This is a genomic window from Mesorhizobium sp. (assembly GCF_004962245.1).
Classification (GTDB): Bacteria; Pseudomonadota; Alphaproteobacteria; order Rhizobiales; family Rhizobiaceae; genus Mesorhizobium.
Map to the genome: position 1 here is coordinate 1 of NZ_SUHQ01000040.1, position 47,976 is coordinate 47,976.

Here is a 47,976-nt window from a genome sequence, read left to right on the forward strand (position 1 = left end):
ACAACCTCAGCTTTCTCGGTCGGGGCCGAATGGACAACCTCCTGAAGGCTCACAGTTAGCTAAGCTCAGCAATCGAGAAATGCGGCTCACTTTTTAGGTTTTCAAACGTTACCGCTATCTTCTTCCGCTTAGTGTCGGGCAGAGCCTTATTCTGTAGAATGCTATGCAGAACGAGCCACTTTCCTAACCTGATGCCGCAGGGAAAGCTGTTATCCTGCGAGGAGAATTTGCTTAGAATTGGAGCTAAAGATTTCACTTCTGTTCGCACGCTGTAGTGAAAGTTTTGAATGGCAATGGCATCGCTGTTAAGTGAACCCCGAATTAGCTCACTGAGCTCGGTGTATCTTTTATCACGCCTTGCTATAGGAGAAAGTCCGCCAACGAGCCTGCCTAAATGACTATCATGACGCCAGACGCTTTCGTGCTTTTTTAGAAGCTGAATCGTGTCACTGGCGTCCATAAACCTGAAGCAAAGCAGCAAGGCGCTATATAGCCTGTAAAAGTCGTCGGTGCATATCGACGTAATCGTTTTCTTTACTTCTGCGAGCATTTCCGTGGTTGGCGCAACCTTCCCAACCGACAGAGACTTAGCATATCCGATGAAAAAGCTGTCGTCGCAAACGTACCCCTCTTCCACGATCTTGTTTATACTCGCAACATCCTCGACCGTATATCCATCATGAGACAGGTATCGAAATGCCGACTCGCGTATATTTGGTCTAAGTCGGATGAAATCGTAAATCAGTGTCCGTTCTAACTTTGCACCAACTTTGATGGAGTGGGTCACAATTCGCTTGAGTATTTTCTCCCCGTTCCCCTCGTCAAAAGCACGGCGACGATGCCATTTTGACATCAGTTTAGGCAGTAATTTAGCTGCTTTTGGCGGATCGGCATCTACAACTTCTTTCTTAAGCTTTTTCAAAACTCTGTTTTCGAGAACCTTGAAGTGCTTCCTAGCTTCCTTATATGTAAGTATTTTTGTCTTACCTGCATTTAGCCTAAGCTGCCGTGTTTGAAGCGTAAGGTCGATCGACTTGATAATCTTCTTCGCCTCTGCGATATCGTTCGCGCCGGCGTCAATATCGTCCATGAATCGCGCATAATTGGAAAATTTCATATCCTCAACAACCGCATCTAGCTCGAATAGAAAGCAATGAGCTAGTAACCTCGGTGCATCTATATCTATTTGAGGCATCCCTACTTCCCGAGTAGGCATGTAATCCGGTCTCCAGCACATCCCCGAAAGCATGTACATTAGAAAGTCTATTATTGGCTCTCTTATGGTAACCGTAGATACTATCACGTTTCTTAGATGCGAAAAATCAATAAAATCGTAATAATTTGCTATGTCGGCAATTATGATGTACTTATTTTCTTCTGAGAAACCAAGTATTTCCTTCTGAAATTCTAGCCATGCTTTGACGGATCCATACTCTGGCTCGTCGTCTTCGTTCTTAGCGAATGAATGATCCTTCGGTTCAAAGAAGGCATTTTTCGATGGGGCCTTCGATTTGATTTCTTCCCAAAAGGCATCGGCCAAACATTGAAGCGTCAATGCGTCCTCAACAGACGGTAGAGTCATCTGCCGGCATAGGCCCTTGGACTTTTCGACCAGATATCGCTTCGTTCCGGAAACAGAATACTCTCCAGACTTTATTTTAGTTACAATTTTATTGCATATGTCATCTATTCTTATGTTTACATCCAGGTGGTCGACAGGGTCTGTCAGGAAAAAGTTTCTAAAGTCTGTGTGGGTTTTCTTTTTCCACGTATTTTTTAGGCTCGGCAGATTCACTATTTCTGCAATTATTTTTTCTCGCAAAAAAAATTTTGGTGAACGTTGGCTCATGATCCCATCAACGGCTACGATGATTCTGGCCAGAGATTAGTACATAGGGTTCGCTACGCAAGGGCATGAAGTAAAGCTTTGCGACAGCGCTTAGGTTCAGCCTCCCGCTTTCAGGCGCAAGGCTGAGGTTGCGACTTCAAAACTGAAGCATGACTTTGGTACTGCCCCTTCCTGCCCTTCAGGAAGGGGGCGGCCGGCAGAACTATCATCGTTAGGTGGTCTGCGCCGACTCGGCTATAAATTCAGTTTCGTTTAGGAGGCTAAACATGCCCTGTAACGGGCGGAACCATCAACCTAGCTGCACGTGCGGTTTTAGCGGCGGGCGACGTTTGCGGTCTCCCACAGTCCGATGGAGTGGATGGAAGCGCGCTTCTATTCGCGGATACAGCAGCGGACCTTGGTCTAATTGTCCCGTCTGTCAAGTTGGAGTCTACTACATCCCCGGGCCGCGGGGTGGCGGTGCCTTTTTTGACTGCCTTGGCCCACCATGGACGCTGCACCCGTGCACCAACAAAAGACTCAAATATTCGCCATTCGGCCGGACTGGTAAGCCAAAACTGAGACTGCTCAAAACCGAATTTCAGGAGCAGGGCTTCCTGCCGCTGATCGTGCGGAGAATTGAGAGGCTGTCCAACGGCTCCATTTTGCATGGTGCCGTATGGGACACGCCTACCGCACTTCATCTCGGAACAACGGAGAGCATGGACGCAGATACAAATAGACCCGTTTATGTCCAGCAAGACGGCTCCGGTTGGGCAATAGTGAATTACTTTCCAACAAACAGCTTCGAGCCTATCAATATCAGGATGCGAGAGGATACCTTAGGGCCCTTGGATCTGCTCATGAACCCTTCGCGTAAAACGGGCAACGGCCCGGAGTCGGTTGCTTAGGATTGTTGCCCACACCGCTAATCTCCTGGCGGGGGGGCCCGCTGCCTCCGGCAACTCCCCCGCTTTCGAAGCCTGACATCGATCCACTGGATCGATGTCTCGGCGCCGCGCTTCGCGCGGTCGCCGACCGGCTTCTCAATCCCCCATCTTCAGCGCCTGGATAAACGCTTCCTGCGGGATATCCACCTTGCCGAACTGGCGCATGCGCTTCTTGCCCTCTTTCTGCTTGTCGAGCAGCTTGCGCTTGCGCGAGACGTCGCCGCCGTAGCATTTGGCGGTGACGTCCTTGCGCAGCGCCGAGATCGTTTCGCGGGCGATGACCTTGCCGCCGATGGCCGCCTGGATCGGGATCTTGAACAGATGGTGCGGGATCAGCTCCTTCAGCTTCTCGCACATCTGGCGGCCGCGCTTTTCCGCCGCCGTGCGATGGACCAGCATCGACAGCGCGTCGACCGGCTCCTCGTTGACCAGGATCGACATCTTGACCAGATCGCCCTCGCGGTAGTCGGTCAGGTGATAGTCGAAGGAGGCGTAGCCCTTGGAGATCGACTTCAGCCGGTCGTAGAAGTCGAAGACGACCTCGTTGAGCGGCAGGTCGTAGGTCAGCATGGCGCGCTTGCCGACATAGGACAGGTCGGCCTGAATGCCGCGCCGGTCCTGGCAGAGCTTCAGGATGCCGCCGAGATAGTCGTCCGGGGTGAGGATGGTGGCGCGGATCCACGGCTCCTCGATCGCCGCGATCTTGACCACGTCGGGCATGTCGGCCGGGTTGTGCAATTCCTTCGTCGTGCCGTCAGTCAGAGCCAGGCGGTAGACAACGCTAGGCGCGGTGGCGATGAGGTCGAGGTTGAACTCGCGCTCCAGCCGCTCCTGGATGATTTCCAGATGCAAAAGGCCAAGGAAGCCGCAGCGATAACCGAAGCCGAGCGCAGCACTTGTTTCCATTTCATAGGAGAAGCTGGCGTCGTTGAGGCGCAGCTTGCCGACCGCGGCGCGCAGATCCTCGAAATCGGCGGCGTCAACCGGAAACAGGCCGCAGAACACCACCGGCTGCGCCGGCTTGAAGCCGGGCAGGGCATGAGCGGTCGGGCGCTTGTCCTCGGTGATGGTGTCGCCGACGCGGGTGTCGGCCACCTCCTTGATCGAGCCGGTGAAGAAGCCGAACTCGCCGGGGCCGAGCTCATCGACATTGATGCGGGCCGGCGTGAAGACACCGGTGCGCTCGACCAGATATTTGGCGCCGGTGCCCATCATTCGGATGGTCTGGCCCTTCTTCAGCACGCCGTCGATGATGCGGACCAGCACGATGACGCCGAGATAGGCGTCGTACCAGCTGTCGACCAGCATGGCCTTCAGCGGGGCCGAGATGTCGCCCTCGCGCGGCGGCGGCAGGTCGTTGACGATCGCCTCCAGCACGTCAGGAATGCCAAGGCCGGTCTTGGCCGAGATCAGCACAGCGTTGGAGGCATCGATGCCGATCACCTCCTCGACCTGCTCCCGGATGCGCTCGGGCTCGGCCGCCGGCAGGTCGACCTTGTTCAGCACCACGACGATCTCGTGGTTGTTGTCGATGGCCTGGTAGACATTGGCCAGCGTCTGCGCCTCGACGCCTTGCGAAGCGTCGACGACCAGCAGCGAGCCCTCGCAGGCGGCCAGCGACCGCGACACTTCGTAGGCGAAGTCGACATGGCCGGGCGTGTCGATCAGGTTGAGGATATAGTCCTCGCCATTGTTGGCGCGGTATTTCAGCCGCACCGTCTGCGCCTTGATGGTGATGCCGCGCTCGCGCTCGATGTCCATCGAGTCCAGCACCTGCTCCTTCATGTCGCGCAGCTCCAGCCCGCCGGTGGACTGGATCAGCCGGTCGGCAAGCGTGGATTTGCCATGGTCGATATGGGCGACGATGGAGAAATTGCGGATGTGGTCTAGCGGCGTGGTCATGATGGGCGGCTTTAGCAGGGGCAGGTTGCATCGGCAAGCGGCCGGGGCGCGGGCAATCGCTTGAGGGTTTGGCGAAAGCCGAAGTGACATCCAATCTCCCCCCTTGTGGGGGAGATGGCAGCTTCACCAACGGCGCCTGCCTGCCGGGCGCGCAAAGCCGTTAAACTTTGATCTATCCGATTAGAGCATAATTCGCGCCCTGCGTGATAGGCCACGACCTGTCACGGTTTGGGGGTTCAAGAAATGTCACAGTCTGGAGGCCATTTCCTCAGTTCCGAGGGCGGCTCGCTTGCGCCGATACTCGCCATCATGCTTATCCCGATGTGTGCCGCTCTGGGCATTTCGGTCGACTACAACGCAGCTATCGAGACCAGGGCATCGATGCAGAATGCGCTCGATGCCGCGGCTCTGTCGATCACGACGCTGCCAACCAGCACGTCGTTGGCGGACCGCCAGGTGAAGCTGCAGGAGTCGTTTGAGGCCAATAGCGGGCAAGGCGTCGCCAAGCTCGACGGCTTCGTCGTCGCCGCCGACGGCACCGCCAGCATCGATGCTTCGGCCAGGTTTGCCATGCCGACGAACTTCTTGCAGATCGCCCAGGTCGACACGGTGCAGATCGCCGTCGCATCGGCGGTGCGCAAGAGGCCGGCGCTGGTGCAGACCACGTTCAAGGTCGACAAGGTGTCGGGCCATTGGGGCAAGACGATGAGGCTCTACGGCACGAAATTCACCGAAACGACGGCCAAGCCGCTGATGAAGATCACCTATGTCTACAACAATTTCGGTGATCCGAAAGGCTACGGCACGTCCACCGTGTACACGGTCAACGGAGCGACGGAAACGAAGGTCCAGCAGCAAGTGTGCACGACCAAGCAGGTGAACAACTTCAACAATCTGCCCACTGGGGCGATCACCCAGACGAGCGGCAGCAAGAAATACCTGACCACCTGCACCAACACCATGTATCCCGCGAACGGCGCCGGCGCGGTGATCGACGTCAGCCTGATGGACACGCTGTATCTGCAGATGGACGTGCCATCGGCTCGGCCAACCACGCTCAAGTCGAACGACCCGAACACATCGAACCGGTTGTACATCGACGGCGTTGAAGTCGCGAACGGCGAAAAGGTGGACATCTTCACCGTGGTGCCGTGCGGCCAGCCCAGCGAGCAGGCCTGGGAAGACGGCGGAAATGCCGTACCGGCTCCCGTGTCCAACGCCGATTTCTTCTATACCGTGACCGGCAGGTGCGATTTCAATCAGCGACCTTCGGAAACAGTGCTTACGCAGTAGGCTGCTGCGCGAGAACGACGCAACGGCCGACTTCGAAGGAACGCATGACAACGCCGCCGCAGGGCGGCGTTGCTGTTTGTACTGGTGATCCGGTAGCGGTCAGACTGGCGTCGATAAATGACCACATGGCCATGCAAAGGCTCGCATCCTTCCGAACTCACGAAAGGACAACCAAATGGCGAGCAAGCTGGTTTGGGGCATTCTCGGTGGGGTGGTGCTAGGCGCCGCGTTCGGCACTCTGGGCGGCAACACCGGGATCTGGATTGCCGTCTGCATCGCGGCCGGTGCTGTCGCGGCTGGCGTGTGGCACTACATGGAAACGCGGCGCCACGGCTGAGTGCGGCCATAGTTCACGCTGCAGCCTTGACCAACGAGGTCGCCCTTCTTCTCCTTCGTGCTGTCGAACTTGCGGTAAGACGCAGCCGTTCGCGGCATGGCGCCGGCCGCAAACGGAGGTGAACGATCACGAAGCGGTGATGGCTGTAACGAACCGCACTGCGGCGGCGAAGTGTGGGCATGACCGGCGCTTCACGCCGCACGGAGGAACCCGATGATCGGATCACAATTCAAACGCAGCAGGAGCGTGACGCGCTCAGCCGCCGCGGCGCTGTTTTCGGCGACGATCGTTTTTGTAACCGGGCTTTCGGGGGCGGCCGCCGGCCAGCCACTCACCGTGGTCGAGCTGTTCACCAGCCAGGGCTGCTCGTCCTGCCCGCCGGCCAACGCCAATCTGATCAAGGTCAAGGACCAGCCTGATGTGCTGGCGCTCTCCTTCAACGTCACCTACTGGGACTATCTCGGCTGGAAGGACACTTTCGGCAGGGAGGAATTCACCCAGCGCCAGATCCGCTACGAACCGTCGCTCGGCCGTTCGGGTCCGTTCACGCCGCAGGTGGTGGTCAATGGCAACGCCGATGCGGTCGGCGCCCGGCCCGGTGAGATCGAGCAGCTGATTTCGAGCAGCGACCAGCCGCAAGGGCCGTCGTTGTCGCTCGACGACGGCAAGATCGCCATCGGCGCCGGCACGGTGCCGGGCGGCAAGGCCGATATCTGGCTGGTGCGTTACCGGCAAGGCGTCATCGACGTGCCGGTGGCGCGCGGCGAAAACACCGGACGCACGCTGCCGCATGCCAATGTCGTGCATTCCCTCTCCAGGCTTGGCGCCTGGACCGGCGATGCCATCGCGCTGCCGCTGCCGGCCGCCGCGAGCGGGCTCAGCACCGCGGTGCTGGTCCAGGTGCCGGATGGCGGGCCGATCCTGGCCGCCGCCACCGACTAGACTCTCGAGATTTGCGCAACGCCGCATGAGCGGCGCCGCACATGCCGGCCGCATCAGCGCGCCATCACCCCAGAGGAGACCACCATGACCAACTTCGCCCGCCTGACCCTGCCGGCGCTTGCCTTCGCGCTTTGCTCGACGGCGCTCTTTGCCGGCGGCGTCGCCCGCGCCGAGGATGCGATGAAGCCTGCGGACCCGATGGCCACGGATGCCATGAAGCCCGCCGATGCGATGGCCACCGACGCGATGAAGCCGGTCGAGCCGGCGGAAGCCATGAAGCCAGCCGATGCCATGGCGACGGATGCCATGAAGCCGGCCGACGCAATGGGGGCGACCGATGCCATGGCTCCGGCCAAATAGGCCCCGGATTCGCTCCCGGCCGTCCCTGGCCATGGCCATTCCCTGTCCAGGTCAGGGACGGTCCACTATGCCGGATTTTGAGCGGCGCATGGTGTCCAGTGCGCATGCCCAATGTGCACGGCCCAACGCGCACGGCAATGTGAGACGCTGGCGGATCCATCTGTCGTATAGTCGTAAACTCATGCATGGAGATCAGAGATGACCAGCATTGAAAAACCGTCTGCAAGGCGATCGATGAACTTCGCCAAGGGCGCGCTTGCAGCGCTCGTCCTGGCGGCGGGCGTCGCCCTGTGGCAGACGCCGGCAATCTCGGCCGAGGACGCGGTGGTGATCCCGCCGCCGGCGATGGACGAGAAAGCCACCGCCGGCACCGCGAAGGCGGTCTTCGCCGGCGGCTGCTTCTGGGGCGTGCAAGGCGTGTTCCAGCACGTCAAGGGCGTGACCAGCGCCGTCTCCGGCTATGCCGGCGGCGACAAGGACACGGCTGTCTACGAGACGGTCGGCACCGGCCGGACCGGGCACGCCGAAGCCGTCGAGATCACCTATGAACCGTCAGAGGTGACCTATGGCCAGTTGCTGCAGGTGTACTTCTCGGTCGCGCATAACCCGACGCAGCTGAACTATCAGGGCCCGGACCGCGGTCCCCAGTATCGTTCGACGATCTTTGCCGAAAGCGACGCACAGAAGAAGATCGCCGAGAGCTACATCGCCCAGCTCGACAAGGCCAAGGTGTTTCCAAAGCCGATCGTGACCACGCTGGAGACCGAAAAACCCTTCTATCCGGCCGAGGACTATCATCAGGATTTCCTGACGCTGAACCCGACCTACCCCTACATCGTCTACAACGACCTGCCCAAGGTCGAGAATTTGAAGACGCTGTTTCCAGCGCTCTACAGCGACAAGCCTGTGCTGGTGCTGGCCGCCAACAAGAGCTGAAATTTGGGGATGGGTAATCTCCCCCCTCGAGGGGGGAGATCAGCTCCCGCGCTTCGTCCTACGCCGTCCCTTTTTTCCAAGGCAGGCTCCAGCCCAGCTTTTCCCGCGTTGCCATGGCCTCAGCCGATGTCGGGGCGGGCTCCATCTCGCGGTAACGCGCCGAGCCCTGCGGCGGGTAGGCGCGGGTGTTGTTGAAGGTGAGCTTGTCACGCTGGCTGAAATCGGGAAAAGGCAGGTTTTCCGCCTCGCGCCAGTCGCTGACCCGTTTTTCCGCCGCAATGCGCTTTTCCTCGTCGACCGGAAGATCGGCGACGCTGTACTCCAGCTGCGAGGGCAAGGCGAACTGCGCGCCGGCATCGTCCATGATGTTGATGATGGACAAAAGGATGTCCTCGCGTATGGCGAGGAACTCGGACCCGTCCGCAGTCATGATGTAGGTGGACACTTCGATGTCGAGCGAATAGGGGCCGAAGCCGACAAAGCGCACATGGCACGGATTGTCGATGACGCGCGGATGCGCGATCAACAGCTTGCGCAGCTCGGCCAAGGTATAGCGCAACTGGTCGGGCGTGGTCTCGTAGCGCAGCTGCAGCGTCGTCGCGAAGCGGGTGCGATCGCGATGTGCGTAATTTTCGATCTGCATGCCGGCGAAGTCTGAATTCGGCACCGAGATGACGGTGCGGTCGAGCGACCTTATGCGGGTCGAGCGCATGCCGATATGCTCGATGGTGCCCGACTGGCCGCCGAACTTGCAGAAGTCGCCGACGCTGACCGGCCGGTCAGCATAGAGCGTCAGGCCGGAGAGAAAATTCTGCAGCGTCGGTTGCGCCGCCAGCGCCACGGCGAGACCGCCGATGCCGAGGCCGGCGATGACGCCTTCGTAAGGGATCGCAAGCACTTCGGCCAACAGCAGGAAAGCGATGACCAGCACGGCAACGCGCGCGACGCCGGTGGACAACGAAATCAGCGTGTCGTGATAGCCGGGCGCCGGCCACATCCTGCGGTAATGCTCGGCGATCCTGCCGATGAGATGCCAGACCACGGGAACGGCGCCGATCACGATCAGGCTCCAGGCCGCCGCCTTCGCTGGTGCCGCGACCACCTGCGGCAAGCCGAGCGGGCGCAATGCCACCAAAAGGAAAAGGCCGAGGAAGATCGAGCGCACCGCCCATTCGACGACGCGCAAGAAGGCCGACCGCTGCGAACGGTTCTGGCTGGGCGCAAAAAAGGAAATGACCGCATTGGCGATGAAGCCGAAGGCAATACCGGCCAGCACTGCGAGGCCGAGCATCCACCATTGCCAACGCTCCATCGGTCCGGCGCGGGTGAGCAGGCCGGGACTGATCTCGCGGGCCAGCCCACGCGTGGCGAAGAACGGGTCATTGCTGGCGAAAGCGGCGAATTCCGGCGCCACCGGTACGTCCTCCACGTCGGCATAGAGCGTGCGGATGTTGGCGAGTGTCTCGGGGGTGAATTGCCAGATCTTGCCCTTGTCCGTCTCGACCGGGCCGACGACGATGTTGCCGGACGGATGCTCGAAATAGGTATAGGGCGTGTTGCTTTTGGGATCGTCCGGAATTTCCTGCCAGTAGACATAGCCGATACGATCGATGACCTTCTTCAGATAGCGCTCGAGAAGGAACGCCTCGTCGGCGCGCACCGCCGGATTGTAGTCGCGCAGATTGAGCGCCGCCTGTGCGGTGTTGCCAGCCTCGGTGACGCCGCTGAGCAGCACCTTGAACGTATCGCGTGGCGAAGCCAGTTTGGCTGGATCGTCGACCCAGTCGACGGCTTCGCCGCGCGCCGCCTGGAATTCGGCGAGCTTGGCCCGAAGCAGGCCGAGCGGCGGACCGACGATGAACCACTCGCCTTGCCTGCGGCGGAAAGTGACTTCGAAGGAGACGTCGGTGTCATGCTGCTGAAGCTTGGCGCTCACCTCGTCGCCCGTGCTCGCGTCGCGCGGCAGGCTCCACAGGCGGATGGTCGCATTGTCGATGACGTTGAACAGAAGCTTGGTGTAGTCGGGCATGTTGAGGTCGCCGCGGTCGGCGTCGGTGACATCGATCAACCCGGCCGCCCGAGCGGCGAGGCCCATGCCGCCGCCGGTTGCCCGCGGCACATTGTCGGCGCCGCTCTCATTCATGGTCTGCAGGAAAGAGCGCATGGTCGTCATCGGGCTGGTCTGGTCGACGCCGATGTCCTCGACGGCGCTGACGCGCACGCCTGTCCACCACTCGGCGGTGGCGGATTCGAAGCGCCCCATGAAGCTCTCGCCGTCGGGCGACTGAACGAAGACGAAAGCGCCCTGCCGATCACCCTCGAACCAGCGTCCGACAAGATTTCTGCCTTCGGCCTTTGCCTCGATGCGGCCGTTATAGAGCGGGTAGACGCCTTTGACTTCGGCGCCGGTCTGCTCGAACGTGATCTCGGCGCCGGCGCCGCGCCATTTCGTATCCCAAATGCCGGCCCAGTTGGCCATCTCCTGGGCATGCGACTGTTGCGGAAACGGCAGCAGGCCGGCCAAGGCAAGCGCTGCGATCAGAGCGACGATGCGGATCAGGATCAAGGCCAGCCGATCTTGTCTCGCTGATGCGACGGGGACACCGCTCATCGCATTGTCCTTCCTCTTGCCCGCCGCAGCAGCGAGCCGGACTCTGTCGAAGAAGGGTTATTGCCCCGGAAGGTGAATATTCTGTTTCCCGCGACACCGCGGTCTCATCGGGAATCCATCGCGTTGCCGTCGGTCAGTCGTAGGTCAGATCCGTCGCCTTGCCGCCGAAGACGCGGTAGGCGTAGAACGAATAGAATATGATGATCGGCAGCACGACCACCGTGCCGGCCAGGATGATGGCAAGGCTTTCAGGCGCGGACGCCGCCTGCCAGATGGTCAGCCGGTCGGGCACGACAAAGGGATAAAACGACCAGGCGAGGCCGGCGAAGCCCAGCGTGAAAATGGCGGCCAGCGTCAGGAATGGCGTGAGCGCATGGCGGTCGTCCGCCTTAGGCAGATGGAAGGTCTGCCGCCACAGCCACAGGAACAGCACCGCCGACAGGATCGGCAGCGGCGACAGATAGAGCATGGCGGGCCAGACGAACCATTTGTCGAAGATGCGCGGACTGGCAAGCGGCGTGGCCAGCGAGACGGCGACCATGCCGAGCGCGGTCAGCACCAGCGCCCGGCGCAACCAGAGCACCGCCTTCCTCTGCAATTCGCCTTCCGTCTTGTAGATGACCCAGGCTGCGCCCATCGCCGCATAGGCGGCAGCAAGGCAGAGTGCCACCAGCGCGCCGAAGGCCATGCCAGCCAGCCCGAAATCGAGGCCGAGCACATAGACGCCGAGCATGTAGCCTTGCGCCAGCGAGGCGATGACCGAACCGAGGAAGAAGATGCGGTTCCAGCGCTGCTTCCTGCCGGCCGGCACCTTGGCGCGGAAATCGAAGGCGACGCCGCGCAAGATCAGGCCGACCAGGAGCAGAAAGACCGGAATATAGAGCGCGCTGAGGATAAGGCCGTGCGCCAGCGGGAAGGCGACCAGCAGCAGGCCGACGGCCAGCACCAGCCAGGTCTCGTTGGCGTCCCAGAACGGACCTATTGCCGCGATCATCGTGTCCTGCTCGGCATCTTCGGCGACCGCGAACAGGATGCCGATGCCAAGGTCGAAGCCGTCGAGGATAACGTAGATCAGGATGGCAAGGCCCATCAGGCCGGCGAAGATGAGGGGGAGCAATGTCGGCCAGGGAAGCGTCATCACCGTTCTCCTATTTCGCCGCCGGCTGCGACAGCGCAGCGTTCATCACGCCCGGCAGCGGCGAGGCATCGCCATCCTTCGCCGCCTTCAGCGCCAGATGCACCAGCACGCCGAGATAGGCGATCAGCAGCAGCGCGTAGAGGATGAGATAGATCGCAAGCGTCAGCGCGACATGGCTGCCGGCGACCGGGCCGACGGCGTCGGTGGTCTTGAGCACGCCGGTGACCAGCCACGGCTGGCGGCCGATCTCGGTGGTGTACCAGCCGGCCAGCGTCGCCAGCCAGCCGGACAGCGCCATCGGCACCATCACCAGCGCCAGCAGCTTCGGCAGGCTGTGGCGGCGCTTGAGGAAAAAAGCGGCCGACCAGGAGACGACGAGCATAAGAACCCCGACGCCGACCATGATGCGAAAAGCCCAGAACACCGGGAAGACCGGCGGGTGGTTGCCGGCATAGTCGTTCAGCCCCGGCACGACGCCACTGGCGCTGTGCCTGAGGATGAGGCTGGCCCCATCAGGGATGGTAACTTCGAATCTGTTCTCCCTTGCCGCTTCGTCTGGAAGCGCGAAGAGGATCAGCGGCACGTTGGGACCGGTGTTCCAGTTGGCCTCCATGGCGGCTATCTTCTGCGGCTGATGCTCTAGCGTGTTGAGGCCATGCTGGTCGCCGGCGAAGATCTGTATGGGGATCAGTATTGCCGCGGTGAAGACACCGGTGCGTAATGCCTTCCACATCGATTCCGAGCGGTCACCATAGAGATAGCGCAGCGCCGACAGGCCGCCGATCAGGAACGAAACCGTCAAGCCCGAGGCAAGCAGCATATGGACGAGCCGGTAGGGCATGGACGGGTTGAAGACGATCGCCCACCAGTCGGTGGCGTGCGCTACGCCATCGCGCATCTCGAAGCCGACCGGCGTCTGCATCCACGAGTTGAGCGCGATGATCCAGAAGGCGGACAGAGTGGTGCCGCCAGCTACCAGCACGGTTGCCAGCGTGTGGATGCGGTTGGAGACGCGGCGAAAGCCGAACAGCATGATGCCGAGGAACGCTGCCTCGAGGAAGAAGGCGGTGAGGACCTCATAGGCGAGCAGCGGGCCGGCTATGTTGCCGACAGTCTCCATGTAACCGGGCCAGTTGGTGCCGAACTGGAAGCTCATGGTAACGCCCGAAACCACGCCCATGGCGAACGACAGCGCGAACACCTTTACCCAGGTGAAATAGGCGCGCATCCAGGCGGAATCGCCGGTGGCGTTGTAGCGGAGCTTGAAGAACAGCAGCACCCAGCCAAGCGCGATGGTGATAGCCGGAAACAGGATGTGGAACGAGATATTCGCGCCGAACTGAATGCGCGACAACATGAGCGGGTCCATGGCGGGCTCCGGCTGCGGTTACATCACAGAAGATATGCCGGATACGTCAAACGTCAAAGCGGCGTGGCGTCACGCGAGGCGGAACGCCGCAGGGTCAAGGGATCTTAGGGGGCAAAGGATATGGAAATGCAAATTTACATCTTCCGACCGGTCTCTTGCGCCGCCGATGTCCAGAACTGTCAGGAGTGCCATTGACTTCCGGCTGCGCGCACCGACATTCAGCGGACCAAAATCAACAGTTCTCCTTTCAAGCAGCCGTTTTTCAGCCATGCCATCCATCATTTCCATTTCCGGGGTCACCAAGACCTACGCGACCGGTTTCAAGGCGTTGAAGGAGATCAACCTCGACATCGAGCGCGGCGAGATTTTTGCGCTGCTCGGGCCGAACGGCGCCGGCAAGACGACGCTGATCTCGATCGTCTGCGGTATCGTCAACCGTTCGTCGGGCACGGTCACCGTCGACGGCCACGACATCAGCCGGGATTATCGCACCGCGCGCAGCCTTATCGGGCTGGTGCCGCAGGAACTGACCATCGACGCGTTCGAGAGCGTATGGGCGACGGTCAACTACAGCCGCGGCCTGTTCGGCAAGCCGGCTAATCATGCCTTCGTCGAGAAAGTGCTGCGCGACCTGTCGTTGTGGGATAAGAAGGACGCCAAGGCGATCACGCTGTCCGGCGGCATGAAGCGGCGGCTGATGATCGCCAAGGCGCTGTCGCACGAACCGAGAGTTCTGTTCCTCGACGAGCCGACGGCCGGCGTCGATGTCGAGCTGCGCCAGGACATGTGGGCGATGGTGCGCCGGCTGCGCGAGGATGGCGTCACCATCATTCTGACCACGCACTATATCGAGGAGGCCGAGGCGATGGCCGACCGCGTCGGTGTCATCAATCGCGGCGAGATCGTGCTGGTCGAAGACAAGGCCGAACTGATGCGCACGCTCGGCCGCAAACGCCTATTGCTGGAACTGCGCAGTCCGCTCGCCACCATACCCGAGACGTTCTCGCGCTACGCGCTGGAGCTTTCGCCGGACGGTGATCGACTGACATACACCTATGACAACCAGAGCGAACGGCCGGGCGTCGCCTCGCTGCTCCGCGACCTCGAAGCGGCCGGCATCCAGTTCCGCGATATCGACACGCAAAACAGCTCGCTCGAGGAGATCTTCGTCAATCTGGTGAGGAAGGACGCATGAACCTGCGAGCAGTCTGGGCGATCTACAAGATGGAGATGGCGCGCGCCTTTCGGACCGTGCTGCAGAGTATCGTCTCGCCCGTCATCTCGACATCGCTCTATTTCGTCGTCTTCGGCTCGGCCATCGGCTCGCGTATCACCGAGATCGACGGCGTCAGCTACGGCGCCTTCATCGTGCCGGGGCTGATCATGCTGTCACTGCTGACGCAGTCGATCTCCAACGCGTCCTTCGCCATCTATTTTCCGAAATTTGTCGGCTCGATCTACGAGTTGCTGTCGGCGCCGGTGTCCTATCTGGAGATCATCATTGCCTATGTCGGGGGTGCGGCAACCAAGTCGATCATACTCGGCCTGATCATCCTGGCGACCGCAGGGTTGTTCGTGCCGCTGACCATCGAGCATCCGGTCTGGATGCTCGCCTTCCTGGTGCTGACGGCGGTGACCTTCAGCCTGTTCGGTTTCATTATCGGCATCTGGGCGAAGAGCTTCGAACAATTGCAGCTGGTGCCGCTGCTGATCATCACGCCGCTTACCTTTCTTGGCGGCAGCTTCTATTCGATCGACATGCTGCCCGGCATCTGGCGCACGGTGACACTGTTCAACCCCGTCCTCTATCTGGTCAGCGGCTTTCGCTGGAGTTTCTACGGCAAGTCCGACGTCTCGATCGGCATCAGCCTCGGCATGACGGTCGTCTTCCTGCTTGTCTGCATAGCGATCGTCGCGTGGATCTTCAGGACCGGCTACCGGCTGCGGAACTGACAAAACTTGGCTTCCTCGCCCACGAAGTGGGGCGAGGACATTAGATTGCCTTGATCAATCGGAGCAACCCCACCATCTCGACGAAGGTCCCCTTGCGAAAGGCGACATAGGTCGGCTCTTCCATGCCGTGGAAGCGGCGCTTGAACGCTGCCTGGCCCTGCAAGTTGAACTTGTTGCGATTGATCCATGGCGAGCCATAGGCGCGCTGAAAGGTGGTGCGCCAGAACTCGCTTTCGGTAAATCCGCTGGGTCCGATACCGACGAGCGGCGACAGGCCGAGCGTGACGACGGAGATGCCTTGCTCGCGAAAGCGGTCGACCGCGAATTTGGTCAGGCCGATCTCGGCATGCGCCGTGGCATTGACGTGCTTGCGCTTGAACGAGGTGGTGTAGCCGATCACCTTGCCGCCGCTGAACAGAGGATCGAAGTCAAGCAAGGCGACGAGCTCGCCATCCGGTCCATGCAGGACGAAGCGGCGCATGTCGACGCCAAGATGATCGTCGAAGGGGCGGTTGAGGAAGGCCATCTCCCATCGCTTGACGATGCGGTCGGCCCGCCAATTCTGCGAGAGCCGCCGGATCTCATCGAGAAAGATGGTGCGCTTGTCCTCGGCAAAGGAAAACCCTTTCTTCAAGAGCCAGCGCTCGGAATAGCGCACAGTTTCGTTTCGCTTTCCGGAAAAGTCGTGGGCGGGCAGGAGCAGCCGGGTATCCACACCGAGACGATTGACCCGGTATCCGAGTCCGGCCAGAACGCGCGCCGTCTGCTTGCCGATCTGCACGAACCAGGGATCCCCCGCACTTTCGACGAAACGCTTGATGTAGTCGGGCCTGTCCGGCGGGCGAACCACCGGATCGCCGAGCGCGAAATGCTGCTTCATCTTGGTGCCGAAGGCGATGTAGCCGTCGGCATCACCGAAATAGGATAGGTTGCGCTGGACGGCGGTCGAGTAGGCGAGCGAAAAATCGCCATGCCGACGCACCAGCGCCAGGCGCTCGATATGCGTTAGCTCCTGCCGAATGACCTTGGGCGCGGCGCCTTCGAGCAGGCGATCGAAATGGATGCGCAAGGGGGGCATGATCGAGATTCCGCGTGCCGCTTGGGTAATGGAGGCCAGCCCACGGCCTCGAATCAGTCGCCTTGGCGCGATTGACTACCGATCATATCGCGCAAGCGCCATATAGGATGCAATCAGCGCCGACTGAAGGGAAATCTCCACCAAGTGGCGGTGGCTCCATTCCGGAGTCATCCCCCGGATCGAGTGCGCCTAGGGGCCACGCTCCTTGATTTTCCATATATTGTTATATATCATGTTATGATTCAACAAGGACGCGTTGATCATGGAAGACGTCATACGGTCTCTTGGCTTCCTGTGCCTGGGCAGCAGGTTGAAGCGTATAGGCGAGCAATTGCAGGCGGATACGCAGCGAGTTCTCGATCGCCTGGATGTCCCGGTTCAGTCGAGCCAGTATCCGCTCCTGGCCGCGCTCGACAGGCTGGGAGCCCTGCCCGTTGGGGAACTGGCACAGGCTCTTGGGATTGCGCAGCCGGGCATCACGCGAAGTGTGGCGCTTCTGGCCGAACTGGGATTGGTCGAAGTCAGCCCGTCGAACAATGACCAGCGGCGCAGGATTGTCTCCCTCACCCGGAACGGTCGACGGCTCGTCGATGTTGCCAAGCGCGACGTCTGGCCACGCATCGAGACAGCCGTCGCGGATTTGTGCGCGGAGCGTTCGGGACCGCTTCTTGACCAGTTGGCCGCCATCGAGGAGGGCCTGGCCGAGGTTCCCCTCGACCGTCGCGTGGAAAGGGCGGCCGTGCCATGAATCACACCCTCGACCGCCCCATCTGGAGCGCGCTTGCGACGCGACATCAGGCATTTGCGCAAGGTGACAGCCTCGCCAGGCGATACCTGCCGTCGATCGTTCCTTTTGCCGCCACCGCAGCGGACGACGCGGAAAGCCTGCGGGCGCTGAGCGGGCTTATTCCCCCACTCGAAAGCGCCATCCTGGTCCAGGCTGACGCAATCACCTTGCCCGCGGAGCTTTCCGCCATTTCGACCGCGTCCTTAGTGCAGATGATTGCCGAGCAGCCGGTGCAGACCGTGTCCGACGAGCGTGTGCAACGACTGACGCTACATGATGCGGCCGAGATGCTCGCTTTGGCAATGGTCACCAAGCCCGGCCCATTCACGCTGGAGGCGCTGAGCCTCGGCGATTTCTGGGGCGTGAAGATCGAAGGCAGACTTGCGGCGATGGCCGGCGAACGCATGAAGCAGCCTGGCCATACCGAGCTCAGCGGCGTGTGCTCGCATCCGGATTTTCGCGGCGGCGGTTTGGGAAGGCTGCTGTCCCTGTTCGTGGCAAATCAGATCATGTCGCGCGGCGAAGTTCCTTATCTTCACGCTTACGCCACCAACGTCGTGGCCATAAGACTGTACGAGTCCATCGGCTTCCGATTGAGAAGCAGGATGAATATGGCCATCGTCCAGCATACCGACTGAATGGTCCGGCGCGTAAAGGTTGATGCATCCCGCGCGACGAGAAAAGGAAGGATTTCGTATTGCCAAAATCCTTCCTTGAGACTGCAAACCAAGCTTACCGCGTGTCAGACCGCGATCTTGCCACCGCCCTGTTTGGTGATGGCGACGACCGATGGCCGCACCGGCATATCGGGCTTGAAGTCAGGCCAGCGGGTCGACGGGTCCTCATAGTAAGAGGGACGGCCGAAAGCCTCCCAGTCTTCGCCGCCATCGGCCGGATGCTGGACCGCGACGAAAGCGGTCTGGTCGTCGGGCGTGAATAGCGGGCCACACATTTCTGCGCCGATCGGCACGCGAAAGAACAGTTTCGAGGTCGCCCGCGCCTCGCCTTCGGTGTCGACCGCCCACAGGCCGTCGGTTCGTCCGGTCGCCTTCGGACCCTGGCCGTCGGTCGAGACCCAGAGCCGGCCGGCCGCATCGATGGCGCAATTGTCCGGCATGCCGAACCAGCCATTGGCGGTCGTGGCGGTCGAGAAGGTGGCGCCGACTTCGGCCACCGAGGGATCGCCGCATTTCAAGAGCACTTCCCACTTGCCCTTGGCAGCAGTGAAATCGCCACCGTCCTCGACGATCTCGATGATGTGGCCGAAGGCGTTTTCGGCGCGCGGGTTGGCGGCGTCGACCTGGTCAGCCTTGCGTTTCGAATTGTTCGTCAGCATGACGTAGACCTTGCCGGTCGTCGGGTTGGGCTGGATATCCTCGGGGCGATCCATCTTGGTGGCGCCGAGAAGATCGGCGGCAAGCCTTGTCCCGATCAGCACGTCGGCCTGGCTGGCAAAGCCGTTTTCGGCGGTCAACGGGCCCTGACCATGAACCAGCGGCAGCCATTCAAGCGTGCCGTCCTCGGCGAATTTGGCAACGTAGAGCGTGCCGTCGTCGAGAAGATCCATGTTGGCGGCGCGGTCCTCGGGGTTGAACTTGCCGGCAGTGACGAATTTGTAGGCATAGTCGAAGCGCTCGTCGTCGCCGAGATAGAAGACAACACGGCCATCCTTGGCGACGATTGATTCAGCACCCTCATGCTTGAAGCGGCCCATGGCGGTGCGCTTCCTCGGCACCGAGGTCGGATCGTTTACGTCGACCTCGACGATCCAACCGAAGCGGTTGGGCTCGTTCGGCTCCTTGCCGAGGTCGAAACGGTCGTAATGCGCCGCCCACTCATACGAACCTTCGGGAATGCCCAGGCGCTTGTAGTTGACGGCTTCCGCGTGGCCGGCCGGCAGTTCGCCCGAGAAATAGCCGTGGATGTTTTCCTCGGCCATGACGTAGGTGCCCCAGGGCGTAACGCCGCCGGCGCAGTTGTTGACGGTGCCGATGACCTTCGTGCCGGTCGGGTCGGCACTGGTCTTGACGCGGTCGTGGCCGGCGACGGGGCCAGACAGTGCCATCTCGGTGTTGGAGGTGATACGGCGATTGAGCTTGCCATCGCGCACGACCTGCCATTTGCCTGATACCTTGCGGATTTCGACGATGGTGCCGCCATGCGCGGCCATCTCGACATCGGCCTGTTCCTTGCTCAGCGGCGCCTGCTTTGCCTCGCCATCGACGATGGTGACGAGACCCGGGAACATCAGATGCGGGTTGGTGTATTCGTGGTTGACCACCAGCAGACCGTGCTCGGCCGAGCCTTCGAGCGGGATGTAGCCGACATAGTCGTTGTTGTAGCCAAACTGTCTTTCCTGGGCCTGCGCCGACTGTTTTGTCGGATCGAATTCCGGCGAATCGGTAAACAGCGGATCTCCCCAGCGCAACAGCACGTCGGCGTCGTAACCGGTGGCGATATGGTGCTTGTCATCGACGCCTGCCTCGACCTCGTCGAAGGTGAAGGCCGAACCGCTGCCGGCACGGGCATCGTCGGCGAGGATCAGCGCAAGCGGGCTGACGGTGGCGGCGATGGCGGTCGCCGCGAGCGATCCCTGCAGGAAACCACGGCGCGAGAAACGCGCCGCGATGATCTCGCCCATCGTCTGGTTGTCGGTGGGATTGGTTCCTGGCCCATCGTTTTCCTCGAGCAGGCTGGTGCGGAAATGGGCGTCTGGGGAGCGATATTCAGTCATGGGGGCTTGCCTCTGGCTTCCTTGGGATGGCTGGAGCGTGTTGCTTGACTGACCGCGTATCGCCAGCAGATCACAATTTGATGACGTTGCCGGCCAATTTCCATCCCCCGATTTCGCGTCCTTGATCAGCCCGCTTGACCACGACCCAAGCTTCGGAAACAAGATTTGCGGCAGGCGCGACAAAGGCCGCATCAGGAGGGTGAAAAGTGAGTTTCTGGGGACTGGTACAGCTTGTCGTTTCGACTGTTATCTTCCTGCTCGCGGCGATGGCGGCGAAGCAATGGGGGCTGGCGCCCAGCCTCGGCAAGATCGTGCTAACGCTCGCGCTCTATTCGCTAGGCAATCTGGTCATGCTGAGGTTGATCCGCGAATTCGGCATGTCGGTGTCGTTCAGCCTGTCGGCGGTGATCCAGCTGGTGTCGGTGAACGTGGTGGCACTGGCTTTCTTCGGCGAACGCGTCAACGCCTTGCAGACGACCGGTATCGTGCTCGCCGTTGCGGCAGTGGCGCTGATCACGCTCGGTCCCTATCTGCAAAGACTGTAGTTGCGCATCCCAGGATCGAAATCGATTTTCTTGGGGCCATGACACAAGAATCAAAGCGCTACAGCGTCCTTTTGCACGTCCAAAAGGACGCGCGGCGCCAGGGGACGATCGGCTCGATGAAGAACCCGCTGCTCAACTGGATCGAATTCCCGGTGTTGCTGGCCGGGCTGGTCATTGCCGGCGGGCTGTGGGGGTTCGAGGAGCTGATGGAGGCGGCGCTGGCCACCACGCCGCACGCCTTCGATACCGAAATCCTGCTCGCCTTCCGCGAAGCCGGCCAGCCCGACAATCCGGTCGGCCCGGCGTGGCTGGAAGGGGCGATGCGCGACATCACCAGTCTCGGCAGCGTCAGCGTGCTCGGGCTGATCACAGTGGCAGTGACCGTCTATCTGCTCCTGATCCGCAGGCGGGGAACAGCGCTTCTCATCTTCGTGGCGGTGGCGGGTGGTCAGGCTCTGTCGAGCCTGCTGAAAGCCGGTATCGACAGGCCGCGCCCGGAACTCGTCTCGCATCTCGCCGACGTGGCGTCGCTCTCCTTCCCAAGCGGCCATGCCATGCTGTCGGCGGTGACCTATCTCACGCTGGGCAGTATGGCGGCGCGTTTCCTGCCTGGGCGGACGACGAAGATCTATGTGCTGGCACTCGCGGTGCTGACGACAGTGCTGGTCGGCATCAGCCGCATCTATCTCGGCGTCCATTGGCCGTCCGACGTACTGGCCGGGTGGTGTGCCGGCTTCGCCTGGGCGATGCTGTGCTGGCTCGCCGCGCGGTCGCTACAGCGATGGTCAGGGCGGACCGACGACGCCTGAAGCGGCGAGGGCTGTCAAATCAGCCTGTTGATCAGCCCATGCCCACATCCTGCCAGCAGGAGAACCGTCGACAGCAAGAGCGCTGATGTCGTCAGAGCCTTGAAAATCTTCAACTGCTTATCCTTCGAATTTCTGTCGACTGCTGAAAATTGGAAGCTGACGGAGTGTGATTGCTTGGTCTCCGCCTATCCAATGCTTGTTCTATCAGATACTGGATCATAGCACGCTGTGTCGGTTGCATCCGGCCTGTCACGCCGCGGTGCGACTGCGGTGCAAGACGGAACAACCTCCGACCGGCAGCGCCGGCCGGCGGTCAGGCATTCCTCAGTCGAGCGGCAGCGCCGCGACTTCGCCCTCGTTCATCAGCGGTACGAAGATCCGGCTGCCATCGGTGCCGATGTCGGCGCTGCCCGGCTTGAAACTGGCAACCGCCTGCGGGGGGCCGCCGGCTTTGTAGCGATAAAGCGTGCCGGTCATGTAGGCAGTAGCGTAGATGGTGTCGCCGACTACGATGACGCCGTCGAGATCGGCGAATTTTTGTGCGCCGGGCAACGGTATAACCGCCCTGGTGGCGAGATCGACCGAAAGCAGGCCGCCGGGCTCGGCAGTGCTGAAGTCGGACTTGATGCCCTTGCCCCAGGACGCGACGATCAACCGGCCGCCATCGGCGACGATGCCATTGGGCGAAGCGAGTGCCGCATCTTTGACGAACAGGTCCGGCCGGTCGCCGTCGATACTGTAGATCGCGTCGGCCAGCATGTCGGTAACATAGACCTTGCCGGAAGCGTCAGTGGTCATGTCATTGAGGAAGACGGCATTCGGCACATCAATGGTCGACATGAGCTTGCCGCTTTCGAGATCGACGACGCGGACTTTCGCGATGTCGGCGACATAAAGCTTGCCGCTGGCTATCGCCATGCCCTTGGGCGCGTCCATGCCGTCGGTCCAGTGCTGCGTGACCATCTTGCCGTCCAGGGACAGGACCGACAAAGAGCCGTTGCCGTCGACATCGCCGGGATTGCCGACGATGTTGGAGACGATGATGCGCTTGCCGCCAGCGTCGAACAGCGCCGATTCCGGCTGCTCGAGGCCGGTCGCGCGCCAGATTTCGCCGGCTTGGGCCACAGGCACGATAGCGATGCCCATGATGGCGAGAAGTATCGAGGTGACGAGGGTTTTCATGGCTGATCTCCTATAATGAGGCGGAGAACTAGGGTTTTCGATACTTTTCGGGAAGACCTGCTGCAGCTAGTATCAAGGATCGATACTAAATCGCGCAAAAAAGGTGCATCCCATGACCGACCTGATCTTCGAGGCGCTGAAGCGGACGCTGAAGGCGAAGGGCGTCACCTATCGCGCACTCGCCGAGCGCATGGGCGTTTCCGAGCCGACGGTGAAGCGTATTTTCCACGAGCGCAACTGCAAGCTCGACCGGCTGGTGGAGATCTGCACCGCTGCCGGCGTCGAGTTGGAAAACGTGCTCGGTTCGATGAACAGAGGACCGGGACCGGCCAACCACATCGCGCCGGAGATCGAGCGCAGACTCGCCAGCCATCCGGCGCTGCTGTTCATCTTCGTCATGCTCTCCGAAAAATTCACAGCCGAAGGCATCATGCGTTCCCAAGGGTTGAGCGAAGCCTCGATGTTCCTCTACCTGCGCGACCTCGAGGACCTGGGCCTGGTCGCGCTCGGCCGCGGCCTGTCCGCCCGGCTGCTGGTCGAGACGCCGATCCAGTGGAATTTCGAAGGGCCGCTCAGGCCATTGTTCGAGATGACCAACAAGAACTTCATCGGCTGGGCGATCACGCATCTGGAACGAGAGGCGACATTCGTCAGTTTCTCCAGGCGGATGCGGCCGGAAACGGCGGAAATGATGAGGCGCGAGGCGGAGGAACTGGCCGACCGCGTCAGATTGCTTGCCCATCACGACCAGCACACGACGCCCGAAGATGGGCTGGTCGGCTACAAATGGACGTTCGCTTTCGGCGCAACACCGTTTCCAGCGATCATGCCGGTCGGGCCGCATCCACGCGACGCCGGCGCGCGAGCGAACGCCGGTCCGTTGCCGCCGCGAAGGGTCGACGCCCGCTGCTAGCATAGACGAGCTGCTATTCGGCGGTCTTGGTCTCCGCACCAGCACCCGTGTCGCCCCAGATCATCTGCCGGTAGTCGAACCCGTATTCCAGCGTCGGCTTGACGATGCGGAAAAAGGGCGACAGGTCGAAGTCGCGCGGCGTGTAGAGCGAGTGGTGGCGGATGTGCAGGATTTCCTTGCGCGAATAGTTCGACTGGGCCGAGGCGCGGCCCGGCGCCCGGGTGATCTCGGGCAGGATCGGATAGCGGATCTGGCTATAGGCCTCGGCAATCAGTGACGAGCAGATGGCCCGTGTCGGATCGCCGGAGCCGAAAGCCAGCATGCGGCGCCGCCAGCGCACCGGGACCGGCGGCGTCGGGAAAAAATAGCGCAACATGTCGAAAATGTTCTTGAGGTCGTATTTGAGGCCAAGCTTGCCGATCATGAAGGCAACGACCTTGTCACGATCTTCCGGGGTCAGCCCGCTCGCCCGGCAGATGCGCGTATTGTAGGTGCGGTAGTGCGACAGCGGCACGGCGATGCAGCCCTCGCCAAGCCTGACCTCGATCAGGCGCCGCCGTTCCGATCCGTCCTCCGGTTCGGGCAAGGCGTCGCCGACATAGAGGGCCGCGTGCGACCAGGTCGACTGGGTCAGGTATTTGATCGCCGCCGAAATCTTCTGGTTGCCCTCGATAAGCAGGATGTCGCCGGGCTCGAGCGTTCGGCGCAGCGTTTCGGCGTCGGACGGCGTGTAAGGTTCGTAGCCGGACGATTCCTCCTGCAGCCGGCCGGCAAGCCAGCGGCCAAGTCGGTCCAGAAGCGTGTCTCCGGTCTCGATCATGCCAGACGGCGATTACCACAGGCCGGCGGCCTAGACCATGATCCCGAGCCGAAGGACCGCGTCAGCCAGCGGCGCCGGGCGCGCTGGCGTCTTCGCGCGGCGCGGCGGCCAGATCGTCGCGCGCCTTGCGCGCGAGTTTTCTTGTCGAGCGCTTGGGGCTGTCGCCGAACAGATCGGCGGCGGCGGCGAGACAGGTCTTCTTCAGGCTTTTCTCCGAGCGCTTCAACAGCTTGCCCAGGAGCCGCATTTCTTGAGGAGAGCCGAGCGGCCGATCGTCGGCATCGAGAAGTGCACGCATGACGAACACATCATGCAGTTCGCCCAGCTTTTCGCCCAGTTCGTCGACCGCCTTGCGCCGCGCCCTGATCGGCGTCGGCCATAGCCTTCCGAGCAGCGACAGGTGCATGCCGTGGGTCTTCGCCGCCTTTCGCAGATCGTGAAAATCGTCGGCTTCGCCGCGGGAGCCGGCCTTGTCCAGCGCCTTTCTGGCGCGACGCAAGGTGATGCGGGCGCCTTCGGCAAGCACATCGGCAGCCTGTTCGGGCTGGTCGGGCAAGGTCAGCATATCGATCCGGCTGATGCCCTCCTCGCAAGCGGCAATCGCGGCGTTTATCGCAGCGTTGAGGCCGACATCGCCATGCAATTTGTGCTGGCGCGCGACGAGCGTCTCGCGCACGGCATTGAGACCGCCGTCGGCGCTTTGCTCGGGAGCGCTTGCCGCCAGGCGGTCGATTGTTTCAACCAGCGCGGTCGCCTCGCGCGGACCGGCAAGCAGGGCCGCCACCTGCCGGTAACACTGGTTTTCGGTAACGCAGAATGTTTCGTCTCCGGAACGGACCAGGCGCAGCAAAGCGCGGACGTTCTTCAGCCGCTTGCGGCACTTGTGCAGCCCCTGTTCCGGCCTGTCGTGCGCCGCCTCCAGATGGACGAGCGCCTTGCCGATCTCCTCGGCGAGAATGCGCCTGACTTCCCCGGTCAACGGCAGGCGCGGATCGATGCGATAGCTCATGCGGCGATCTCCGGAATCCCCCCGAGGGCGAGCGACGCGTTGTAGAATCTCTGCTCGCCGGTGACTTCGCGGCCGAGCCAATCTGGCAGCATTTCGTCCGGCACGTCCTCGGGAGTCTCAAGCTCGGCGACCACCAGCCCCGCAAGCAGCCCGCCGAAAACATCGACTTCATAAAGATAGCCGCGATGCCTAACATGGTGGCGTGTCTTCTCGATGACACGTCCGATGGCGAAGGCCTGCATCTCTTCCGCCTCCGCCAGAGGGATCGGATATTCGAATTCGTCGCGTTCGCGGGCCTTGCTGCCGAATTTGAGCGTCAGCTTTGCCGAGGCGCCGTCGCTGATGCGCACGCGTACCGAGCGGTCGGGTGCGGCGGCGAGATAGAACTGGCGAATGCGGATATCCGCCTCGACCAGATCCCGCCACTGCGCGCCGGAGACCAGGAATTTGCGCTCGATTTCCTTGACCATGGCTTCGCACTAAAGCGCGTGAGGGCTGATATGGCAAGGTGGAGATAGGCTAGAGTTGACTTTAATCATTCGATTGATTAAATTGCTCATCATGAACAAGTCACCGAATGTCAAGATTCCGCGTCGCGAGGTATCTCCCGCTGACATGACGCGCGCGGCACTTGTCCGCGCGGCGCTGAAGCTGTTCGGACGGCAGGGTTTCGACGGCACCTCGACGCGCGAGATCGCGGCTGAGGCCAAGGCCAATATCGGCTCGATCGCCTATCACTTCGGCGGCAAGGAAGGACTTCGCGCGGCAGCGGCCGATTATATCGTCGACACCATCCAGACCATTGCCGGCCAGGCGATCGGCAATCTGCAGGCGCCGGACGATCCCGACGCGGCGCGGGCACAACTCTTCACTGCGCTGGAGCGAATGGTGGCCTTCATCGTGGCAAGGCCGGAGGCGGGCGAGATCGTACAGTTCGTCCTGCGTGAGCTGTCGCATCCGACGGCGGCACTCGACCGCATCTACGACGGCGTGTTCGAGCCGACGCATCGCCGGCTCTGCCTGATCTGGGAGCAGGCGACGGGCGAGGCGGCCGAAAGCGAGCGCACCAAGCTCACCGTGTTCACACTGATCGGTCAGGTCATCTATTTCCGCATCGGCCGCGAGGCGGTGATGCGCCGCATGGGCTGGCGCGGGATCGGCAATGACGAGGCCGCCAAGGTGGTGAGGGTGGTGACGGATAACCTTGGGGCCATATTGGCCGCCCGGAAGGATCGTAGGTCATGAGTTTTCTTTGCTCCCTGCCGCTCGCCGCCCTGCTTTTCAGCGCCTGCGCACCGGCCGCACCGCTTGCCGTCGGCTATGTCGAGGGCGACTATGTGCTGCTCGCGCCGATAGAGGTGGCGCAGGTCGAAACGGTCGCGGTCAAGCGCGGCGACCGCGTCGAACCGGGCACGCCGGTGGTGACGCTGGAAAGTGCCGATGCGAAAATCGCCGTCGCGCAGGCCGAAGCGGCTCTGGCTCAGGCCCAGGCGCAACTCGCCGATCTAAAGGTCGGCAAACGGCCGGAAGAGATCGCGGTGCTCAGGGCGCAGGTTGACATGGCCAAGGCGCAGGCCGCCGACGCCAAACGCAGATACAACCGCGCCAGCGACCTGTTCAAGCGCGGCACCGGCACGCAGGCCGATTTTGATACAGCCTCCGCGACGTTGGAGACGGCCAATGCGCAGGTCGGCCAGGCGGAGGCCAATCTCGCGGTCGGCGGCCTGCCGGCACGGCCGGAGACGATCAAGGCCGCCGAGAATCAGGTCAATCAAGCGCAATCGGCGCTGGAGCAAGCGCGATGGCGGCTGTCGAAGCGCGTACTGGCGGCGCCGTCGCCCGGCCGTGTCAACGACGTGATCCGCAATCCGGGCGACACGGCCGGCCCGACCGCGCCGGTCATTTCGATGCTGCCGGACGGTGCCATGAAGCTCAGCGTCTATGTTCCGGAAAATGCATTCTCGTCGATAAAGGTCGGAGCGCTGCTTAATGTCCGTTGCGACGGCTGCGGACCCGACGTGAAGGCACGGGTCAGCTACGTGTCGCCGGATCCGGAATTTACGCCGCCGGTGATCTACTCGCTCGAGACCCGGCAGAAGCTGGTCTATCTGGTAGAGGCACGGCCGGAAGGCGACGCTGGTCCACTGCAACCGGGGCAGATCGTGGATGTCGATCTGACGGATGCCGGCAAATGAACGCCATCGATGTCCATGGCCTGGTCAAGCGCTTCGGCGACAAGACCGTCGTCGACCATGTGACGATGACGGTGGCCGAAGGTGAGATCGTCGGCTTCCTCGGCCCGAATGGTTCAGGCAAGACGACGACCATCCGCATCATGTGCGGCCTGCTGACGCCGGACGAGGGCGAAGGCACGGTTCTGGGCTTCAACATCCGCACCGACAGTTTGAGGATCAAGCGTGAAGTCGGCTACATGACGCAGAAATTCTCGTTCTACGAGGATCTGACCATCGCCGAGAACCTGGAATTCGTGGCGCGGCTCTACCAGTTGAAGCCGCTCGACGAGCATGTTGGCAAAACGCTGGAGGACCTCGGACTCACCTCGCGCAAGGACCAGCTGGCCGGCACGCTGTCCGGTGGCTGGAAGCAACGGCTGGCGCTGGCCGCATGCATCATGCACCAGCCGAAATTGCTGCTGCTCGACGAGCCGACGGCGGGCGTAGACCCGAAGGCGCGGCGCGAATTCTGGGACGAGATCCATCGGCTCGCCAGCGGCGGACTGACTGTGCTGGTCTCCACCCACTATATGGACGAGGCCGAGCGCTGCCACCGCATCAGCTACATCTCCTACGGCAAGCTGCTGGCCACCGGCACGGTCGACGAGGTGGTGCGGAATGCCGGGCTGACAACGTTCGTCGTGCAGGGTCCGCGCCTCGATAAGGTCGCGGCGGAGCTTCATGGCCGCCCCGGAGTCGATCAGGTGGCGCCGTTCGGCGCGACGCTGCATGTCGTCGGTTCCGACAAGAAGAGGCTGGAAGCAGCACTTGCCGATGTCGAGAAAGAGCACAAGGGCGTGACGGTGACGCCGGGCGAGACCAGTCTGGAGGATGTGTTCATTCAGTTCATGTCTGGCTCGAAGGACAACATGGGATGAAAAATGGGATAAACAGCGTCTTTTCCTTTGCCAGGCTCGGCGCGCTGCTGATCAAGGAGTTCATCCAGATGCGGCGCGATCGCATCACCTTCGCCATGATGCTGGGGGTGCCGCTGATGCAACTGGTGCTGTTCGGCTTTGCCATCAACAGCGATCCCAAGAGCCTGCCGACAGCGCTCGTGGCGATGAGCAACGACCAGTATACCCGCGCCATGGTCTCCGCCCTGCAGATGACGGGCTACTACCGTTTCGACCATGTGGCCCAGAGCGCCGCCGAGGCCGAAGCCCTGATGGCCAAGGGCGCCGTCTCTTTTGTCGTCACCATCCCCGCCGACTTCGCCCGACGGGTCGAGCGCGGCGACAGCCCGCAAATCCTGATCGAGGCCGATGCAACCGATCCGTCGGCGGCAAGCGGCGCCGTTTCGACACTGAGCAAGGTGGCGAGCCAGGCACTGCTGCGCGCACAGGGTATGCAAGCGACCGCCGCTGAAAACGCCAAGACGCAGCTGCAGGTGGTGGTGCACCAGCGTTACAATCCGGAAGGCATCTCGCAATACAACATCGTGCCCGGCCTGCTCGGCGTCATCCTGCAGATGACCATGGTGATGATGACGGCAATGGCGCTTACCCGTGAAACCGAACGCGGCACGATGGAGAACCTTCTGGCGATGCCGTCCAGCCCGGCCGAAATCATGCTGGGCAAGGTGCTGCCTTTCCTTGTCGTCGGCGCGGTGCAGGTCGCGGTGGTGCTGGTGGCGGCGAAGCTGCTGTTCAGCATTCCGTTCGTCGGCTCGCTGACGCTTCTTCTGTCGACCGTGCTTGTCTTCGTGCTTTCGCTGGTGCTGCTCGGCTATACGATCTCGACCATGGCGCGTTCGCAAATGCAGGCGATGCAGCTTACGTTTTTCTTCTTCCTGCCATCACTGCTGCTGTCCGGCTTCATGTTCCCCTATCGCGGCATGCCGGGCTGGGCGCAGGTCCTGGGCGAGATTTTCCCGCTGACACATTTCCTGCGCATCACCCGGGCGGTGATGCTGAAAGGCGCCGAACTGCCGGCGATCGCAACGGAGATCGGCTGGCTCGTCGTGTTCGTGGCGCTGTTCGCCGGTGTCGCGCTGATGCGGTTCAGGCGCACGCTGGATTAGAGCGTTGCCGTGACATCAGAGCGATCCTGAGGTGCAGAAGCTTTTGCTGCCGGAGGGACAGCGCTACAGAACGGTTTCCATTCTGTGCCACCGCGCTACACCTATGCTGCGGCCATGATCTCAGCATAGGTGTTGAAATCGACATTGCCGCCGGACAGCACCACGGCAACGCATTTGCCGGCAAGGTCGATCTCGCCCGACGACAGCGCGGCCAGCCCAACACAACCGCCGGGCTCGACCACCAGTTTGAGATGGGCCATGGCGTCGCGCATTGCCTGTGCCACCGCCTCGTCGGAAACGGCAATGCCGCCGGCGAGGTTCCTGCGATTGATCTCGAAGGTGATCAAGCCCGGTTCGGCGACAAGCAGCGCATCGCAGATCGAAGCGTGGCCGGGCTCGTTTGCAACCCTGGCGCCCTTGGCCAACGAGCGGCTTGTGTCGTCGAAATGCTCGGGTTCCACCGCCCAGATCGAAGTGCCCGGCGAAGCATCCTTGACGGCGATGGAAATGCCACTGCTCAAGCCGCCGCCGCCGCAGGGAATGACGACCGCATCGAGGCTCACGCCGAGCGCCTTTGCTTGGCGCATCAGTTCGAGGCCGATCGTGCCCTGGCCGGCGATGATGGCCGGATCGTCGTAGGGCGGCACCAGAATCATGCCCCTTTCGATGTAAGGGCGAACGACCGTCATGCGGTCATCGCGGAAACGGTCGAATGGAACCACTTCCGCTCCCATTTTCCTGACATTGCCGACCTTCATCGCCGGCGCGTCAATCGGCATGGCGATGACCGCCTTGACGCCGAACATCGCCGCCGACGCGGCGACGCCTTGCGCATGGTTGCCCGACGAGAAAGCGACGACACCGCGGCTGCGCTCCTCGTCGCTGAGCGACGACAGCTTGTTGTAGGCGCCGCGGAACTTGAACGAGCCGGTGCGCTGCAGCGTCTCCGGCTTGAACAGGATCCTGGCGCCGAAGCGTTTGTTCAGCTCCGGCGATTCGATCAGCGGCGTTTCGACGGTCAGGCCGGACAATCGCGCTGCCGCGCGGCGGATGTCGGCGATGCCGGGGAGCGTGAAGGTGGTCACGGCGAGATCCTGCGGAAAGACATGTTGCCTTCATGATGCCCGCAAAGGCAGGCGGCACACCAATGAAAAAATGTGACCGTTACAATTCGGCTCCGTAGGCCTTCGCCCTTCGATCGCGCAAGCGCGATCGGCGGCGCTATCATGAACCTTGCCTCTGGTTCAGTGATCGATAGGAATTGATCGGAACGCATGCCAGTAATCCGTTGTTCTGCATGCGATTTTCAAATGCAACGATAAATACACACCGCCCTGTTGCTTGCGGTAATATTTACTGACATCATCCATCCTAAAAGAGTCTGTTGTTCTCAAAATATTCGACAGGCCGGATGCGATGAGTGACAGTTGGCAGAACGTTGTGCTGCGGAACCAGCATCCGAAATTGCGGATGTTCGCCAATTGTGACCCGGACGTCAGTTCCGCGAAATCTGAAGTGCAGCCGGCGCTACGGGTGATCACCGAGAAGCTTGCGGCCTCCACTCCGCCGCTCGCCACCGCCATCGCACCCGAGGACGCCCCGGCGAGCGGCACCGCCAAGAAGCATGGGGTCGACGTGCAGGCGCAGCGGGCGGCCGTCGAGGTCAGCGTTTTCGTCCGCTCCACCGATTCGCTGCCGCCGGTGGCTGGCCAGCAGACCTTGCGCGGCATGGCGACCCGCCGGATGACCCTCGATGAAGTGTACCTCCTTGCGCGCGACGCCGGCACCATCTTCATCGAACCGGCCGATGCGCTGAAGCTGCCGCGTCCGATCAAGGGCAGCGCCGGCGGCACTGCTCCAGCCCGCCGGGTCCCGGGCGTCACGCCGGCCCAACTCGGCGACGGCAAGGGCATGCTGATTGGCATCATCGATGTCGAAGGCTTCGACTGGGCCCATCGCGATTTCCTCGTCGGTGGCAAATCGCGCTTTGTCAGCATCTGGGATCAGGGGGCCAAGGTCGGCCGCAATCGCAAGGGCCTCAAGCGCGGCCGGGTGATCTCCGCTGCCGACATGCAAACCGCACTGACGGATGCCGCCAAGATCCACGTCTCGCCGCACGATCTTGAGCCACAGTCGCAGATGGTGGTGGGCTCGCACGGCACTCATGTCGCCTCCATCGCCGCCGGCAATAGCGGTCTCTGCAGCGCGGCCGAAATCGCCGCAGTGCTGATCGCGCTGCCCGAAGACGAGATCGACCGGCGCACCTCGTTCTACGATTCCACCTGTCTGCTCGACGCCGTCTACTACCTGCTCGATCTCGCAGGCGAGCGCCCCATCTCGATCAATGTCAGCCTCGGGACCAATGGCCACGCCCACGACGGCTCAAGCATCCTCGACCGCTGGATCGACGCGTTGCTGTCGGAGCCCGGCCGTTCGATCTGCATTGCCGCCGGCAATGCCGGCCAGGAACGACCCGAGGCTCCAGACGATCTCGGCTACATGACGGGCCGCATCCATACGAGCGGCAAAATCGACGCGCAGGGCCTCGACCACATCCTCGAATGGCAGGTCGTCGGCGACAAGATCAAGGACGCATCGGAGAACGAGCTTGAGATCTGGTACGAGCCGCAGGATCGCTTCGCCATCAGCATCCGCCCGCCCGACGGCGACTGGATCGGCCCGATCATGCCCGGTGAGTTCCTTGAGAACCACCAGTTGCTCGATCGTACGCTGATCAGCGTCTACAATGAGCTGCATCATCCGACCAACGGCGCCAACTACATTGCCACCTATCTGACGCCGTTCTTCAGCAGCAACCTGATCATCGGCGTACCCGCCGGGGTCTGGCAGGTCCGGCTGCACGGCCTCGTCATCCGCGACGGCGCCTTCCACGGCTGGATCGAGCGCGACGATCCGGCGGATCTGGGTGACGGCAGCTATTTCTGGCCCTCCTTCTTCACCGAGGCCTCGCATGTCGATACCTCATCGGTCAGCTCACTCGCCTGCGGCCAGCGCGTCGTCTCGGTCGCCAATCTCGATGAACTGAAGCGCCGCGCCCATATCACCTCGAGCCAGGGCCCAACCCGCGACGGCCGGCTGAAACCCGACATCACTGCGCCCGGCACCCGTATCGTCGCCGCCAACGGCTTCGGTGCGCCGGACAATCCGTGGATCGAAATGACCGGCACCAGCATGGCGAGCCCCTATGTTGCCGGCGTCATCGGCCTGATGCTGGCTGCCGAGCCAACGCTCACCGCCGCCCAGATCCTCGGCATCATCAAGGCCACGGCGCGGCCCTTGCCGGGCACCACCTATCAGTGGGCGAACGATTTGGGTTTTGGCGAGATTTCTCCGGCGGCCTGCGTCACTGAGGCCTCCCGCGCGCTGATGCGCACCGAGCTAAAGAAATCCGCCCCGCCAGCTGCCGCAGCCCCTGTCGTCAAGGCCACCAAAGCCCTGCCGGCCCGACGCCCTCCAAGCTGAGACCGCACCATGAAGATCACGCTTCTGCCGTCCGAGAAGGGCGATTGCCTGCTGATCGAGGCCGGTGCGGTCAGCATCCTCGCCGATGGCGGTATGCCCGGCTCCTACGCTTCCGAGGTTCGCGGCTTCCTAGGCAAATGGGCGGAAGACACTGGCAAGGATCTCGACCTCGTCTATGTCTCACATGTCGATCAGGATCACATCGCCGGGGTGCTGCAGTTGCTCGAAGACACGGTGCAGTGGCGCGTCTTCGAGCACAAGCGCGCCAACGGCCAACCGGCCACCAAGCCGCCCTTCAAGAAGCCCCCCGAAGTCAAACGGATCTGGCACAACGCCTTCAGGACGATGGTCGATGAGTCCGAGGCGATCGGCACCGTGCTCGCCGCCCGCGCCAACACGCTCTCCAGTTCGGCCAACCCGTCGCTGCTTCGGCTCGCCGACGCCTTTCGCAGCGTCGCCAACTCGATCCCCGAGGCGATCAAGGTGTCCCGCCGCATTGCCGCCGACCAGCTGAACATCCCGCTCAACGGTGAGTTCGGCAACCTGCTCGCCATGGTCCGTGGCCAGGAGGTGATCAGCCTTGCCGCTGCCAGCACCCTCGCCATCCGCGTCATCGGTCCGGCCAAGAAGGATCTCGAAATCCTGCGCAAATATTGGAAGGCCTGGCTGGCCGACAACCCCGGCAGCGTCGACAAGCTCGAGGCCTGGCTCGAAGACAATGAAGGCCCGATCCCGCCCGGCTTAGGCGTCTCCATCGACGACGAGCTGGGCAACCGCAAGAGCGTCACCGAGCCCAATCTCGCCTCCCTCATGCTGCTGCTCGAGGAGCCCAAGCCCGGCGGTGGCGTCACCCGCGTCATACTGACCGGCGACGGTCACTCCGACGATATACTTGCCGGCCTGACCCATCACGGCCGCCTCGCCGATGGCACCGGATTGCATGTCGATGCGCTGAAGCTTCAACACCACGGCTCCGAGCACAATCTCGACCGCAGCTTTGCCAAGCGCATCACCGCCGACCACTATCTGATCTGCGCCAATGGCGAGCACGAGAACCCCGACCTGCGCGTCCTCGAAGTCCTGCTCGACTCGCGCCTCGGCACCCTCGACAAGCTCTCTCCCAACCCCGAGACCAGCCGGCCCTTCACCATATGGCTCAACTGCAGCACCGATTACCTGGAGAAACAGCAGGTGGCCCATATTGCCAGGAAAGGCGCGCCCTCGGACAAGCTCGCTAAGTGCATCGCGCAGTTCACCGCGGTCGAGCAAAAGCTCGCCGACGCCAAGCAGGCGAGCAACGGCCGGCTGAAGCTGAAATACCTGAAAGCCTCGCCGCTCAAACTCGAGGTCTGACCCGCGCCACCACGCCGTCGCGACCGCATGGCTGCTTGGCAGGTTCCAAAATATGGGGCTGGGGGCCCTGCAGCTGACCGCCTCAGCTGGGGGCCCGCCGCCTGCGGCAATTCCCGGTTCGAACCCTTGAAAGGTCCACCGGACCTTTCAATTCGCCTCCGGTGAACCGACCCATCACCCCAAAAGCGTTCGTTGCCGTTTGGCGCCGCCCATCTTGCGCCAGGTGTTGAAGCGATGGGTGGCGGCGGCGAAGGAAATCTTCATCTGCTGGGCAACCGAATAGCGCGATTTGCCCTCGTCGAACATGCGGTAGCAGCATTCGACGCCCTCCTCGGTCAGCTTGCCGTCGGGAGCCTTGTTGTGCGGATTGGCCGGATCGAATTTTTCGACCTGCTGTTCGACCAGGCCTTTGAGGCGCTGCAAATCGACCTCGATGCTGGCGATGAGGTCGAGAACAGGCTTCGGATCAAATGCATGTGTGGGCTGTTTTGCCGGCATCTACGGATTCCTTTCTCTTCATTTAAGTTCAGCTATATAGGTGAACATTCACCAATAATGAAGAGGCGGAACGAAGTTTCCCGGGGCCAACAAATTTCGACGTCCGGTGGCGGGCGCGATTGACCAATGGCACACCAAACCCTAGTTTAGAACTATTCTAAACTAGGGTGAATTTCTCATGCTTTCCCGGGTATTTGGCTTCGGCTTTGGCCGCCGCCCCTTCGAATCGCTCTCGGAACAAGAAATCCTGGCGCTCGCCATCTCGTCCGAGGAGGATGACGGGCGCATCTACCGTGCCTATGCCGACGGACTGGCGGAAAGCTTTCCGCAATCGGCCAAGGTGTTCGAGGAGATGGCGGAAGAGGAGGACGGCCATCGTGACTCGCTGATCGAGCTTCACCGCAAACGTTTCGGCGAGCGCATTCCCTTGATCCGGCGCGAGCATGTGAAGGGCTACTACGAGCGCAAGCCAGACTGGCTGGTCCGGCCGCTCGGCATCGAGCATGTGCGCCAACAGGCCGAGGCGATGGAGCGACAGGCTTACCTGTTCTACGTCGAGGCCGCGAAACGCACCAGCGATGCCTCGACGCGAAAGCTGCTCGACGATCTGGCGGTGGCCGAACAGGGCCACGAGACTCTGGCCCAGCGGCTGGAGCAAAAGCATGTGCCGGGCACGGTGAAGGACGAGGAAGCCGCGGCCGAGCAGCGCCAGTTCATCCTGACCTATGTGCAGCCGGGACTGGCCGGGCTGATGGACGGATCGGTGTCGACGCTGGCGCCGATCTTTGCCGCCGCCTTTGCCACGCACGACACGTTCCAGACCTTTCTGGTCGGGCTTGCCGCTTCGATCGGCGCCGGTATTTCGATGGGCTTCACCGAGGTCGCCTCCGACGATGGCAAGCTGTCGGGCCGCGGCTCGCCGGTGAAACGTGGCATCACCACAGGCGTCATGACGGCGCTGGGCGGCCTCGGCCATGCACTGCCTTACCTCATCCCATATTTCTGGACGGCGACGATTATCGCGGCGGTGGTGGTGTTCTTCGAATTGTGGGCAATCGCCTTTGTGCAGAACCGCTACATGCAGACGCCATTCTGGCGCGCCGCCTTCCAGGTGGTGCTGGGCGGCGCGCTGGTTTTTGCGGCGGGGGTGCTGATCGGGAATGCCTAGCGACCCTCGCCTTCTCCCCTTGTTGTGGGAGAAGGCAAGGCCGCTCAGTAGCCGTCCCGCTCACCCATTCACCAGCCGGCTGTCCTGTGGCGCCTCGGCGCGTTCGGTCAGACCATAGTCGCGCACGACATGGGCGATGCGCAAACGATAGTCGGCAAAGATACCGCTACGGCCGGCCTTCTGAGCCTGCCTATGCTCCTCGGTGTTGCGCCAGGCTTTCACCGCTTCCTCGTCCCGCCAGAACGACAGCGACAGGATGCGGTTTTCGTCGACAAGGCTCTGGAAGCGTTCGATCGACAGGAAGCCGTCGATGCCGTTGAGCAGCGGGCGCAGGTCGGCTGCGATGCCGAGATAGGCATCGCGCTTACCCGCCGCCGGTTCGACTTCGAAGATGACGGCGATCATGGCAGCACCAGCGGTGCGTGAGGCCCCGAAGCCAGTTTCAGGAACATGCGATCCTCCTTCAGGATGAATTTCTCACGCCGCGCGAATTCGTAATTCGCCTTGCCGGCTGGATCGGCGGCGAGCCTGATACGGTAGGCTTCGTAGGCCGCCAGGCTGTCGATGTTGTAGGCAGCAAAGGCGGTGGTGGCCGAGCCTTCATGCGGCGCAAAATAGCCGATCAGATCGGCACCACAGCGCGGAATGGCCTGGCCCCAGTTGCGGGCATATTCCTCGAACGCCGCCTTGCCGAACGGGTCGATCTCGTAACGGATAAAGCAGGTGATGGCCATTTTCGTCTCCAATTGGATGCTTTCTTGCGGCGACAGTTCGAGCAGCATCAAAACGTTCCGAGGTCCGATGTGCTAGGCGATTTTTCCGGTGGTCATGCTTGCCAGAAGGATTTCGCGCATTCGCGGCGAACGTCTTCTGGCGTCAAGCCAAGATCGCGCAAAAGGTGCTCGTCAATATCGGCGAGGTCGAGGCGTTGCAAATGGCGGTCGTACCACCGCGCCAAGAGCCGCAGCCGCAACCGGCGTAATGTCACGAACGGGAACGGCAGGCGGCCGAACCGGCTGGCGGATACGGCGTTGGGAGCGGTTCTTGCGGTCATCGTCGTCTCCTTGATCTGAGCCGAGAATAATGGTTATCTGACAAGAATGCTTCGATGAAGGACGAACTATGCGTGAAGGACCCGACATAGCCCGCATCGCCAGCCTGGTCGGCGATCCGGCGCGGGCAAACATGCTGACCGCGCTGATGGGGGGCACGGCACTGACTGCGAGCGAACTGGCGCTCGAGGCCGGCGTGTCGCTGCCGACCGCCAGCTCGCATCTGTCGAAATTGATGGAGGGCGGGCTGCTGACGCTGGCAAGTCAGGGGCGGCATCGCTACTACGGGCTCGCCGGGCCGCAGGTGGCTGGCATGATCGAGGCCATCACCGGCGTCGCCGCTTCGGTCGGGCCGCAGCGGGTGCGGCCAGGTCCGCGCGACGCTGCGATGCGCGTGGCGCGAGTCTGCTACGACCACCTCGCCGGCGAACAGGCGGTAGCGATGCTGGATCGTCTTGTCGACAAGAAAGTCCTCATACGCGACGACAACGAGATCAGGCTTGGGCAGTCGGCCGCCTCGCATTTCGCCGCGCTCGGCATCGATGTCCAGAGCAAGGCGCGGCGACCGGTGTGCCGGGCCTGTCTCGACTGGAGCGTGCGGCGCTCGCATCTGGCCGGCACGCTGGGCGCCGCCATCCTCGACAAGATCCTTCTGGAAAAATGGGCGCGGCGCGAGAAGGACAGCCGCGCGGTGATCTTTTCGCCGCTGGGCAAGCAGGCGTTCGAGAGGACGTTTCTCGCCTGATTGTCAGCCGCGCTCGAGCGGCTTGCCCTGCTTGAAAAAATCCGCCCAGGGATCGGCTTCCGCCAACCGCTTCAGCGTCGTCTTGTCGCCGATCGGAAAGGCGTTCGGCGCCAGCCCGGCCTCGATCTCCGCCCAGGTCACCGGCATCGACACGGTGGCGCCTTTCTTGGCGCGCGACGAATAGGGCGCGACCGTGGTCGAGCCGCGGCCGTTGCGCAGATAGTCGACGAAGACCTTGCCGGTGCGCGCCTTCTTCGACAGCGTCGCCGTGTAGCGCTCGGGCGAAGCCTGTTCGAGCGCACGGGCGAAATCATGGGCGAAGCCTTTCACTTCGTCCCAATCCGCCGATGGTTTCAGCGGCACGACGACATGGTAACCCTTGCCGCCCGACGTCTTGACGAAATTCGGCAAGGACAGCTCGTCTAGCTGGCCGCGAATGTCGAGCGCCGCCGCGCGCACCGCCTTGACGTCGACGCCCTCGTCGGGATCGAGATCGAAGATGATCTGGTCCGGCTTCTCCAGCTCGTCGACAGTGCAGCCCCAGATGTGGATCTCGACCACGCCGTACTGGACCAGGGCAGCGACGCCGTCGAAATCGCGGATGAACAATATCTCCTCGCCATCCGTCGGGTCCTTCATCCTCACGATCTTCTCATGCATGCCAGGAGAGGCATGCTTCTGGAAGAAACGCTGGCCGCCGATGCCGTCGGGCGCCCGTACCAGGCTGAGCGGCCGGTTGACGATGAATTTTTCCATGCGCGGCCAGACCAGAGCGTAGTGATCGAGCAGATCCTGCTTCGATATTTTTTCCTCCGGCCACAGCAGCTTGTCCGGATGCGAGAGCTTAACGACGGTTTTCGCCGCCCCAGTGGATGTCATGGCGGTGGGCTTTGCCCTGGTCTCGGTCTTGCCGCTGGCAGGCTCGGCCTTGCCTGCGGATGCCTTCGGCTTTTCCTGCACGACTTCCTCCGCCGGCTTGTCCTCGCGCAATCCCTGGAACGAGGCGTGGCGTATTATATGGTCGGACGTCCAGCTGCGGAACTCCACTTCGCCGACAAGCTCGGGCTTCACCCAGACCAGCCCCTTGCCCTTGGGCACGGCCTTGTTAAAGGGCGAGGCCTTCGCCTTCAGCGCGTCGAGCTTTTTCTTCAGATCCGTGGCGGTCCTGGCCGAAAAGCCAGTGCCGACCCGACCGGCATAATGCAGCTTGCCGCCTTCGTTGTAGCCGACCAGAAGCGAACGCAGGCCGCGCCCGGTCTTTTCCGACGGCAGATAGCCGCCGATGACGAATTCCTGGCGCAGCGTGCACTTCGACTTCACCCAGGACAGGCCGCGGCCGCTGCGATAGGGCGCATCGGCCCGCTTGGAGACGATGCCTTCCAGCCCCATGCGGCAGGCGTGCTCCAGCATGACCTTGCCGGGTTCGGCAAAATGGTCGCTGAAGCGGACCGCCGGATTGTCCGGCTGCTTGCCAAGCAATTCCTGCAAGGCCTGCTTGCGCTCGACCAGCGGCTCTCTGCGCAGGTCTTCGCCGTCGAGACGCATCAGGTCGAAGACGTAATAGAGAAGACGGTCCGTGCGGCCCGCTGACAGGTCAGCCTGCAGCAGTGCGAAGGACGAGACGCCGCTGTCCGCCAGCACGACGATCTCGCCGTCAATGATGGCATCGGTGCATTGAAGACGCCCGAGTTCCGCGACGATCTCGCCGCCGAATTTGTCCGTCCAGTCGAGGCCGGTGCGTGTCAAAAGCCGCACCTCGGTGCCAGCAAGCTGCGCCTGCATGCGATAGCCGTCAAACTTGACCTCGTGTAGCCATTCCTTGCCGGGAGGAGCATCCCTCTGCAGGGTGGCGAGACACGGTTCGATGAATTCAAGCCGTTTTCCCGCGCTGGCCTTCTTGCCGATGGCCTGTCTGTTGGAATGCCAGACCCTTGGCTTCTTGCCGTCCGCGGTCTTGCCTTCTGCGACCTCCTCGATCGTCAGGCCTGACTTCACTGATTCCGGCGCCTCCCGCAGAATGTCCTCACCGGGGCGCGCTGCGGCGTCGTCGGATTTGATCAGCAGCCAGTTGTCGCGCTTTTCGCCGGGCCGCGGCTTCAGCCGCACCAGCTGCCAGAGACCGTTCAGCTTGTGGCCGTTGAGCTCGAAGCTGATATGGCCTTTCTTCATCGCCTGGGCCGGATCCGTCTCCGGTGTCCAGGTGCCTTCATCCCAGACAATGACGGTGCCGCCGCCATATTCGCCCTTGGGAATGATGCCTTCGAAGGGCGCATAATCGATCGGGTGGTCCTCGACGTGGACGGCAAGCCGCTTCTCGTGCGGATCGAGGCTCGGACCTCGCGTCACCGCCCAGCTCCACAGCACGCCGCCATGCTCGAGGCGAAGGTCGTAGTGCAGCCTTGTGGCGGCATGCTTGTGAATGACGAAAATGCCGCCGGCATCGCCCTTCTTGCCGCGAGAGACCTTGCCAACCGGCTCAGCGGTCTTCTTGAAATCGCGCTTGGCGTGATACTGTTCGAGACTGGCCATCGCACGCGGCCCTGTTGCCGATTTGATGTGGCGTCGGGGACTCCCGGCGCCGGCGCAGTTGAACGGATAGAAACCCGTTTCAGTTCCGGGCGCCGCGAAGCGAGGCAAAGCCGGATTTGCCCGGCGTTGCCTTGATCGAGAGTCCTATTCGGCGGCCTGAAGGTTGACCTTGGCTTCGGCGATCTCGGTAAGCTTGCGGTCGGTCGCCTGCTCTTCCTTGATGTTGTTGGCCAGGACATTGGCGCAGTCGCTGCGGCCAAGCTGCTTTGCCCAGGCGATCAACGTGCCGTAACGGGTTATCTCATAGTGCTCGACCGCTTGCGCGGACGCGATCAGGGCGGCGTCAAGAACGTCCTTGTCGTCGATGTCGCCGCTGACTTCATCGGCCTCCTCGAGAATGCCGTCGATGGCCGGACAGTTGACCGTCTTGGCCCTCACGCCATGCAGCTCGAACACCTTCTCGACCCGCTCGATATGGCCCCTAGTCTGGCCGAGGTGCTTCTCCAGGCCGGCTTTCAATTGCGGATTGGTCGCCTTGTCGATCATCCTCGGCAGCGCCTTCTCGATCTGTTTTTCGGCGTAATAGATGTCGCGCAGCGTATGGACGAAGAGGTCGTCCAGCGTCCTGATGTCTTTCGAAAAGAAACCCATGGCTTTTGCCTTTCCATTGTTCTTGCTGTGTCGGGGTTGCGGCGGCGGTTCCCACGGAAGCCGCCTGCCTGCTGGGGCCGGGGTGGTCCCGGCTCGTGCGATCAACGTGCTTGAGCTGGGAGGGGTTCCGGGCTTTTCCCCGGGCAAGGACGGAAATTTCGCGGCGCCGGCCAAGGCTGAAACAAAAGCGCGCCGCAGCGACATCCAAACGAAACATATGTGATGCAAAAGTCACATCGACCGAAATGTCGACGAACTGCATGGAAAGACCCCGAATCAGCCGCATTGCGGCCACGAACCAAGGCATTTTCGACCAGATATTAACATCGTGTTCACCGACTATTCACGCCTCGACGCTATGATCCTCGCAATTCGGAAGGGACATCCGAAATCGGGACAGGGACAGGTAAAATGCACTTCTGGAATCACATCGCCGGCTATGCTGCCGCCATCCGCGAATTCGTCGCGCCGACCTACCGGCCGGAGCGCTATTACATGCGCGGCCCCGGGCCTGCTTGCGCCCGCCGCGGCAACACGCTCGGTATCAGCGCACACTGATGACGACCATGGAAAGCCGTCACGACAGCCGGATCTGCAGGCCGGCCGCCGATCACCGTGCGACCACCTATCGTACCGAGCGTCCTGCGCTGGACGACCGGCGGCGTGCGACAACGTCAGGGCTTTGATCTAGCCGCCAACCGGCTTGGTGTCTTTTGACACCAGGCAGCCTGGACTTGCGTGACCACCCAACCGAACCATCCTCCAGAACCCTTCGATACAAGCCATCCGTTGAAGGCGCGGCTGATTGGCTAGCCGCCGAGCCCTACCTTTGTAGCCTGGTAGAATCGTCCGCTACCGCGACTGGCTGGAACCTTCCGACCCGCACGGCTCCAGCACGATCGTGTCGCCGGGTGCCTTGCCCAGTTCGCGACAACCCTGAACCGTGCATAGCGTCCAACCTTCACCCGTCGCGCCGGAGGCCGCGAGCATGAGGCGCCGCTGCAGAGCAACATTGGGCGCATAGACCCACCAACCGTTTCTCAGCACCGAGCCTTCCGGTGGCTCCATGCCGGCGCCTGAACCCTTGATCCGCGCCTCAACGATTTGCAAACCGGAAGGCGTCACCTTCCAGTCTTCCTGCCAATGCGTCTTTTCCACCGAATGTATCCAGGAAAGTGTGAAAGCGGTGACGGCAAGCGTCACCGTCTTGCCGGCGGCCAGGATACAAAGGCTCATGCTGTCCCGGTGGCGGACGCCTGCCTCGCGCGCCAGCAGTGCCAGCCGATCCAGACAAGCGAGAGCGCCCAGCCGACCTCGTCGGTGAGCGGCAGCGCGGCAACCAGCAGCGCACCGGCAGCGAAGGCGACGAGACGTTCCCACAAGGCCATGCGCCGGGCGAGGAACCCGACAGCGGCCGCGCCCCACAGGACGATGCCCATGCAAGCCTTCGCGACGATATAGGCGACCTCGACGGGATAGCCGAACTGGGCGGCGATCGGACCGGCGTCCTGCAGCATCAGCGCCGGGGTGTAGACCGCCATGAACGGCACGACGAAGCCGGCGACGGCAAGTTTGGTGGCCTGGATGCCGATCTTGAGGCCGCTTTCCTTGGCCATCGGCGCGGCGGCGAAAGCGGCCAGCGCCACCGGAGGCGTGAGGTCGGCCATGATGCCGAAATAGAAGACGAACATGTGGCTGACCACGAGCGGCACGCCGAGCGACAGCAGTGCTGGCCCGGCCAATGACGAGGTGATGATGTAATTGGGGATGGTTGGTATGCCCATGCCAAGCACCAGGCAGGTGAGCATGGTCAGCAGCAGCGACAGGAACAGATTGTCCTCGCCGATAGAAATAATCCAGCCGATGAAGGTAGAAGCGATACCGGTGAGCGTCAGCGTGCCGATGACGATGCCGACAATGGCGCAGGCGATGCCGACCGGCAGTGCGTTCTTTGCTCCCTCGGCCAGCGAATCTATGCATATCTGCAGCGTCTCGCGGCCGCCCTTGAAGGTGACACAGGCGACGATTAGCCCGGCGATCACAAGGCTGAGGATGTTGACGCCGAACTTCATGAAAGAGGCGGCGGCAAGTCCCAGCGCCAGCCAGAAGACGATGCGGAAGGCAAGCGGTCCGATCAACGCCGCAAGCGGCGTGCCGAGAATGAGCACGATGGTCAGCGCCAGGCCCATGGTGCCGGCGAAGATCGGCGTATAGCCGGCAAACAGCAGATAGATGAGCGCCGCCAGCGGGAGCACCAGCGGCCAATGTCTTCTCACCGCGTCCCACGGATTGGGCAGGTCGGCCTTGGCCATGCCCTGCAGGCCGGCCTTGCCGGCTTCCAAGTACACCTGCCAGAAGCAGGCGCCGAAATAGAGCAGTGCCGGGATGATCGCCGCCTTGACCACCTCGGCATAGGGGATGTTCAGCGTCTCGGCCATGATGAAGGCGACCGCGCCCATCACCGGCGGCATGATCTGGCCACCCATCGACGAGGTCGCCTCGACGGCGCCGGCGAAAGCCGAACGGAAGCCGAAGCGCTTCATCAGCGGGATGGTGAATTGGCCGCTGGCCACCACATTGGCGACGCCGGAGCCGGAAATGGTGCCCATCAGCGCCGAGGACAGAACGCAGACCTGGGCCGGGCCGCCGCGCCATGTACCGACCAGGCCAAGGGCGAAATCGTTGAACAGCGCGATCATGCCGGCGCGTTCGAGAAAGGCGGCGAAGACGACGAAGATGAAGATGTAGGCGGCCGAGACGTAGACCGGCGTGCCGTATATGCCTTCGGTGCCAAAGGCGAAGGTGTCGACGAGCTGGGCGAAATCATAGCCGCGATGGATAAAGGGCGGCGGCAGATGATTGCCGGCGAAAGCGTAGGCGAGAAAGATCAAGGCGATCAGGGCAAGCGGCAATCCCATCAGCCGGCGCGCAGCCTCGAAAACCAGCACGATCAGCACCGCGCCGATGATCAGGTCCGGCGTGGTGAGGAAGCCGGAGCGGCGGATGAGATCGGCATAGAACACCCAGTTGTAGAGGCCGGTGGCGAAGCCGAGCACGCCGAGCACCCAGAATGCTGCTTTTGCCGGGACGCTTGTGGCGCGCAGATTGGCGATCAGGGCAAAGCCGAGCAGCAGCAGGAACCCGACATGCATGGCGCGCACCACCTGGCTCGGCAGGCTGCCATAGGCGGCGATGTAGATCTGGAAGATGGAAAAGGCGATGGCGATGAGAAAGGCGGCCTTGCCGGCGATGCCGTCGCCGAAACCCGGCGGCAGTCCCTCGACCGGGGCTTCGGCGGCAAGGACACGGGTCGATGAGGTTTCGGAATGAGCGTCGGTCATTGGCGGGCTCCTGGCTGGGGCGGTTCCCTTCCCCTCGAGGGGGGGTGTACTGCCGCCGAAGGCGGATGGACGGGTGGGGTCGTTGCGGCAGTGCGCGGCTTCAACCGACGCCACTTGCCTCGACCGTTGATCCAGAAAGCTGGAGCGCGTCACCGAGGACTCCTCCCGGCCCTGCGGGCCACCCTCCCCTCAAGGAGGAGGGGGACGGCTTACTTGATGAGCCCCTTCTCCTTGTAGTACCGCTCCGCGCCGGGATGCAGCGGCACCGGCATGCCGTCGAGTGCCTTGGCCAGATCGATCGCCTTGGCGGCGGCGTGAGCGGCGGCGAGCTGGTCGAGATTTTCGAACAGCAGCTTGGTCATCTGATAGGCGGTCTCGTCGGAGACATCGGCGTGGGTGATGAGGAAATTGCCGACGGCGGCTGTCGCGACATCTTCGGTCTGGCCCTCATAGGTGCCCTTGGGAATGACCACCGAAAGATAGGGCGAGCCGATCTTGGCGACATCCTGCGCCGGGACGGCGACGACGTTGATCGGCACCGACGTGGCGAGGTCGCGGATCGAGGCGACGCCGAGGCCGGCCGATTGCAGCGTGGCGTCGAGCTGGCGGTTCTTGATCAACTCGACCGATTCGGCGAAGGGCAGATATTCGACCCGTCCGAGATCCTCGTATTTCAGCCCGGCGGCGGCGAAGATGGCGCGGGCGTTGAGCTCAGTGCCGGAGGCTGGCGCCCCGACCGACAGGCTCTTGCCTTTGAGGTCGGCGAGCGTCGTGATGCCGGACTCCTTGCTGGCGACGATCTGAATGTAGTTGGGATAGATGGCTGCAATGCCGCGCAGCTTGTCGAGCTTGCCTGGGTATCCGGCTTCGGTATTGCCCTCGGCGGCCAGTTTGACGGCATCGCCAAGCGCGAAGGCGATCTCGCCCTTGCCTTGCTGCAACAGGTTGAGGTTTTCGACCGAAGCCTTCGTCGCCTGCACCTGGGTGCGGGCGCCTTCGATGCCCTTGCCGTAAAGCTCCGACAGCGCAACGCCGAGCGGGTAATAGACGCCTGAGGTGCCGCCGGTCAGCACGTTGATGAATTCCTGCGCCTTGGCCGACACCGCGCCAAGGCCAAGCGACAGCGCCAGCGCGCCGGCAGCAACAGACTTCGTTCTGAAATTGAGCATGTGATTTCCTCCCTGAAATATTTGCCACCGCACGACCCGAGGCGAGTTTAGACAGCGGGCGGGAAATGCCAACCCGCTATTGCACTCCTTAGACGAACGGTTGAGTGCCGCCGCCAAACATCAACGCTTGCGCAAGATCGCTGCGCAGCCGAAAGATTTTTCCGGCGCCTGTCGAAATCGGGCGAGGCCGCGCGACATACGTCCGGCTCGCAACGATGCGGCCTTCGAAACATGGGAGAAGACCATGCGATACATGCTTTTGATCTACGGAAACGAGGCCGGGATGGCGGCAGCGCCGACGGACGCGGTGACCCAGATGTCGAGCGCCTATGTCAGCTATACGGAAGCGTTGAAGAAATCCGGCGCCTGGCTCGCCGGCGACCGGTTGAAGCCGACGCAATCCGCCACCTCGGTGCGGATGGCCGACGGCAAGACCAACGTGCTCGACGGCCCTTATGCCGACACCAAGGAACAGCTTGCCGGTTTCTACATAATCGAGGCGGAGGACGTCGACGCGGCGATTGCCTGGGCAGCGCGCTGCCCAGGCGCCAGCACCGGCACGGTCGAGGTGCGGCCGATCTGGGAATTGACCATGTGAGGGGGCAACAGCCCGACACCGTGCGGGCGGCGGCGGAGACCGCCGCCCGCCAGAGTTACGGCAAGCTGGTCGCCTATCTTGTCGCGCGCATGCGCGACGTGACCGGCGCCGAGGACGCGCTGGCCGACGCCTTTGCGGCGGCGCTGGAGCGCTGGCCGCAGACCGGCGTGCCCGGGAAGCCGGAAGCCTGGCTGCTTGCGGTGGCGCGCAGGCGCCGCGTCGACGCGGTCAGACGGCAGCTGACAAGCGAGGCGAGCCGCGACCATCTCAGGCTGATCGCCGAGGAGATGGCGGTCCGCATGGCCGATGAAGACCTGCCCGACGAGCGGCTGCGGCTGATGTTTGCCTGTGCCCATCCGGCGATCGAGGCCGGCGTGCGCGCGCCGCTGATCCTGCAGACCATTTTAGGCTTCGACGCGGCAACGATCGCCTCTGCCTTTCTTGTCTCGCCGGCCACGATGAGCCAGCGGCTGGTACGCGCCAAGACCCGCATCCGCGAGGCCGGCATTCCATTACGCGTGCCGGAACGGACCGAACTCGGCGAGCGGCTGGATGCGGTGCTGGAAGCGATCTACGCCGCGTTTGCCGAAGGCTGGTCCGATCCGGCCGGCACCGAGACCCGGCGCCGCAATCTTGCGACCGAAGGCATCTGGCTCGGCCGGCTGGTGGCCTCGCTGATGCCGGATGAGCCGGAAGCGCTTGGCCTGCTGGCCCTGATGCTGTTTGCCGAGGCGCGGCGGGCGGCACGGCGCAACGCCGCCGGAGACTATGTGCCATTGGCCGAGCAGGAGCTTGCACTGTGGGACGGCGCCTTGATCGACGAAGCGGAGACGCTGCTGAGGCGCGCCGCGGCCAAGGGTGTTGTCGGCCGCTACCAGCTCGAGGCAGCCGTGCAATCCGCCCACACGGCGCGGAGGCTGACTGGTCGGACCGACTGGGTCGCGATCAGACATCTCTACGACGCGCTGTCGGTGATTGCCGGCTCGCCGGTGGTATCGATCAACCGCGCGGTGGCCATTGCCGAGGCCGAGGGTGCCGCGGCGGGATTGAGCGCGCTTGATCAGCTTGGCGACGACAAGCGGCTTGCCGACTACCAACCCTATTGGGCGGCGCGCGCCGGCCTCTTGGGCAGGCTCGGCAAGACTCTGGAAGCGGCCGCGGCCTATGACCGCGCGATCGGCCTGGAACGCGACCCGGCCGTGCGGCGGTTCCTGCAGGAACGACGGGCGGGGCTCACAGCCGAAGGTTGAGGCTCGGCAAAGGCCGCGGTTCAGGCATGATCCTTTCCGAAGACCGGTTCCCACTTTTAGGATCATGCTCTAAGGCTGGGCGTTGGCGCCGCCCCTCATTGCCCTGCCGGGCATTTCTCCCCGTTAACGGGGAGAAAGAGGCCCACCGGGGCCATGGCGTTCTTTCTGCAACGCTGGTGATTGGCGAAATCGTCGATGAGAGCGCCCCTCGCCCCGTTTACGGGAAGAGGATGCCGGCAGGCAGGTGAGGGGCGGCGCCGACTTCGACAATTAGCGGTCGATACCGGAAGCGTAGGAACCCGCAACCGCAGGCCGGCTCATCCGATAGGACCTAGAGCGTTTCAGGTTTTGACGGAAGCATATCCTGCGTTGTTGAAATAGTTGGC

At 62.3% G+C, this 47,976-nt stretch carries 45 protein-coding genes; 23 read left to right on the top strand and 22 right to left on the bottom strand.

Translation table 11 applies throughout. The annotated features are described in order from the left end of the window. Positions 1-55: 55 nt before the first annotated feature. The gene (locus E5X88_RS30000) at positions 56-1,849 is read right to left on the bottom strand and encodes an RNA-directed DNA polymerase (RefSeq protein WP_292167632.1); all 1,794 of its coding nucleotides are present in this window, start codon (positions 1,847-1,849) and stop codon (positions 56-58) included. A 1,025-nt stretch (positions 1,850-2,874) separates the two neighbouring features. Beyond that, the gene (lepA, locus tag E5X88_RS30005; protein ID WP_292167633.1) at positions 2,875-4,680 is read right to left on the bottom strand and encodes a translation elongation factor 4; all 1,806 of its coding nucleotides are present in this window, start codon (positions 4,678-4,680) and stop codon (positions 2,875-2,877) included. Between the two features lie 243 nt (positions 4,681-4,923). Here lepA and E5X88_RS30010 point away from each other — a divergent pair, with 243 nt between their 5' ends. The 5 genes from E5X88_RS30010 to msrA all read left to right on the top strand — a co-directional run bounded on the left by E5X88_RS30010 (position 4,924) and on the right by msrA (position 8,548). Further along, the gene (locus E5X88_RS30010; RefSeq protein ID WP_292167636.1) at positions 4,924-5,973 is read left to right on the top strand and encodes a TadE/TadG family type IV pilus assembly protein; all 1,050 of its coding nucleotides are present in this window, start codon (positions 4,924-4,926) and stop codon (positions 5,971-5,973) included. 175 nt (positions 5,974-6,148) lie between these two features. Beyond that, a complete protein-coding gene (locus E5X88_RS30015) occupies positions 6,149-6,310 on the top strand; it encodes a hypothetical protein (RefSeq protein WP_292167638.1) in 162 nt (53 codons plus the stop codon). A gap of 213 nt (positions 6,311-6,523) precedes the next feature. Beyond that, positions 6,524-7,252: a DUF1223 domain-containing protein gene (locus tag E5X88_RS30020; protein WP_292167641.1), complete on the top strand. Its 729-nt coding sequence runs from the start codon at positions 6,524-6,526 to the stop codon at positions 7,250-7,252. An 84-nt stretch (positions 7,253-7,336) separates the two neighbouring features. After that, positions 7,337-7,612 (top strand): hypothetical protein, encoded by a 276-nt coding sequence (locus E5X88_RS30025; RefSeq protein WP_292167644.1) that lies wholly within the window; start codon positions 7,337-7,339, stop codon positions 7,610-7,612. A 198-nt stretch (positions 7,613-7,810) separates the two neighbouring features. Next, complete coding sequence (gene msrA, locus E5X88_RS30030; protein ID WP_292167646.1) at positions 7,811-8,548, top strand: peptide-methionine (S)-S-oxide reductase MsrA; 738 nt, start codon at positions 7,811-7,813, stop codon at positions 8,546-8,548. 58 nt (positions 8,549-8,606) lie between these two features. Here the strand turns inward: msrA and E5X88_RS30035 are convergent, their stop codons facing one another. The 4 genes from E5X88_RS30035 to E5X88_RS30050 all read right to left on the bottom strand — a co-directional run bounded on the left by E5X88_RS30035 (position 8,607) and on the right by E5X88_RS30050 (position 13,948). Then, a complete protein-coding gene (locus E5X88_RS30035) occupies positions 8,607-11,159 on the bottom strand; it encodes a mechanosensitive ion channel family protein (protein WP_292167647.1) in 2,553 nt (850 codons plus the stop codon). A gap of 133 nt (positions 11,160-11,292) precedes the next feature. Continuing rightward, a complete protein-coding gene (locus tag E5X88_RS30040; protein WP_292167650.1) occupies positions 11,293-12,297 on the bottom strand; it encodes a cytochrome d ubiquinol oxidase subunit II in 1,005 nt (334 codons plus the stop codon). Between the two features lie 10 nt (positions 12,298-12,307). Beyond that, on the bottom strand, positions 12,308-13,666 hold the full coding sequence (locus E5X88_RS30045; RefSeq protein ID WP_292167652.1) for a cytochrome ubiquinol oxidase subunit I: 1,359 nt from the start codon (positions 13,664-13,666) through the stop codon (positions 12,308-12,310). 69 nt (positions 13,667-13,735) lie between these two features. Continuing rightward, positions 13,736-13,948, bottom strand: a complete 213-nt coding sequence (locus tag E5X88_RS30050) for a hypothetical protein (protein WP_292167654.1) — start codon at positions 13,946-13,948, stop codon at positions 13,736-13,738. Between E5X88_RS30050 and E5X88_RS30055 the strand changes: the two genes are divergently transcribed. Both E5X88_RS30055 and E5X88_RS30060 read left to right on the top strand, forming a co-directional pair. Next, positions 13,935-14,861 carry an ABC transporter ATP-binding protein gene (locus tag E5X88_RS30055; RefSeq protein ID WP_292167657.1) on the top strand — a complete coding sequence of 309 codons (927 nt, stop codon included), beginning with the start codon at positions 13,935-13,937 and terminating at the stop codon, positions 14,859-14,861. The genes E5X88_RS30050 and E5X88_RS30055 overlap by 14 nt on opposite strands. After that, a complete protein-coding gene (locus tag E5X88_RS30060) occupies positions 14,858-15,619 on the top strand; it encodes an ABC transporter permease (RefSeq protein WP_292167660.1) in 762 nt (253 codons plus the stop codon). Before E5X88_RS30055 ends, E5X88_RS30060 begins: the two co-directional genes overlap by 4 nt. A 40-nt stretch (positions 15,620-15,659) precedes the next feature. Here the strand turns inward: E5X88_RS30060 and E5X88_RS30065 are convergent, their stop codons facing one another. Next, positions 15,660-16,697 (bottom strand): phosphatidylglycerol lysyltransferase domain-containing protein, encoded by a 1,038-nt coding sequence (locus tag E5X88_RS30065; RefSeq protein WP_292167663.1) that lies wholly within the window; start codon positions 16,695-16,697, stop codon positions 15,660-15,662. A gap of 262 nt (positions 16,698-16,959) precedes the next feature. On the opposite strand from E5X88_RS30065, the gene E5X88_RS30070 reads away from it, so the two are divergent. Then, positions 16,960-17,445, top strand: a complete 486-nt coding sequence (locus E5X88_RS30070) for a MarR family transcriptional regulator (protein ID WP_292167666.1) — start codon at positions 16,960-16,962, stop codon at positions 17,443-17,445. Next, positions 17,442-18,122 (top strand): GNAT family N-acetyltransferase, encoded by a 681-nt coding sequence (locus E5X88_RS30075; protein ID WP_292167669.1) that lies wholly within the window; start codon positions 17,442-17,444, stop codon positions 18,120-18,122. Before E5X88_RS30070 ends, E5X88_RS30075 begins: the two co-directional genes overlap by 4 nt. 104 nt (positions 18,123-18,226) lie before the next feature. Here E5X88_RS30075 and E5X88_RS30080 read toward each other — a convergent pair whose 3' ends face one another. Further along, the gene (locus E5X88_RS30080) at positions 18,227-20,218 is read right to left on the bottom strand and encodes a PhoX family phosphatase (RefSeq protein WP_292167672.1); all 1,992 of its coding nucleotides are present in this window, start codon (positions 20,216-20,218) and stop codon (positions 18,227-18,229) included. Between the two features lie 206 nt (positions 20,219-20,424). On the opposite strand from E5X88_RS30080, the gene E5X88_RS30085 reads away from it, so the two are divergent. Both E5X88_RS30085 and E5X88_RS30090 read left to right on the top strand, forming a co-directional pair. Beyond that, positions 20,425-20,763: a hypothetical protein gene (locus tag E5X88_RS30085; protein ID WP_292167675.1), complete on the top strand. Its 339-nt coding sequence runs from the start codon at positions 20,425-20,427 to the stop codon at positions 20,761-20,763. A 116-nt stretch (positions 20,764-20,879) separates the two neighbouring features. Further along, positions 20,880-21,572, top strand: coding sequence for a phosphatase PAP2 family protein (locus E5X88_RS30090; protein ID WP_292167715.1), 693 nt, complete (start codon positions 20,880-20,882; stop codon positions 21,570-21,572). Positions 21,573-21,896: 324 nt separating this feature from the next. Here the strand turns inward: E5X88_RS30090 and E5X88_RS30095 are convergent, their stop codons facing one another. After that, positions 21,897-22,754, bottom strand: coding sequence for an ATP/GTP-binding protein (locus E5X88_RS30095; protein WP_292167678.1), 858 nt, complete (start codon positions 22,752-22,754; stop codon positions 21,897-21,899). A 112-nt stretch (positions 22,755-22,866) separates the two neighbouring features. On the opposite strand from E5X88_RS30095, the gene E5X88_RS30100 reads away from it, so the two are divergent. Then, the gene (locus E5X88_RS30100) at positions 22,867-23,667 is read left to right on the top strand and encodes a helix-turn-helix transcriptional regulator (protein WP_292167680.1); all 801 of its coding nucleotides are present in this window, start codon (positions 22,867-22,869) and stop codon (positions 23,665-23,667) included. 13 nt (positions 23,668-23,680) lie between these two features. Here the strand turns inward: E5X88_RS30100 and E5X88_RS30105 are convergent, their stop codons facing one another. The 3 genes from E5X88_RS30105 to E5X88_RS30115 all read right to left on the bottom strand — a co-directional run bounded on the left by E5X88_RS30105 (position 23,681) and on the right by E5X88_RS30115 (position 25,966). Further along, positions 23,681-24,487: a YiiX/YebB-like N1pC/P60 family cysteine hydrolase gene (locus tag E5X88_RS30105; protein ID WP_292167681.1), complete on the bottom strand. Its 807-nt coding sequence runs from the start codon at positions 24,485-24,487 to the stop codon at positions 23,681-23,683. A gap of 61 nt (positions 24,488-24,548) precedes the next feature. Continuing rightward, positions 24,549-25,496: a CHAD domain-containing protein gene (locus tag E5X88_RS30110; protein ID WP_292167684.1), complete on the bottom strand. Its 948-nt coding sequence runs from the start codon at positions 25,494-25,496 to the stop codon at positions 24,549-24,551. Further along, complete coding sequence (locus E5X88_RS30115; protein WP_292167686.1) at positions 25,493-25,966, bottom strand: CYTH domain-containing protein; 474 nt, start codon at positions 25,964-25,966, stop codon at positions 25,493-25,495. Before E5X88_RS30115 ends, E5X88_RS30110 begins: the two co-directional genes overlap by 4 nt. Before the next feature lie 91 nt (positions 25,967-26,057). On the opposite strand from E5X88_RS30115, the gene E5X88_RS30120 reads away from it, so the two are divergent. From E5X88_RS30120 to E5X88_RS30135, 4 genes are read left to right on the top strand one after another with little or no spacing between them, the layout of a single operon-like run. After that, a complete protein-coding gene (locus E5X88_RS30120) occupies positions 26,058-26,741 on the top strand; it encodes a CerR family C-terminal domain-containing protein (protein ID WP_292167688.1) in 684 nt (227 codons plus the stop codon). Next, positions 26,738-27,691 (top strand): HlyD family efflux transporter periplasmic adaptor subunit, encoded by a 954-nt coding sequence (locus tag E5X88_RS30125; RefSeq protein ID WP_292167689.1) that lies wholly within the window; start codon positions 26,738-26,740, stop codon positions 27,689-27,691. The genes E5X88_RS30120 and E5X88_RS30125 overlap by 4 nt, the downstream gene beginning before the upstream one ends. Next, positions 27,688-28,608, top strand: a complete 921-nt coding sequence (locus E5X88_RS30130) for an ABC transporter ATP-binding protein (protein ID WP_292167691.1) — start codon at positions 27,688-27,690, stop codon at positions 28,606-28,608. Before E5X88_RS30125 ends, E5X88_RS30130 begins: the two co-directional genes overlap by 4 nt. Then, a complete protein-coding gene (locus E5X88_RS30135) occupies positions 28,605-29,753 on the top strand; it encodes an ABC transporter permease (protein ID WP_366929979.1) in 1,149 nt (382 codons plus the stop codon). The genes E5X88_RS30130 and E5X88_RS30135 overlap by 4 nt, the downstream gene beginning before the upstream one ends. A 101-nt stretch (positions 29,754-29,854) precedes the next feature. Here E5X88_RS30135 and E5X88_RS30140 read toward each other — a convergent pair whose 3' ends face one another. After that, positions 29,855-30,838 (bottom strand): threonine/serine dehydratase, encoded by a 984-nt coding sequence (locus E5X88_RS30140; protein ID WP_292167692.1) that lies wholly within the window; start codon positions 30,836-30,838, stop codon positions 29,855-29,857. A gap of 331 nt (positions 30,839-31,169) precedes the next feature. Here E5X88_RS30140 and E5X88_RS30145 point away from each other — a divergent pair, with 331 nt between their 5' ends. Together E5X88_RS30145 and E5X88_RS30150 are read left to right on the top strand one after the other, a co-directional pair. Then, entirely contained in the window at positions 31,170-33,236 is a 2,067-nt protein-coding gene (locus E5X88_RS30145) for a S8 family serine peptidase (protein WP_292167693.1), read from the top strand. A gap of 9 nt (positions 33,237-33,245) precedes the next feature. After that, positions 33,246-34,589: an MBL fold metallo-hydrolase gene (locus E5X88_RS30150; protein ID WP_292167694.1), complete on the top strand. Its 1,344-nt coding sequence runs from the start codon at positions 33,246-33,248 to the stop codon at positions 34,587-34,589. A 174-nt stretch (positions 34,590-34,763) separates the two neighbouring features. On the opposite strand, the gene E5X88_RS30155 is transcribed toward E5X88_RS30150, so the two are convergent. Beyond that, positions 34,764-35,087, bottom strand: a complete 324-nt coding sequence (locus E5X88_RS30155) for a hypothetical protein (RefSeq protein WP_292167696.1) — start codon at positions 35,085-35,087, stop codon at positions 34,764-34,766. A 178-nt stretch (positions 35,088-35,265) separates the two neighbouring features. Between E5X88_RS30155 and mbfA the strand changes: the two genes are divergently transcribed. Next, positions 35,266-36,255, top strand: coding sequence for an iron exporter MbfA (gene mbfA / locus E5X88_RS30160; RefSeq protein ID WP_292167698.1), 990 nt, complete (start codon positions 35,266-35,268; stop codon positions 36,253-36,255). A 60-nt stretch (positions 36,256-36,315) separates the two neighbouring features. On the opposite strand, the gene E5X88_RS30165 is transcribed toward mbfA, so the two are convergent. From E5X88_RS30165 to E5X88_RS30175, 3 genes are all read right to left on the bottom strand, one after another. Continuing rightward, on the bottom strand, positions 36,316-36,660 hold the full coding sequence (locus E5X88_RS30165; RefSeq protein ID WP_292167699.1) for an antibiotic biosynthesis monooxygenase: 345 nt from the start codon (positions 36,658-36,660) through the stop codon (positions 36,316-36,318). Next, positions 36,657-36,989, bottom strand: a complete 333-nt coding sequence (locus E5X88_RS30170; RefSeq protein WP_292167700.1) for an NIPSNAP family protein — start codon at positions 36,987-36,989, stop codon at positions 36,657-36,659. The genes E5X88_RS30165 and E5X88_RS30170 overlap by 4 nt, the downstream gene beginning before the upstream one ends. Positions 36,990-37,081: 92 nt before the next feature. After that, positions 37,082-37,309, bottom strand: coding sequence for a DUF1127 domain-containing protein (locus E5X88_RS30175; RefSeq protein WP_292167701.1), 228 nt, complete (start codon positions 37,307-37,309; stop codon positions 37,082-37,084). A gap of 68 nt (positions 37,310-37,377) precedes the next feature. Between E5X88_RS30175 and E5X88_RS30180 the strand changes: the two genes are divergently transcribed. Then, entirely contained in the window at positions 37,378-38,052 is a 675-nt protein-coding gene (locus tag E5X88_RS30180; RefSeq protein WP_292167703.1) for a winged helix-turn-helix domain-containing protein, read from the top strand. 3 nt (positions 38,053-38,055) lie between these two features. On the opposite strand, the gene ligD is transcribed toward E5X88_RS30180, so the two are convergent. Further along, entirely contained in the window at positions 38,056-40,581 is a 2,526-nt protein-coding gene (gene ligD, locus E5X88_RS30185) for a DNA ligase D (RefSeq protein WP_292167705.1), read from the bottom strand. Between the two features lie 144 nt (positions 40,582-40,725). Continuing rightward, positions 40,726-41,232, bottom strand: coding sequence for a ferritin-like domain-containing protein (locus E5X88_RS30190; RefSeq protein ID WP_292167706.1), 507 nt, complete (start codon positions 41,230-41,232; stop codon positions 40,726-40,728). Positions 41,233-41,643: 411 nt separating this feature from the next. Here E5X88_RS30190 and E5X88_RS30195 point away from each other — a divergent pair, with 411 nt between their 5' ends. Further along, complete coding sequence (locus E5X88_RS30195) at positions 41,644-41,790, top strand: hypothetical protein (protein ID WP_126036348.1); 147 nt, start codon at positions 41,644-41,646, stop codon at positions 41,788-41,790. A 294-nt stretch (positions 41,791-42,084) separates the two neighbouring features. Here E5X88_RS30195 and E5X88_RS30200 read toward each other — a convergent pair whose 3' ends face one another. The 3 genes from E5X88_RS30200 to E5X88_RS30210 all read right to left on the bottom strand — a co-directional run bounded on the left by E5X88_RS30200 (position 42,085) and on the right by E5X88_RS30210 (position 45,742). Continuing rightward, positions 42,085-42,468, bottom strand: a complete 384-nt coding sequence (locus E5X88_RS30200) for a DUF1850 domain-containing protein (protein WP_292167709.1) — start codon at positions 42,466-42,468, stop codon at positions 42,085-42,087. Next, positions 42,465-44,573 carry a TRAP transporter permease gene (locus tag E5X88_RS30205; protein ID WP_292167711.1) on the bottom strand — a complete coding sequence of 703 codons (2,109 nt, stop codon included), beginning with the start codon at positions 44,571-44,573 and terminating at the stop codon, positions 42,465-42,467. Before E5X88_RS30205 ends, E5X88_RS30200 begins: the two co-directional genes overlap by 4 nt. A gap of 209 nt (positions 44,574-44,782) precedes the next feature. Then, positions 44,783-45,742 (bottom strand): TAXI family TRAP transporter solute-binding subunit, encoded by a 960-nt coding sequence (locus E5X88_RS30210; protein WP_292167712.1) that lies wholly within the window; start codon positions 45,740-45,742, stop codon positions 44,783-44,785. A gap of 244 nt (positions 45,743-45,986) precedes the next feature. On the opposite strand from E5X88_RS30210, the gene E5X88_RS30215 reads away from it, so the two are divergent. After that, a complete protein-coding gene (locus E5X88_RS30215) occupies positions 45,987-46,340 on the top strand; it encodes a YciI family protein (protein WP_292167713.1) in 354 nt (117 codons plus the stop codon). After that, a complete protein-coding gene (locus E5X88_RS30220; protein WP_292167714.1) occupies positions 46,337-47,590 on the top strand; it encodes a DUF6596 domain-containing protein in 1,254 nt (417 codons plus the stop codon). Before E5X88_RS30215 ends, E5X88_RS30220 begins: the two co-directional genes overlap by 4 nt. Positions 47,591-47,976: the final 386 nt, after the last annotated feature.

Coding starts and splice junctions, on each gene's coding strand:
- E5X88_RS30000 (WP_292167632.1), bottom strand. CDS start 1,849: ATGAGCCAACGTTCACCAAAATTTTTTTTGCGAGAAAAAATAATTGCA.
- lepA (WP_292167633.1), bottom strand. CDS start 4,680: ATGACCACGCCGCTAGACCACATCCGCAATTTCTCCATCGTCGCCCAT.
- E5X88_RS30010 (WP_292167636.1), top strand. CDS start 4,924: ATGTCACAGTCTGGAGGCCATTTCCTCAGTTCCGAGGGCGGCTCGCTT.
- E5X88_RS30015 (WP_292167638.1), top strand. CDS start 6,149: ATGGCGAGCAAGCTGGTTTGGGGCATTCTCGGTGGGGTGGTGCTAGGC.
- E5X88_RS30020 (WP_292167641.1), top strand. CDS start 6,524: ATGATCGGATCACAATTCAAACGCAGCAGGAGCGTGACGCGCTCAGCC.
- E5X88_RS30025 (WP_292167644.1), top strand. CDS start 7,337: ATGACCAACTTCGCCCGCCTGACCCTGCCGGCGCTTGCCTTCGCGCTT.
- msrA (WP_292167646.1), top strand. CDS start 7,811: ATGACCAGCATTGAAAAACCGTCTGCAAGGCGATCGATGAACTTCGCC.
- E5X88_RS30035 (WP_292167647.1), bottom strand. CDS start 11,159: ATGAGCGGTGTCCCCGTCGCATCAGCGAGACAAGATCGGCTGGCCTTG.
- E5X88_RS30040 (WP_292167650.1), bottom strand. CDS start 12,297: ATGACGCTTCCCTGGCCGACATTGCTCCCCCTCATCTTCGCCGGCCTG.
- E5X88_RS30045 (WP_292167652.1), bottom strand. CDS start 13,666: ATGGACCCGCTCATGTTGTCGCGCATTCAGTTCGGCGCGAATATCTCG.
- E5X88_RS30055 (WP_292167657.1), top strand. CDS start 13,935: ATGCCATCCATCATTTCCATTTCCGGGGTCACCAAGACCTACGCGACC.
- E5X88_RS30050 (WP_292167654.1), bottom strand. CDS start 13,948: ATGATGGATGGCATGGCTGAAAAACGGCTGCTTGAAAGGAGAACTGTT.
- E5X88_RS30060 (WP_292167660.1), top strand. CDS start 14,858: ATGAACCTGCGAGCAGTCTGGGCGATCTACAAGATGGAGATGGCGCGC.
- E5X88_RS30065 (WP_292167663.1), bottom strand. CDS start 16,697: ATGCCCCCCTTGCGCATCCATTTCGATCGCCTGCTCGAAGGCGCCGCG.
- E5X88_RS30070 (WP_292167666.1), top strand. CDS start 16,960: ATGGAAGACGTCATACGGTCTCTTGGCTTCCTGTGCCTGGGCAGCAGG.
- E5X88_RS30075 (WP_292167669.1), top strand. CDS start 17,442: ATGAATCACACCCTCGACCGCCCCATCTGGAGCGCGCTTGCGACGCGA.
- E5X88_RS30080 (WP_292167672.1), bottom strand. CDS start 20,218: ATGACTGAATATCGCTCCCCAGACGCCCATTTCCGCACCAGCCTGCTC.
- E5X88_RS30090 (WP_292167715.1), top strand. CDS start 20,880: ATGAAGAACCCGCTGCTCAACTGGATCGAATTCCCGGTGTTGCTGGCC.
- E5X88_RS30095 (WP_292167678.1), bottom strand. CDS start 22,754: ATGAAAACCCTCGTCACCTCGATACTTCTCGCCATCATGGGCATCGCT.
- E5X88_RS30100 (WP_292167680.1), top strand. CDS start 22,867: ATGACCGACCTGATCTTCGAGGCGCTGAAGCGGACGCTGAAGGCGAAG.
- E5X88_RS30105 (WP_292167681.1), bottom strand. CDS start 24,487: ATGATCGAGACCGGAGACACGCTTCTGGACCGACTTGGCCGCTGGCTT.
- E5X88_RS30110 (WP_292167684.1), bottom strand. CDS start 25,496: ATGAGCTATCGCATCGATCCGCGCCTGCCGTTGACCGGGGAAGTCAGG.
- E5X88_RS30115 (WP_292167686.1), bottom strand. CDS start 25,966: ATGGTCAAGGAAATCGAGCGCAAATTCCTGGTCTCCGGCGCGCAGTGG.
- E5X88_RS30120 (WP_292167688.1), top strand. CDS start 26,058: ATGAACAAGTCACCGAATGTCAAGATTCCGCGTCGCGAGGTATCTCCC.
- E5X88_RS30125 (WP_292167689.1), top strand. CDS start 26,738: ATGAGTTTTCTTTGCTCCCTGCCGCTCGCCGCCCTGCTTTTCAGCGCC.
- E5X88_RS30130 (WP_292167691.1), top strand. CDS start 27,688: ATGAACGCCATCGATGTCCATGGCCTGGTCAAGCGCTTCGGCGACAAG.
- E5X88_RS30135 (WP_366929979.1), top strand. CDS start 28,605: ATGAAAAATGGGATAAACAGCGTCTTTTCCTTTGCCAGGCTCGGCGCG.
- E5X88_RS30145 (WP_292167693.1), top strand. CDS start 31,170: ATGAGTGACAGTTGGCAGAACGTTGTGCTGCGGAACCAGCATCCGAAA.
- E5X88_RS30150 (WP_292167694.1), top strand. CDS start 33,246: ATGAAGATCACGCTTCTGCCGTCCGAGAAGGGCGATTGCCTGCTGATC.
- E5X88_RS30155 (WP_292167696.1), bottom strand. CDS start 35,087: ATGCCGGCAAAACAGCCCACACATGCATTTGATCCGAAGCCTGTTCTC.
- mbfA (WP_292167698.1), top strand. CDS start 35,266: ATGCTTTCCCGGGTATTTGGCTTCGGCTTTGGCCGCCGCCCCTTCGAA.
- E5X88_RS30165 (WP_292167699.1), bottom strand. CDS start 36,660: ATGATCGCCGTCATCTTCGAAGTCGAACCGGCGGCGGGTAAGCGCGAT.
- E5X88_RS30170 (WP_292167700.1), bottom strand. CDS start 36,989: ATGGCCATCACCTGCTTTATCCGTTACGAGATCGACCCGTTCGGCAAG.
- E5X88_RS30175 (WP_292167701.1), bottom strand. CDS start 37,309: ATGACCGCAAGAACCGCTCCCAACGCCGTATCCGCCAGCCGGTTCGGC.
- E5X88_RS30180 (WP_292167703.1), top strand. CDS start 37,378: ATGCGTGAAGGACCCGACATAGCCCGCATCGCCAGCCTGGTCGGCGAT.
- ligD (WP_292167705.1), bottom strand. CDS start 40,581: ATGGCCAGTCTCGAACAGTATCACGCCAAGCGCGATTTCAAGAAGACC.
- E5X88_RS30190 (WP_292167706.1), bottom strand. CDS start 41,232: ATGGGTTTCTTTTCGAAAGACATCAGGACGCTGGACGACCTCTTCGTC.
- E5X88_RS30195 (WP_126036348.1), top strand. CDS start 41,644: ATGCACTTCTGGAATCACATCGCCGGCTATGCTGCCGCCATCCGCGAA.
- E5X88_RS30200 (WP_292167709.1), bottom strand. CDS start 42,468: ATGAGCCTTTGTATCCTGGCCGCCGGCAAGACGGTGACGCTTGCCGTC.
- E5X88_RS30205 (WP_292167711.1), bottom strand. CDS start 44,573: ATGACCGACGCTCATTCCGAAACCTCATCGACCCGTGTCCTTGCCGCC.
- E5X88_RS30210 (WP_292167712.1), bottom strand. CDS start 45,742: ATGCTCAATTTCAGAACGAAGTCTGTTGCTGCCGGCGCGCTGGCGCTG.
- E5X88_RS30215 (WP_292167713.1), top strand. CDS start 45,987: ATGCGATACATGCTTTTGATCTACGGAAACGAGGCCGGGATGGCGGCA.